Here is a 57,065-nt window from a genome sequence, read left to right on the forward strand (position 1 = left end):
CCGGGGCTGGGCGCGGGTGAAGCGGTGACCTGGCTGGACGCGCCCGACGGCGTCCTCGCCCTCGCCCGCGACGGATTCGTCTGCACCACCAACACCACGGGCGAGCCGGTACGCCTCCCCGCTCCCGGCACGCTCCTGCTGGCCAGTGGGCCGGTCGCGGTCCAGGACGGCGTCGTCGTCCTGCCCGCCGACACCACGGCGTGGTGGACGGTGTGACGATCCCGAGGCCGAGGGGCGGCGCGTCCGCCCCTCGGCTTGCCGACATCGCCGCCCAGTCGGGCGTCAGCGAGGCCACGGTCAGCCGAGTGCTCAATGCGAAGCCGGGAGTCTCCGCGCCGACCCGCACCCGGGTCCTCGCCGCCCTCGACGTCCTCGGCTACGAGCGGCCCGTACGGTTGCGGCGGCGCAGCGCAGGGCTGATCGGTCTGGTGGTGCCGGAGCTCACCAACCCGATCTTCCCCGCATTCGCCCAGGTCGTCGAGCAGACGCTGGCCGGTCACGGCTACACGCCCCTGCTGTGCGCCAAGCAGCCGGGCGGGGCCACCGAGGACGAGCTCGTCGAGCAGCTCGAGGAGAGCGGCATCGACGGCATCGTCTTCCTCTCCGGACTGCACGCCGACACCTCCGCCGACCCGGCGCGCTATGCCGAACTCACCGCCCGGGGCGTCCCGTTCGTCCTCATCAACGGCTACAACGAGCGGGTGACCGCGCCCTTCGTCTCGCCCGACGACCGAATGGCCGCGGCCATGGCCGTACGCCATCTCGCCGAACTGGGACACGAGCGGATCGGGCTCGCGGTCGGGCCCGTGCGGTACGTGCCGTCGCGCCGGAAGACGGAGGGCTTCCTGGAAGCGGCCGGTCCGGGGGCCGAGCGGCACGTCAGACACACGCTCTTCAGCGTCGAGGGCGGGCACGCGGCCGCCGCCGAGCTCATCGAGGCGGGCTGCACCGGCATCGTCTGCGGCAGCGACATGATGGCGCTCGGCGTCATCAGGGCGGCCCGTGAACGCGGGCTCGACGTGCCGGGCGACGTGTCGGTGGTCGGGTACGACGACTCGCCGCTGGTCGCGTTCACCGATCCGCCGCTGACGACGGTGCGTCAGCCCGTACAGGCCATGGCGTCGGCGGCGGTGGGCGCGCTGCTGGAGGAGATCCGCGGCAATCCCGTGCCGAGCACGGAGTACGTCTTCCGGCCGGAGCTGGTGGTGCGGGGGTCGACGGCGCGACCGCGCTGAGCGGGCGGGGCCCTGCTGCGTGCCGTGCTGTCGGGCCTGCAAAGTTTTGCATCGAGGTGTCCTGCGTGTCTCCTCCGTGTGTCCAGACGGTTGACCGCTCACCTGTCTGGCCCTACGGTCACCTGCGCAGAGGGTCTTGCAGTTTTGCAGCAAGAACATTCAATCCCCCACCCGGCCCTCTGATCCCCCTTCCTGAGCCGCAGGAGGAACCACATGGCCAGCAGATCTCTGGCTGCCGCGACCGCCCTCGTGGCGGGAGCGGCGGCCGCGGTGATCGCGCCGGCGGGCGCCGCACAGGCGGCCCCGCCCGGCAGCAAGGACGTCACCGCCGTCCTCTTCGAATGGCGCTTCGACTCGGTCGCCGCAGCGTGCACCAACACCCTGGGCCCCGCCGGATACGGGTACGTCCAGGTCTCCCCGCCCCAGGAGCACATACAGGGCGCGCAGTGGTGGACCTCGTACCAGCCCGTCAGCTACAAGATCGCGGGCCGGCTGGGCAGCCGAACCGCGTTCGCCAACATGGTCAACACCTGCCATGCGGCGGGCGTCAAGGTCGTCGCCGACACCGTCATCAACCACATGGCGGCGGGCTCGGGGACGGGCACCGGCGGCTCCTCGTACACCAAGTACGACTACCCGGGCCTGTACTCCTCCTGGGACATGGACGACTGCACCGCGCACATCACCAACTACCAGGACCGCGTCAACGTCCAGTACTGCGAGCTGGTGGGCCTCGCCGACCTCGACACCGGCGAGGAGTACGTCCGCACCAAGATCGCGGGCTACATGAACGACCTGCTGTCGCTGGGCGTCGACGGCTTCCGTATCGACGCCGCCAAGCACATGCCGGCCGCCGACCTCGCCGCGATCAAGGCGAAGCTCGGCAACCCCGGCGTGTACTGGAAGCAGGAGGCCATCCACGGCGCGGGCGAGGCCGTCCAGCCGACGGAGTACCTCGGCAATGGTGACGTGCAGGAGTTCCGGTACGCCCGCGACCTCAAGCGGGTCTTCAACAACGAGAACCTCGCCTACCTGAAGAACTACGGCGAGGGCTGGGGCTACATGGCGAGCGGCCGGTCCGCCGTCTTCGTCGACAACCACGACACCGAGCGCGGCGGCGACACCCTCAACTACAAGGACGGCGCCAACTACACCCTGGCCAACGTCTTCATGCTGGCCTGGCCGTACGGCTCCCCGGACGTCCACTCCGGCTACGAATGGTCCGACAAGGACGCCGGCCCGCCCAACGGCGGCACGGTGAACGCCTGTTACAGCGACGGCTGGAAGTGCCAGCACGCGTGGCGCGAGATCTCCTCGATGGTGGCGTTCCGGAACACCGCGCGAGGGCAGGCCGTCACGAACTGGTGGGACAACGGCGCGGACGCGATCGCGTTCGGCCGCGGCGACAAGGCGTACGTGGCCATCAACCACGAGTCCTCGGCGCTGACCCGCACCTTCCAGACCTCACTCCCGGCCGGAAGCTACTGCGACGTCCAGTCGGGCACGGCCGTGACGGTCAACGGCTCCGGCCAGTTCACGCGGACCCTCGGCCCCAACACAGCGGTCGCGCTGCACGCGGGCGCGAGGACCTGCTGAGCCGCCGTTTCCCGGTGGGGGCGCGCCACCGAGCCCGTTGAGGTCTCCCCGAGGCGAAGCCCTGGGGGAGACCGAGGACGGGCACACCGGTTGCCGCGACATGGGGCGGCACTTTGCACAGCAACGCACGCACTTCGGCACGAGTGAAGGAGATCCTTGTGATACGCCCCCTGCGCGGCAGGCGCAGAGCCGTCGCGGCCACGCTGGCCGCCGCGCTCTGCGCCGCGCTCGCGCCCGCCGTACCCGCGGCGGCCGCGAAGCCCCCGGCCCCGCCGTCCGACGCGAAACTCGCAGCGGAGCCCTCGCGGCACGATCTGACCCGGGAGCAGTTCTACTTCGTGCTGCCGGACCGGTTCGCGAACGGCGACAGCGCCAACGACCGCGGCGGACTGACCGGTTCGCGCCTGGAGACCGGGTACGACCCGACCGACAAGGGCTTCTACCAGGGTGGCGACCTCAAGGGGCTCACCCAGCGCCTCGACTACATCAAGGGCCTCGGCACGACCGCCATCTGGCTCGCCCCGATCTTCAAGAACCGGCCCGTGCAGGGCACCGGCAATGGGGGTACCTCCCAGGCCGAAGGCTCTGGGGGAGCCTCCGCCGGCTACCACGGCTACTGGATCACCGACTTCACCCAGGTCGACCCGCACTTCGGCACCAACGCCGACCTCACGAAGCTGATCGACAAGGCCCACTCCAAGGGCATGAAGGTCTTCTTCGACGTCATCACCAACCACACCGCCGACACCGTCGACTACGCCGAGAAGGCCTACGGCTACCGCCCCAAGGGCGCCTACCCGTACCTCGACAAGGACGGCCGCCCCTTCGACGACCGGGACGGCGTCACGGCCGGCGCGGTCGACGCCGAATCGTTCCCGTACACCCCGGTCAACGGGGCGGGCGGTGTCACCAAGGTCCCGGCCTGGCTGAACGACCCGACGATGTACCACAACCGTGGCGACTCCACCTGGGCCGGGGAAAGCGCGGAGTACGGCGACTTCGTCGGTCTCGACGACCTGTGGACCGAGCGTCCCGAGGTCGTCGACGGCATGAGGAGGATCTACGAGAAGTGGGTCCGCGAATTCGACATCGACGGCTTCCGCATCGACACCGTCAAGCACGTCGACCTGGACTTCTGGACCCAGTGGGCCACGGCCCTCGACGCGTACGCGGCGCGCCGGGGCCGCGACGACTTCTTCATGTTCGGTGAGGTCTTCTCCGCCGACACGGCCGTCACCTCGCCGTACGTCACCCGGGGACGGCTGGACGCCACCCTCGACTTCCCCTTCCAGGACGCGGCCCGCGCCTACGCATCGCAGGGCGCCGACGCCGGCCGTCTCGCCCGGGTCTTCGCCGACGACTACCGCTACACCACCGACAAGGCCAACGCCTACGAGCAGGTCACCTTCCTCGGCAACCACGACATGGGCCGCATCGGGACCTTCCTCGAGCAGGACAACCCGGGCGCGGGCGACGCGGAGCTGCTGAAGCGGGCCCGCCTCGCCAACGAGCTGATGTTCCTCAGCCGCGGCAATCCGGTGATCTACTACGGCGACGAGCAGGGCTTCACCGGCGCGGGCGGCGACAAGGACGCCCGCCAGACCCTCTTCGCCTCGAAGACCGCCGACTACCTCGACGACGACCAGCTCGGCACGGACCGTACGCACGCCGACGACGCCTACGACACCACGCACCCGGTCTACCGCTCGATCGCCGCGCTCTCCGAGCTCACCCGTGAGCACCCGGCGCTCCGCGACGGCATCCAGCAGGAGCGGTACGCCAAGGACTCGGTGTACGCCTTCTCCCGCACCGACGCGAAGAAGCGCACGGAATACGTCGTGGCCGTCAACAACGCCACGACCGGGAAGACCGTGACCCTGCCCGTCGACGCGGCATCCGACTTCCGCGTCCTGTACGGCGGTTCGGGCACCGTCCCCGCCGCCGACGGCACGGTCACCGTCACCGTTCCCGCACTGTCGTCGCTGGTGCTGCGCGCGGACAGGCCCCTCGCGGCCCCGGCCGCCAAGCCCGGCCTCACCCTGAAGGCCCCCGCCGCCGGAGCAACCGGCACCGTCGAGATCTCCGCCGACGCCGACGGCGGGCAGTTGAACCGCGTGGTCTTCGCCGCCCAGGTCGGCAACGGCCCGTGGCGGACCCTCGGCACCGCCGACCACGCCCCGTACAAGGTCACCCAGCACCTCGCCGCCCCCGCCGGAACGCCGGTGCGCTACAAGGCGGTGGTCGTGGACAGCCTCGGCCGCACCGCGAGCGCCACGGCGCAGACGACCGCGGGCCAGGTCCCGCCGCCCGAGAAGCCCACGGCCGTCGAGCGTACGTACGCCGTCGTCCACTACCGGCGCACCGACGGCGACTACGACGGCTGGCAGCTCAGGTCCGGCGACCTGACGGGCGGCTTCACCGGGCGGGACGCCTTCGGCGCGTTCGCCTGGGTCAAGGTCCCCGAGGGCGCATCGTCGCTGGCGTACACCGTCGAGAAGAACGGCACCGCGGACGGCCCGCAGCGGAGCATCGGCCTCGGCCGCACCGGTGAGGTCTGGATCACGCAGGGCCAGGACGGCCAGTCGGACACCGCGCCCGACGGCGTCTACCCGCCGCAGGACACCAGCAAGGCCGTCCTGCACTACCAGCGGCCCGACGGCGACTACGACGGCTGGGGACTCCACACCTGGACCGGCGCCGCGGAGCCCACCGACTGGTCCCGTCCGCTGATGCCGGTGCGCCAGGACGCCTACGGCGTGACCTTCGAGGTCCCGCTCGCCGAGGGCGCCACCTCGCTCAGCTACATCGTCCACAAGGGCGACCAGAAGGACCTCCCGACCGACCAGTCGCTCTCCTTCGGCAGCCACGGACGTGAGGTGTGGATGCTGGCCGGGCAGCCGAAGTACCTGCTGCCGCAGACCGGCGGGGCACCCTCGCTGGACCTGACGACGTCCGAGGCGCAGTTCATCGACCGCGACACCGTCGTCTGGAAGGTGAAGGCGACCACCGCCACCAGCCAGCAGCTCGTGTACGCACCCGGCGGCGGCATCCAGGTCGTCGACGGTGCCCTCAGTGACGAGGGCCAGTGGCTCCGGCTCACCCCGGCCACCCTGACCGACTCCCAGAAGACGTCACACCCGCACCTCAAGGACCACCCGGCCTTCACGGTCGATCCGCGCGACCGCGACCGTGTGCGGGACGCTCTGCGCGGGCAGCTCGTCGCCACGCAGCGGGCGGCGAACGGCGCCCTGCTCGCCGCGACCGGCGTGCAGATCCCGGGCGTGCTCGACGACCTGTACGCCGCGAAGGCGCAGGGCTCGGCCCTCGGCCCGGTGTTCCGCAAGGGCCGTCCGACCCTGTCGGTGTGGGCCCCGACCGCCCGGAGGGTCTCCCTCGAACTCGACGGGAAGACCGTCCCGATGCGCCGCGACGACCCCTCCGGTGTCTGGTCGGTCACCGGCCCGGCGGACTGGCGCGGAAAGCCGTACCGGTACGCCGTGACCGTCTGGGCGCCCAGCGTCCAGAAGCTCGTCACCAACAAGGTCACCGACCCGTACGCAACCGCCCTCACCACCGACTCGGCCCGCAGCCTCGTCGTCGACCTGGCCGACCCGAGGCTCGCCCCCAAGGGCTGGGCAGGACTGAAGAAGCCGGCCGCCGTGCCGCTCAAGGACGCCCAGATCCAGGAGCTGCACATCCGCGACTTCTCGATCGCGGACCGCACGGCGAAGCACCCCGGCGGCTATCTGGCCTTCACGGACCGTGAGTCGGCCGGTATGAGGCACCTGCGCGAACTCGCCGCGGCCGGCACCTCGTACGTCCATCTGCTGCCCGCCTTCGACATCGGCACCATCCCCGAGAAGAAGTCCGACCAGACCGCCCCGGCCTGCGATCTCACGGTGTACGCCCCGGACTCCGACGAGCAGCAGGCGTGCGTCGCCGCGGCTGCCGCGAAGGACGCCTACAACTGGGGCTACGACCCGCTGCACTACACCGTCCCCGAGGGCTCGTACGCCTCCGACCCGGACGGCACGCGCCGCACGGTGGAGTTCCGGCAGATGGTCCAGGGCCTGAACGGCGCCGGGCTGCGCACGGTCATGGACGTCGTCTACAACCACACCGTGGCGAGCGGGCAGGACGGCAAGTCCGTCCTGGACCGGATCGTGCCCGGCTACTACCAGCGGCTCCTCGCCGACGGCACCGTGGCCACGTCCACCTGCTGCGCCAACACCGCGCCCGAGAACGCGATGATGGGCAAGCTCGTCGTCGACTCGGTCGTCACCTGGGCCAGGGAGTACAAGGTCGACGGCTTCCGCTTCGACCTCATGGGCCACCACCCGAAGGCCAACATCCTCGCTGTCCGCAAGGCCCTCGACGCGCTGACCGTCGAGAAGGACGGCGTCGACGGCAGGAGCATCGTCCTGTACGGCGAGGGCTGGAACTTCGGCGAGATCGCCGACGACGCCCGCTTCGTCCAGGCCACGCAGAAGAACATGGCCGGGACGGGAGTCGCGACCTTCTCCGACCGGGCGCGCGACGCGGTCCGCGGCGGCGGTCCCTTCGACGAGGACCCGGGCATCCAGGGCTTCGCCTCGGGTCTCCACAACGAGCCCAACGGGTCCCAGGCCAACGGCACCCCGGCCGAACAGAAGGCCCGGCTGCTCCACTACCAGGACCTGATCAAGGTCGGACTGTCGGGCAACCTCGCCGGCTTCACCTTCACCGACACATCGGGCCGCCCGGTCAAGGGCTCGGACGTGGACTACAACGGCTCCCCGGCCGGCTATGCCGCCGTCCCCGGCGACGCCCTCGCCTACGCCGACGCCCATGACAACGAGACCCTCTACGACGCGCTCGCCTTCAAGCTGCCCGTCGGCACACCCGCGGCCGACCGCGCCCGTATGCAGGTGCTCGCGATGGCGACGGCCGCCCTCTCACAGGGCCCCGCGCTGTCCCAGGCCGGCTCGGACCTGCTCCGGTCGAAGTCGCTGGACCGCAACTCGTACGACAGCGGCGACTGGTTCAACGCCGTCCACTGGTCCTGCGGCCCTGACGGCAACGGCTTCGGCCGCGGCCTGCCGCCCGCCGCCGACAACAAGGCCAAGTGGCCCTACGCCAAGCCCCTGCTGATCGCGCCCACGCTGAAGCCGGGGTGCGCGGAGATCTCAGGCGCCTCCGCCGCGTACCGTGATCTGCTGAAGATCCGTACGAGCGAGACGGACTTCGGGCTCGGCACGGCGGACGAGGTGCAGTCGGCCCTCTCCTTCCCGCTCTCCGGGAAGGACGAGACGCCGGGCGTGATCACGATGCGCCTCGGGGATCTGGTCGTGGTCTTCAACGCCACGCCGGAGCGGCAGTCGCAGCGGGTCGGCGCACTGGCCGGCACGCCGTACGCCCTGCATCCGGTGCAGGCGGCGGGCGCCGACGCGGTCGTGAAGTCCGCTTCCTACGAGGGCGGCTCGGGCACCTTCCGCGTGCCGGGTCGTACGGTGGCCGTCTTCACCCGCGGCTGACCACCGGTGGCGCGCCTGGGCCCTGACGGCTCAGGCGCGCTGCTGCGGCACCCGTGCCGCGTGCGGTGCGAGCGCCACCAGCCGGCCGACGAGCTCGCCGAAGGGCCCGTCGGCCGGCTCGTCCTCGAGGATGCGCAGCAGCACGGCCGCCATCTCCCGGTCGTACGCGGCCGGCACGGCCACCAGAGCCGCGAAGTCGTGCACCAGCTGCAACTCGAGCTCGGCGCGCGGGATGTCCCGCCCGTCCAGCCAGATCAGCGCCGTCGACTCGGCGAGCGACACCCAGGACCGGACGACCAGCCGCAGCCTCGCCGGGGGTTCCGTGATGCCGAGGTGCGCCATGATCTGGTCGTACGCCGCGTGCCTGACCTCGTCGATCATGCCGTTGGTGGTCGTCGCCGTGCCCACCGGGCAGGCTCCGCCCGCGGGGACGGCGGGGCCGCCGCGCATCAGCGCCGAGAACCCGGGCCCGTGCTCGTCCACGAAGTCGAAGAACCGCCTCATGACGCGCAGCAGGCGCGCGCCGAGCGGCCCTTCGGGCTTCTCGACGAAGCGGGCCGCCAGCTCGTCGGCCGCGCGGCGCAGCGCCGCCTCGTACAGGCTCTGCTTGCCCGGGAAGTAGTGGTATACGAGCGGGCGGGAGATCCCCGCGGCTGCGGCGATCTCGTCGATCGACACCTCGTCGGGGGAGCGGTGGCTGAACAGATCCAGCGCCACCCCGATCAGCTGCTGCCTGCGCTCCTCGACGCCCATCCTGCGGCGTACCCCGGTCGTCATGCGAACAGCCTAACGGCCGGGCGCCGGAGGCCGTCCGTTACGCTCCCGGGACATGACCGCATCTGACCAGGAAACCCCGGCACCGGGACCGGTACCGGGACCGGTATCGGGACCGGCGGCGGAGACGGAGACCGGGGCGCCGGAGGTCGCGGAGACGGAGCTCGTGGCGCCGGAGCGCGCGGGGATGACCCCGCGCCAGGCCCGAATGCTCCGCATCACCGTCGCATCCGTTCTGCTCGTGGCACTGGCGGTGGTCCTGGCGGTGCGGCTGGCCAGTCGTACCTCCGTGCTCGTGGTCGGGGTGTACGGACTGGCCATGATCCTGTGCGGAGTTGTCATCGAGCTGAGCCGCCACGGCCGCACCCGGCTCGGCACGTGGCTGCTGGGCGCGGGTCTGCCGGCGGCGCTGGCCGCGGACTGGCTGCTGCTTCCCTGAAGCGAGGCGATCCGGGAGGCGTCTTCCGGATCGGGCGCTAGAGGTCCAGGACGAGGCGTCCGCTCGTGCAGCGTGAGACGCAGATCAGCATCGAGTCGTCCCGTTCCGCGTCCGTGAGCAGGTGGTCGCGGTGGTCGATCCCGCCCTCCAGGACCCGCTGTCGGCAGGTGCCGCAGAAGCCCTGCTCGCAGGAGTACGGGACGTTCGGCAGCTCGTCGCGCACGGCGGCGAGCAGCGAACGGTCCGCGGGGACCGTGAGCGTACGGCCGGAGCGGTGCAGTTCGACCTCGAAGGCGCCGCCGGACGCCGTGGCCGCCGCCGTGAACCGCTCCAGATGAAGCTCGCGGCCCTCGGGCAGGGTCGCGGCGACCGCGTCCATCAGGCCCTGCGGGCCGCAGCAGTAGACCACCGTCCCCGCGGGGAGACCGGCCAGGAACGCGAGGTCCGGAGGGCCGAACGTGGTTTCCGCGCCCAGCTTCTCGGCCTCGTCGAGGTACGGCATGGTGACCCGGTCGCGCCCGCAGTACACCAGCCGCCGGCCGGTGACGCCCGCCGTGTGCAGCGCCCGCACCATCGGCAGGATCGGCGTGATCCCGATGCCGCCCGCGACGAACACGTACGACGCGGCCTGCACCAGCGGGAATCGGTTGCGCGGGCCGCGGATCTCGATCTCCGTGCCCTCATGCAGTTGTTCACGGACTTCGAGCGAGCCGCCGCGGCCGTCCTCGATGACGCGGGTCGCGACCGTGTACGTGTCGCGTTCGGCCGGGTCGCCGCAGAGCGAGTACTGCCGTACGAGACCGGAGGGCAGCACGAGGTCGACATGCGCGCCGGGTTCCCAGGGCGGCAGGTCCTGGCCTTCGAGCCGGAGCTGGACGACGCCTTCGGCGGGGGAGGTGCGTTCGGTGACCAGGACGCGGTGCGAGGACACGCGGCGTCGCCCCTGGCCGGACGTCGGCTTCTCCAGTGCGGGCATGGGCCACAGCGGGGACGCCTCGATACGGCGGCGAACGGCCCGCCGGGCGAGCAGCGCGGCCCCGGCGACGAGGACGACGGTACGCAGTCGGGGCATGTCAGCGGCCTCCGTTCGCGCCGGGCGACGAGGCCAGATAGGCGACGGCCTGGGCGGTACTGCCCTCCTGGCTGGGGTGGTACGCATGGCTCAGATAGCGCGGGATCGAGCGCAGCATGTCCGGTGTGGACGGGAGCACGCCGCGGTTTCCCGCGCGGTAGAAGTCCCGGAAGCTCGCTTTGCCCTCGACGAGGGTCGGATCGTTCTCCATGAAGAAGCGGGCGCCGCGCTGCCAGAGGAAGACGAGCGCCGAGAACGCCGTCGCCCAGGTTCGCACCCGGCGCCGGTAGCTGCCGTCGACGTGCATGAAGAGGTCGAAGGCGACCGAGCGGTGCTCGACCTCCTCGGCGCCGTGCCAGCGCAGCAGGTCCAGCATCATCGGATCGGCGCCGCGCCGGTCCAGCTCCCCGGCGTTGAGGACCCAGTCGCCGAGGAACGCCGTGTAGTGCTCGATCGCGGCGATCAGCGCGACGCGCTCCTTGAGCCACCATGCGCGGGGCCTGCCGGGCGGGAGGGTCCGGTCGCCGAGCAGCTTCTCGAAGAGCCAGTCGACCTGTGCGGTGTAGGGGGTCGGGTCGAGTCCCAGTTCCCTGAGGTGCGGCAGCACGTCGTCGTGGGCCTGTGAGTGCACGGCCTCCTGGCCGATGAAGCCGATGACGTCCTCGCGCAGCCGGTCGTCGCGGATGTGCGGCAGGACCTGCTTGTAGACGTGGACGAACCAGCGTTCGCCGGCGGGGAGCAGCAGGTGCAGCACATTGATGGTGTGGGTGGCGAAGGGGTCTCCGGGGATCCAGTGGAGCGGGGTCTCCTCCCAGGCGAAGGAGACCTTGCGGGCCTTGAGGGGGGTGTGTTCCGACGCCACCGCGGCCGGGGCCGGCTTCGTATTAGACATGGCGTCAATGTACTGACGGGTATGCCGCCCGAACAGAGGCGTGCAGCGAGGAGTCGGGCCGGTGCGTGCGCGGTCGTTCCGCTGGGCCTCGTCGCCTGCTCCACCTCCTCGTTGCCGGTCCACCGTCCTCGGCCTACTGTCCATGGCCATGACCGAGCCCTCGCATCTGCACGCCACACGGACGTCCTACGACACCGTCGCCGTCGACTACGCCCGGCTTTTCGGAACCGAGCTCGGCAAGCGCCCGCTGGACCGCGCCATGCTTGCCGCGTTCGCCGAAGTCGTACGGGCCGACGGGGCCGGGCCGGTCGGCGATCTCGGCTGCGGTCCCGGCCGGGTGACGGCCCATCTGGCCTCGCTCGGGCTGGACGCCTTCGGCATCGACCTGTCGCCGGGGATGATCGAGGTGGCCCGTCGGACGTACCCGGGCCTGCGGTTCGACGAGGGCTCGATGACGGCCCTGGAGCTGAAGGACGGCACGCTCGGCGGCATCGTCGCCTGGTACTCCACCGTCCACACTCCGCCGGAGGAACTGCCGGAGGTGTTCGCCGAGTTCCACCGGGCCCTGGCGCCGGGCGGCCACCTGCTGATCGCCTTCAAGGCCGGCGACGGGGGTGTGCACCTGGAGCAGGCGTACGGCCACGCGGTGTCTCTCGACGTCTTCTGGCTGCCGGTCGACCGGGTGGCCGGGCTGCTGGGCGGGGCGGGGCTGGTCGAGGTCGCCCGGCTGGTGCGCGAGCCCGAGGAGATGGAGAAGACCCCGCAGGGCTTTCTCCTGGCACGCAAGCCGGCCTTGAAGCCCGTCCGGTGAAGCCCGTCCGGTGAAGCCCGTCCAGGATGTGACGACGGGCATGCGGGCCCACCGGACGGTACCGGGCGGAGCGGGCAATTCGGGGCCCGCCCCTGCTCGGCACGGGCTGGGCAGGGGCCGTGTCGAAGTGCGGCTCCGCCGCGTGGGTCCGCCGCACGGGCACCTGTGCCCACCCGGGGATCAGCGCAGCGCGCCCGCCCGCGTGCCGTCCGCGAGGGTGCCGTGCAGCTCCGCGCGTGAGCCCTGCGCGGCGCGTACGGCGAGGAGGTTGCCCTCGGCGCTGCTGCGCACCCCGCCGGAGGTGGCCAGTGACCTGAACTGGTCGCTGCCGGCGGCGAGGACGTACCACTGGCCCGCCCGCGACTTCCACAGGACGCCGGCCAGTACCCGGGGATCGCGCGGGCCGCAGGCCGGGGAGCCCTCGGAGCGAGCCGCGACCGCGGCCGGGGCGTCGGCAGGCCTGCGCGTCGTCGGGGCCTGGAACTGGGCGAAGGCGCGGCTTCCCGTGCCGCGCCAGGTCTCCGCGCGGGTGCACAGCCAGGCGGCGGTGCCGTTCGCCTCGGGGAGGGGCTGACGCGCATACTCCCAGGAGTTGACCGCGCGGATCCCGTGCGAGCGCACCGCGGGCAGCAGACAGGCCGTGCGCGACCAGGCCTTCCGGGCCGCGTCGGTCGACACATCGGCGGGCGCTGCCGGCGGACCCCAGGTCAGCCGGGCCGGGGCGAGTTCGCCGAGGTCGGTCACCAGCCGCCGCTCGACGGACCCGGACCCGCTTCCGTCCTGCAGCTCCAGCGCCTCCCACGAGCGGCAGCCGCGGTCCTGGACCGGGGTCGGCAGCGGGTCGGTCACCCCGTGGGCGTCCCGGCCCAGAGGCCGAGCGGCCCCGGCCGGGTCGAGCAGGTCGCGCACCCCGGTGCCGGTCACCCAAGGGGCCACCAGATAGCGGACGTTGCCCTGCCACCGCCCCACCACCAGCGCCCCCGAGGACGCCGCGCCCGCCCCGTCGACCCGCGCGAAGTCGAGCGCCGCGCCGGCGGATGTCCCGTCGCCGGGTTCGGCGTACCGCACGACCCTCAGCCCGTCGTGGAACAGCACCACCCGCGCCTGGTCGACCATCCCCGCGAACAGCAGCTGCGGGGCACCCATCGGAGGCCCTGGCGGGGTGCCGGGCGTGGCCGACGTCTGCACCCGGCTGCTCGGCCGGGCCCAGACGGCGAGCGCGCGCCGCAGCAGCGCGCGGTCGCCCGTCAGCGTCCCGCGCGTCGGCCACACCGAGAAGTCGGCCCGGGCGGAACTCCGCCAGGCCCCAGGTGCGATGCGGCCCAGCCGGTCCGGGTCGAGGGCCGCCTCGGACGCCGGGTTCCGGGCGTACAGAGGTGCGGCCGCGCCGTCGGGGCCCCAGCCCTCGCCGGGCAGACCCAGCAGCGTGCCGCACACCAGTACGGCCGCGGCCGCGGCGAGCGCCGCCCTGGCGTGCTGACGCCGGCGCATGAGGTCCGTGGGCCGGGCCTGCAGGGAGCAGGGGTCGAACTCGGGCGAGTCCAGCAGCGCATACGATGCCCCGGCGCTGTCCGCCTCGGCGAGCGTCGCGTGCGGGTCACCGATACCGGCGTCGGCGAGGACGTGCCGTACCTCCGCGTCGGACAGCCGTTCCAGGCCCCGGAGCACGAACGCGGCCCTGGCCGGGCCGGAGAGCCCGGACAGCCGCTGGTCCAGGGCGAGTTCGTCCGCACCGCCCGAGCGGGGGAACAGCCTGAGCCCCCAGACCTGGGGCAGCAACGGCGGGAACTGCGCCCGTTTGGGCCAGGCCCGGCGTCTGAGTGGAAGCCCCGCCTCCAGGGCCTGCCGCAGCACCCGCCGACGGACGAACACATAGCCGGGCGCGGCGACGCCGGCGCGGGCCGGGAGACCCACGCGTGACGGTACTTCCTCGCGAGGCACGGGCACGGGGCCGGGCACCTGCGGGCCCTCCGCCCCCACGACCGCTTCGGCGGCGCGTGTCCGTCCGCGCGGCAGTGAGCGCTGGACGACGGAGTGCGCGGTGAGCACCCGCCGATTGCGGCCGAGCGAGGGCGGCAGGACGAGATACGCGATCCGGACGAGACGCGGATAGTGCTCGACGAGCGCGGCCTCGGCCTGCTCGACATCAAGGGCGGCGGGGGCGAGTTCCTGGGTGCTCACCTTCAGCAGAACGAGGGAATCGTCCGATAGTCACCAGCCGTTACCGGGTCGTCGTCGATGCGCCCGGCGGTGCCGGACACACGGAAGCGCTCGGTACCGGCTTCGCCGGGGACCGTTGTGAGGCGGGACTGTTCCGCGTGCCGGGGAGCAGCCGCCCCAGTGCACTGCGTGCCGCAGCCGTACCCGTGCCTGGTCGCGCGACGGCGCTCATCGAGGCTCCCGAAGCGGGGGGCGCGAACACGGCACCCACTCCGACGGCCCCTGCGGCGCCCAACAGCCACCGTCTCGACAGCGCGGCCACCGGTGCCCCTCTGTGTTGCCCAAGAGACCACAGGTGCGTGTGGGAGCGCACGTTACCCGGCGTTCGCCAGCGCACCAGGGCGCCGAGCGGGCACGATGGCCAGATGCGTACGGAACGACGGCGAATCACCACCCCGATAGCCCTGGCCACGCTGGTCCTGACGGCCTGCACGGCCCTCACCGCATGCGGCGGGGACGACGAAAAGGCCCCCGATGCGCCGAAGACGGCGACGGGGACCCTGGAGCAGCTGGCCGCTGAGGCCACGTGCGAGCCGAACATCCAGACGGACGCCAAGGAGCTGCGGCAGGCCAACTGCACGACGGACGACGGGACGTACGTGCTGGCCACCTTCGCGACCGACCGCGGCCAGCGCGAATGGATCAACGAGGCCAAGGACTACGGCGGCTCGTATCTCGTCGGCAGGAAGTGGGTCGCGGTCGGCGACGCGAAGGTGGTCGCAGCGCTGCGCGGCCGGCTCGGCGGGACCGTGGAGAGCGGCTCGTCGCACGACCAGCACTCGGGGAGTAGTGGTGGTAGTGGGGAGAGCGACGAGGGGCACTCCGGCCATCACTGAGCAGGCCGCGCAGGTCTGAGGGACGTGGGGGGAGAGGAGACGCCGAACCCCCGGGCTCAGCCCGGGAGCCGGGGGTTCGGCGCCGGCTCGGTCAGCGGCACCTACGGCCGTCGTTGATGCACTTGACGACCCTGTTCATCAGTCGCTGGTCGAAGACGTTGATGAAGTCGCCGTGGTCCGTGATCGGCTTGTGCAGCTGCTCCGGGAAGGAGTCGACGGCAAACACGCTGGGGTTGTCCCCGCCGAAGGCGGGCGGCGGAACGTCGTAGACGATCCGCTGGACCAGCTGCGGAATGGCCCTGAAGCCGTTCTGGCAGCGACCGTTGGCATCCGCGAACGCGACATGGGTACGGTGGTTCGCACTGTCGGTGTTCTGGCCGTCCCAGCAGCTCTGGAACTTGAATGTGCGCACCACCTGACTGCCCTCGGGGCAGATCGGGTACTTGTCCTTCAGCTGCCGGTCCTCGAATCCCGTGCAGCTCCAGGACGCATTCGCATTGGCGTCTCCGTTGGTGAATGACTTGGCGTCACCGGTGATGATCCGAAGGAGGCGCGGCATGGCCGTGACCTTGCCGACGGGACTTCCCACGAAATTCAGCGTGACCTGGGCCGGAGTCTGGATCTCTCCGACGTTCTGGTCCTTGCCGCCGCCGTCGGCGTTCGCGTCGTTCTCGTCCTGACCGTTCTGCACACGCAGCACCGGCCAGTAATAAGTCGACTTGTCGCCCTGGTTGCGGCAGGTGGTGTTGCCATTGGCGAGGTCGTCGTCGCTTGCGAAGGCGTCATTCGCCTGGTTGCCGACGTAGTCGTGCATATGGTGTGCGCCATTGCTCACGCCGGGCGCGACGATGACATTGTCCGGATTGAACTTGCCGTTCTGGTTCCGTCCGCAGTCGGTGGTGAAGGTGCCTCGGGAGGCGCCCCGGCGATTGCGGGGGTTCTGGACATTCGGCTCGACGGACTGGATGTCGACGAAGTCGGCCTCCTCGGGACCGTTGCCCGCCTGACCGCCGTTGCCCTGGTCATCGCCCTGGTCTCCGCCGTCCTGGCCCTGGTCACCGCCCTGGTCCTGGCCGCCGTCCTGGCCTTGGCCCTGGTCCTCGCCCTGGCCCTGGTCGCCGCCCTGGTCCTGACCGCCGTCGTTGCCGGCGCCGCCGTTGTCGTCGGCGCGCAGGGTGCACGGGGCCAGCTTTTCGAGGCCCTGCGGTTTGTCGGCCTCCTGGTCGATGAGTGCGACGATCCGCTGGATGATCACCAGCCGCTCATTTCTCAGCGGCGCCAGAATCTGCTGCTCACCGAAGGAGGGATCGCTCTCGATCCGCTCCTTGTTCTCGGCGAACCGCTGATAGGCGGTGGTGATCTGGGTGTCAAGTGTGGCCAGTTCACGGTCGACCGACCCGCGTACCCCTTGGGGCACTTCGGGAAGTTCATTGCCGACGTCGGGGCAGTCGATGGTCGACATGGACTGGCCGGCATTCTTGGTCTGGGCCGGGCGTTGACCGGTCCAGCCCCAGCCCTCACCCGCGGATGCGTAGTAATTGACCGCCACCAGCCCACCCCCGCCCAGAATCAGGGCAGCCGAGGCGGCGATCGCCCGGTGTGCCAGCGTAGAGCGTTTGCGTGATGTGCGTCCCATGGAACTCCAATCCCGGGGGGGCGTAGCGCCGTTCCATACGGGCACAGTCGGCGGCCTGTTCAACCGGTGCTGGAATTCGTAGAAATCTCCATTCGCAAACCGGACGGAATGAGTGACACCGCACGAGACCGTACGAGCCGCGTGAGAACGCTCGATTACCGGTCGAGGTGGGCCAGTACGGCCGGCACCCCGCGGTTGTCGTCGCCCGACGGCGGAAGCCCCGGCTTCGTGATGACGTTCGCAACGGATACTTGGCCACCGCCACTTCGGTGATGACGAGTCGGTCGGCGATCACGGCGTTCGACCTGCCCTGTGCCCCAGCTCCAGCACCTCGGTCTCACGCGGCGTCAGACCCTCCGGCGGTCCGTCCTCGGTGTGCCGGGCCGGCAGGTGCGAGATCCCCCGCGGGTCCATCGCCGTAGCACCCGCCGCCCGGCGCACCGCGTCGACGGACTGCTCGGCCTCGAACACCCGGTCCTTGGGCCGGTGTCCCGCCCCGCCGTTGCCGTCAGGCGGCGACTCACGCGCGCCGGCAGCACGCCGCCAGGACACCGGCCGGAGTCGGGGCGCCGTTCAGGAGTCGGGAAGCAGCGCCGACTCCTGCTCGGGGGAGAGGCCCGTGGGGCTGCGGACCGTGCGCAGCGGGGGCTCGCCGTCGAGGGAGCGCAGCCAGGCCCAGGTGTCCGCGACGGTCTCCGCGACCGGCCGGCAGTGCAGGCCCGCGGCCAGCGCCTTCGACACGTCCGCGCGATGCATGGCGTCGTGCGACTCGCCACGGGGGATCCAGACGGGCAGGTCCGTCCACGGCTCGACTCCGGCCGCGGCGATGGTCGCCTCGTCGAGCGGACGCAGTTCCGCGTCCGCACCGGTCACGCGGACGCACTCGTCGAGCAGTTGGCCCATGGTCGTGTGCCCGGGCGGGCTCACGAGGTTGTACGCGCCGTAAAGCCCCTTCTCCGAGGCGTCGAGGAGCCATTCGGCAAGATCGCGTGCGTCGATGTACTGCAGCGGCAGATCGCGCGGCCCGGGAGCCGGGACCGGGCCGCCCCTGGCCACCCGATTCAGCCACCAGGGCAGTCGGCCCACGTTCTCCCAGGGGCCGAGGATCAGCCCGGCCCGCGCCAGCAGCGAGCGGTCCTCGCCGAAGGCCGCGACCGCGGCCAGCTCGCCGCCCCGCTTGTCATGGGCGTAGTCGGTGGACCCGGCATCGGCCGCGGCGCCTTCGACCAGGGGCCCGTACTCGTCCAGACCGGGTGCCATCGGCCAGGCGTGGACCGAGCGGCTGGACACGTACACATAGCGGCCCGCACGGTCGGCGAGCAGCCGCGCCGCCTCCAGTACGGCGGAGGGGGCGGACGACCAGGTGTCGACCACGACGTCCCAGTCGCCCTCCGCCTCTTCCAGCGCCGTCAGCCCGCCGGGTGCGGTGCGGTCGCCGTGCAGCACGGACACACCCTTCGGGGCCTCGTGCTGCCCGCGGTGGAACACGGTCACCTGCCAGTCGCGTGCGAGCGCGGCGTCGACGACCGCCCGCCCCACGAACTCCGTCCCGCCCAGTACAAGAAGTCTCATGATCCGGACTCTGCCCTGTCGCGGCCCCGACGGCAGCACATTTCCGCTCCCAGGAAAATCCGCTTTCAGGGAAATCGGCACGCGCACCCGTCTGCCGAACCCGACGGTCGAGATGGCACCATGTCCGGGCCATGACGAATACCCGGTCGCCGATGCGCGCCCTGCGAGCCGCACTCTTCGCGGCGGTGTGCACCACGCTGGCCGCGGTGGGGCATTCGTCCATATCCGGGCATGACTTTCCGGTCACGGTGCTCCTCCCGGCGTTCGCGGTGACCGGAGGCGTGGCCTGGCTCGTCGGCACGCGACGGCGGGGAGCGTTCAGCATCGGTACGGGGCTCCTGACCGTCCAGGGCGCGCTCCATCTGCTGTTCGCCGGCTCCGATGCGCACACCGCCTCGCCCGCACACTCCACAGACACCGGCGGAGCTGCCCACACCATGGGCACGGGCATCGACCCCATGGCGGCCGAGACGACCGCGAGTGTCATCGCCGACACCGCCGGCTCCGTCAACTCCTCGGGCATGCTTGCCGCCCACCTCGTCGGCGCCGCCGTGTGCGCAGTCTGGCTCGCGCACGGCGAAGCCGCGTTCTTCCGGCTGGCGCGCACCGTCGGCACCCTCGCCTTCGCGCCGCTGCGGCTCCTGCTCGCGGTCGTACGCGTACCGGAGCTCCCGCACGCCGTGCGCCCGCGCCGCCGTACCACCCGCCGACTTCATGGCGTCGTCCTCGCGTACGCCCTCTCGCGACGCGGTCCGCCCGGCCGTCCGTTCACCCGCGCCACGGCCCCTGGAGCACTCGTCTGACAGCCGGGGGCCGATTCCCCCATGTCAACGCCAACTCCAAGGATCATCATGGCCATTGACGACCCCGTGAAGCCGGACGAGCCGACGGCCGGCTCCCCGTCCCCGACCAGCCCCACCTCCACGTGGAGCGCACTGCGCCCGCTCGTGCTGCGCATCCACTTCTACGCGGGCGTCCTCATCGCCCCGCTCCTTCTCGTCGCCGCGACCAGCGGACTGCTGTACGCGCTCTCCTTCCAGGCGGAGAAGGTCCTCTACAGCCATGAGCTGACCACCGACGTCGGCGAGCGCACGTTTCCGCTCGACACCCAGGTCGCCGCCGCCCGCGAGGCCCACCCGCAGGGCACGGTGACCGCCGTGTGGCCCTCGTCCGAGGACGGTGCGACCACCCGCGTCCTCATGTCGAGCCCGGAGGTCGAGGAGGGCAAGTCCCTCGCCGTCTTCGTCGACCCGTACACGGGGAAGGTACGAGGCGAACTGCCCAGCTACGGCAGCTCCGGCGCCCTCCCCCTCCGCACCTGGCTCGACGAGCTCCACCGCGATCTGCATCTCGGCGACGTCGGCCGCAACTACAGCGAACTGGCCGCCAGCTGGCTGTGGGTGGTCGCCCTCGGCGGTCTGCTGCTCTGGATCGGCCGCAAGCGGGCGTCCAAGCGCGCCCTGCTGCTCCCCGAGCGCTCCGCGAAGGGCCGCCGACGCACCCTCTCCTGGCACGGCTCCGTCGGCCTGTGGGCCGTCATCGGCCTGGTGCTGCTCTCCGCCACCGGCCTGACCTGGTCGCGGTACGCGGGTGAGAACATCGGCGCCGTCCAGGACCAGCTCGGCGGCGCGACCCCGGTCGTCTCCGCCACGCTCGACGGCGCGGCCGGGGCCGGCGGTGACCACGAGGGCCATGGCGGCGGACACCAGGGTGGCCACCAGGGCCCGGACGTCGGCATCGACAAGGCGGTCGAGGCAGCCGCGGCCAAGGGTGTCGAGGGCAGGATCTCCGTCATCCTGCCGGCCGAAGGCAGTGGATATGTCGTCAAGGAGACCGACACGACGTTCCCGGTCCACCTCGACTCGGTCGCGATCGACCCGGCCGACGGCAGGGTCATGGACGAGCTGCGCTTCGCTGACCATCCGCTGCTCGCGAAGCTGACGCGGTTCGGCATCGATGCCCACATGGGTGTCTTCCTGGGCCTTGCCAACCAGCTCGCCCTCGCGGGGCTGATGGTCGCGCTGATCCTGCTCATCGTCTGGGGCTACCGCATGTGGTGGCTGCGCAGGCCGACCAAGGAGCGGACGCTGGGCGTGGGCCGGCCGATGCCGCGTGGCGCCTGGCGCAAGGTGCCGCTTACGGCGCTGCTGCCGCTCGCGGCGGCGACGGCGGCCGTGGGCTGGTTCGTGCCGATGCTGGGCGTCAGCCTGCTGGTCTTCCTCGCGGTCGACATCGCGCTGGGCCTGGTGGCCCGGGCCCGGGCGAAGGCCTGACGAAAGGAGGGGGCCGCGTCGTCCGCGCGGCCCCCTCCTGCCTCGCTCAGGGCGCGTACTTGTAGCCGACCCGCCGCACGGTCTGGATCGTGTGGCGGTGCTCGGCGCCCAGCTTGCGGCGCAGCCGGGCCACATGGACGTCGACCGTCCGCCCGTCGCCGACGTGTCCGTAGCCCCACACCGTCGTCACCAACCGGTCGCGGGTGTGCACCCGGTGCGGATGTGCCACCAGATGCGCAAGCAGCTCGAACTCGAGGTACGTGAGATCGAGCGCGCGCCCGTCGACGACGGCGGTGCGCTGGGAGGAGTCGATCCGCAGCGGCCCCTCGACGTCGCCGGGTGCTTCGGTGTCGTGGACGAGGTCGGGCTGCTGATCTGCCGGTACGAGGACGAGGTAGCCGACCATCGGCGGCCGGCCCGGCAGCGCGGGGAGCGTGTGCTGGGGTGCCGGGAGCCATGTGGCGCCCGGCGGAAGGAAGTCGGGGACATGCACCACCTCGTCCGGGTCGACGGCCCTGAGCCGATGTCGGCCTTCGCCGGTATGCGTGGTGGTGGCAGCAGAGAGGGAACGGGTGTTCGCCATGAGAGGTCAGCTCTTTCGCGCGAAGGAGTACGGACGTACGTCGTGCGCGTCGGCCGAAGGCCCCCGAACCTGAGCAGGGAGCTTTAGAGGGCCGACGCGTTCCTCGCGCGACAACACACACGGTCGAAGTCGTGGTGCTGGCGGGAAGGCCAGAACGGTTCGAGGTCGCTGCGACCTGTCACGACGTTCTGAATGCCGACCATTCCCCCATTCAAGCAGACAGGGCTTGGAGGCAGCAGCCCCCTCTCACCAGGCGGACGCCGGTTCGGCGCGATCCTGACCACGGCGAAGGGGGCGCCCACCGGAACTGGCGGACGCCCCCTTGCGCGTACGGGGGAACGGATCAGACCTGGCCGGCCTTCTCCAGCGCGGTGCAGCACGTGTCCACGATCAGGCGGGTCACGACGTACGGGTCGACGTTGGCGTTCGGACGGCGGTCCTCGATGTAGCCCTTGCCGTCCTGCTCGACCTGCCACGGGATGCGGACCGAGGCGCCGCGGTTCGAGACGCCGTACGAGTACTCGTTCCACGGGGCCGTCTCGTGCAGGCCGGTCAGCCGGTCGTCGATGCCGGCGCCGTAGTTCTTGACGTGGTCGAGCGGCTTCGAGCCCTCGCCGAGCGACTCGCACGCGGTGATGATCGCGTCGTAGCCCTCGCGCATCGCCTTCGTGGAGAAGTTGGTGTGCGCGCCGGCGCCGTTCCAGTCGCCCTTGACCGGCTTCGGGTCGAGGGTCGCGGAGACGCCGAAGTCCTCGGCGGTGCGGTAGAGCAGCCAGCGGGCCACCCACAGCTGGTCGGCGACCTCGAGCGCGGCGAGCGGGCCGACCTGGAACTCCCACTGGCCGGGCATGACCTCGGCGTTGATGCCGGAGATGCCGAGGCCGGCCTTCAGGCAGTTCTCCAGGTGCGCCTCGACGATGTCACGGCCGTGGATCTCGTCGGCACCCACACCGCAGTAGTAGCCGCCCTGCGGGGCCGGGAAGCCGCCCTCCTTCGGGAAGCCGAGCGGACGGTGACCGTCGAAGAAGGTGTACTCCTGCTCGATGCCGAAGATCGGCTCCTGCGCGGCGAACTTCCCCGCGACCTCGACCAGCTGGGCGCGCGTGTTGGACGGGTGCGGGGTCATGTCCGTGTTCAGGACCTCGCACAGCACCAGCACGTTGTCGCCGCCGCGGATCGGGTCGGGGCACGAGAAGGCCGGCTTCAGCACACAGTCGGAGGCGTGACCCTCGGCCTGGTTCGTGCTGGACCCGTCGAAGCCCCAGATGGGGAGCTCGGCGCCGTCGGCCAGTATCTTCGTCTTCGAGCGAAGCTTCGCGGTCGGCTGGGTGCCGTCGATCCAGATGTACTCAGCCTTGAACGTCACGGGCCTCATCCTTTGCGCTGCATCGGGGTATGAGGCGCAGCTTGGCAACACCGGATTTCCCGCCCGTTGCCCGATTGTGAACCCCGTGTTACTCAGGTTTCCTGCGTTTGTCGTGCCCTGCCGAGAACTCGGACGGTGCTGCCCTTCGCCGTCGTATACCGGGCCGAGGCCCTCTACCGTGCGCCCGGGCGGCCCCAGGTGGTGAACAGCGGTCACCGCCCGTTCCGCCGTCGGACCGGCCGGGGGTGCAGACTGGGCCGCATGACGAAGATGCGTATCGGACTTATCGGCACCGGCCCTTGGGCGGAGGGCACACAGGCCCCGGCGCTCGCCTCGCACCCGGCGGTCGAGTTCACCGGGGTGTGGGGACGGCGCCCGGAGGCGGCCGGAGGCCTGGCCGCGGCCCACGGCATCAAGGCCTACGACGACGTGGACGCCCTCATCGAGGCGAGTGACGCCGTCGCGTTCGCCCTGCCGCCCGACGTCCAGGCGCCGCTGGCGGCCCGGGCGGCGGCGGCCGGACGGCATCTGCTGCTGGACAAGCCCGTGGCGACGACGGTGGCGGGGGCGCGCGAGGTCGTGGCGGCGGCGGAGGGGACGGGTGTCGCGTCCGTCGTGTTCTGCACGCTGCGTTTCGCGGCGGACACGGCGCCGTGGATCGCCGAACAGGCCGCGGCGGACGGCTGGTTCACGGCGCGGGCGCAGTGGCTGGGGTCGCTGTTCGCGGAGGGCTCGACGAGTCCGTACGCGGCCTCGCCTTGGCGGCGGGAGAAGGGCGGACTGTGGGACGTGGGCCCGCACGTGCTCTCCGTACTCCTCCCCGTGCTCGGAGACGTCACCGAGCTGACGGCTCTGCGCGGCCCGGCCGACACCGTGCATCTGGCCCTGCGGCACGCGTCCGGCGCGTCGAGCACGGCGACGCTGAGCCTCAGCGCGCCGCACGAGGCGTCCGGCGCGGCGATCGAACTCCTGGGCGAGCGGGGAAGCGTGATCATGCCGGGGTGGGGTGATGCGATCGGCTCGTTCCGGTCCGCGGTGGACGCGCTGATCGAGTCGGCGCGGGGCGGGGACGCGCATGCGTGCGACGTACGGTTCGGCCTGCGGATCACCGAGATCCTGGCGGAGGCGGAGTCCGTGACGGAGGGGCGGCTGCTGTAGCCACCCCTCCGTCAGCCGGCCTGCTCGGTCAGCCGACCGTCTCGATCCTGGCCTTGCGGATCAGGAACTTGCCGGGCTCCCGGACCTGCTCGAACGCGGCGTTGTTCAGCAGGGCGCAGCTGCCGGAGACCGAAGTGACCTCGACGGTGGTCGACTTGTTGTTGTCGAGGTTGGTCACCTTCAGCTGGGTGCCGATCGGGAACTGGTTGCTGGAGGCGGCCGGGGCGCCGCCCTCGCCGGACAGCGTCACGGTCGACCCGGCGCAGACGACCTGGCCGACGGCACCACCGTCTCCTCCGGCGCCGGCGTCGCCGTTGTCGGCATCGTCGGCGGGCGGCTGCTCCTCCGCGCCCTCGTCGGCGGGGGGCTGCTCCATGCCGGGCGGCTGCTCCTCGGCCGGCGGCTGCGCCGGCGGAGCGGCCTGGCCGCCTCCGGCCTCCCCGCTGCCCTCACCGACCTCGCAGCCCGCCGCCCCCTGCTGGACCTTGATCTGTGCGATCACGGCCTCGCGGTTGGCGATCCGTGCTGCCGACTGGGCGTCGGGATTGGCCCGTTGACCGGCGATGAAGTTCTCGTTGTTGCGAATCGCCTGGGCGAGTCCGTCGCAGGCCACAGAGGCCTGGCTTGTCCCGGTCATGACAATCGCAGTACCGCCGACGAGCGCCGCTGCGCCGACGAGCAGGGCGATCTTCTTCTTGCCGCTGAGGGTCTTCTTGCGCGACACGTGAGAGCTCCTGTCCCCGGCCGCGAACGGCGGCCGGATCGGTTCCGTGTGCCGTTACGTACGAGTAGGCAGGCGCCTGTGCTCAACCACCACAGGGGTGACTTCCTTAACTGAGACTTAAGTTTTCGCAGGTGGGCGCCTGCCTGGGCCTTTACGGCACGCGCTGCCCGGCGGCGTCAGCGGCCCAGTGCGTCCCGTACCGCCTCTTCCGTGCGGGCCACGACCGCCGTGCCGTCGTCGGCCGTGATGATCGGACGCTGGATCAGTTTCGGGTGCTGCGCGAGGGCCGTGACCCAGCGGTCGCGCGAGGTCTCCTCGCGCGGCCAGTCCTTCAGGCCCAGTTCCTTGGCGGCCGCCTCCTGGGTGCGGGTGATGTCCCAGGGCTCGAGGCCGAGCCGCCCGAGGACGTCGCGGATCTCGTCCTCGGTGGGCACGTCCTCCAGGTAACGGCGCACGGTGTACGAGGCGCCCTCCTCGTCGAGCAGGTGCAGTGCGCCGCGGCACTTCGAGCATGCGGGATTGATCCAGATCTCCATCCCGCCACGGTACTCCCACGCGCCCCTCGAACACCGTCTGGCCAGCGACGATTGTCAGTGGTCGCCGGTAAAATCGAACTAGTTCGTGAGGGTCCAACCACCGCGCCAGGAGGTCGCCGATGGCCGTTGCCGCAGTCACGACGAAGCGGAAGCGCACGACAGCAAGGCCGACGAAGACGCAGCCGACGACGAACGCGAAACTGATCAAGCAGCCACTGCCCGCGGGTCTGCCCCGAGAGTGGTACGAAACCCACAACCGCCGGCTCAAGGCCATGCGCCTCGCCATCGCCCTGCTCGACACGGGCATCTACCACCCGGCGAACGCCAGCAACCGCCGGATACGGACGGCCGCCGAGCGGATCGGCATCCACCCGCCGTCCGAGACCACGTGCCGCATGGTGCGGTCGCTGATCCACTACGCCGACTGAGCCGGGCACGGGCCCGGTCCGAGCACGGGCCCGGTCCGAGTACGGGCCCGGTCCGGGGGCGCGCATGCCCCCGGACCGGTCACCCGCGCCGCAGCTCGATCGGCGGCAGCCGGTAACTGCCGTCCAGCACCGGCGCCTTCGGCACGTAGAGGCGGGCCATCGGCCGGAAGTCCCCGGGTGGCGCGGGCAGCCAGTTCGCGGCCTCGGCCGGGTCGTCCGGCCGGTCCTGCTGGATATGGAGGGTGAGCGATCCGTCGTCGGCGTGCACGAGGCCGGGTGTGCGGTCGCCGATGGTGTAGCGCCCGATGGGGTTGGCGACGAGATAGTGGTCCGGAGTGTCGTACATCGTCATCGACCAGAACGACTCGACCGGCGGCGGCTGCTCGAAGCGCAGTGTGTACGCCTTCGAGCCGTTCAGCCGCCCGCCCTCGGAGTCGGTGAAGACCTGCGCGCTCACGGACTCGTAGCCATGGCTCCCCCACAGGGCGGAGCGCGCCGCCACGGCCCGCAGGAGGTACGACTCCTCGCGGTCGGCGGCCTTCCACTGCGGGGAGTCGTGAGTGCCGACCCCGAAGTGGTCGAGGTTGTAGTCGTGGGCGTGGGGGTCGAGCTGCCACTCGCCGGGCGCCGTGCCCCCGGTCACCGCCTCCCCGGGCACCGCGTCCGCCGACGGCCGTGCCGCCTGCCCGACCCGGTCCCGGCCCTGGACGAAGCCGTCCTTCAGCGCCTTCGCCAGCGCGGGGTCGGGGGACGCATACGGCGAAGGCCCCTCCTCCAACAGCCCGAGCGGCTGGAACCGCTCCTGGTACGCCGCGTCCGCGGGCGCCGGCGGAAAGTCCGCGAGCCACACCCGCAGCTTCTCGAAGAACCCGAGCGCGTCCGGAACCCCCGGCTCCGGCGTCGGCAGTCCCGTGGGATGTACGGCTCCGTCCACTGCATGGATCGTCAGCGCGTCCTGCAACGCCCGCACCCGGGGCAGGTCTTCGGGACCGTCGCAGGCCCACCGCCCCACGACCGAGACGACAGCGGTCGGCGCGTCGACGACCCCTCGCACCCCCTCGGGCTCGCTGCCGGCCCACCCGGGCGGTGCGATCAGCCAGCGCCCCTCCGCGGTGCCGGTCGCACGCGTGCCCACGTACGCGAAGTTGTTGGTCCACGCGTCCACGAACTGCAGTGCGTAGTACGCCCCGCCGCTGTCCGGAACATGCAGCAGCAGCGGGCCGCCGGAGAGGTCGAGCTGCGCGACCGAGTGCACGGTGTCGTTGTCGACCGACACGAACGAGTCGTGGTGGTCCGCGAGCTTCCGGGCATGCGCGAAGGTGTTGAACGGGGTGGGCGGCAGCGGCCCGATGCCCTTGCGGACGAAGGCTCCGGCCACCGTGAGCTCGTACACCAGCGGATACCCGTACACGTACGCCTCGGCGGCGAGCGCATGCGCCACCGTCACATCGGCCATCGAACAGCCCCTCCGGACAGGGGCATATGCCCCGAATGAACGGTTGATCCGCATCCGGAGTCTAGATCGCACGCGCCCTTCGGGCAGTGAGGAGCCCCGCCGCCATGTGGCTGGTGACGGGGCTCGGCCGGGTGTTCGTGCGCGTGCTCGGGCGGTATCGGCACGGGTGGGACCGGTCCGGGGTCGGATCGGTCCTGGGCGCAGAGGTCCGGAGCGGATAGGTCCAGGGTTTGTCGGTTCAGGTGGTCCCGGTGCGCGGGGCCGGGATCCCCCGGTCGTTCTGGAGTTCCCACAGTTCGCGGAACAGGCCCGGCGCTTCGACCAGTTCCTCGAAGCTGCCCTGCTGGATGACGCGGCCGTGGTCGAGGACGACGATGCGGTCCGCGACGGCGACGTTGGCGAGGCGATGCGTGACGAGCACGACGGCGCGGTCCCGGGCGATCGCACGGAGGCCGGTGAAGATGCGGTGCTCCGCGCGCGGGTCCAGGGCGCTGGTCGGTTCGTCCATGACGAGCAGTCCGGCGGGGCGGTGGAAGGCGCGGGCGATGGCGATGCGCTGCCACTGGCCGCCGGAGAGCTCGACACCGCCGAACCACTCCCTGGCCAGCAGCGTGTCGAGGCCGCTTCGCAGCCCGTCCACGACCTCGTCGGCGCCGGACCGCCGGGCTGCGCGGGCCACGGAGTCGTCGCCGCCATGGGGCTGGCCGAGGGTGATGTTCTCGCGGACGGACATGGGCCAGCGGGCGAAGTCCTGCGGGACGACGGCGGTGTTGGCCCACATGGCGTACGCGTCCAGGTCGCGGGTGTCCTGGCCGTCCCAGGTCACGCGGCCTTCCGTGGGCAGATAGAGGCCGGAGAGGAGCTTGCTGAGCGTGGTCTTGCCCGAGCCGTTCTCACCGACGAGGGCGAGGACCTGGCCGCGGCGCACCTCGAGGCTGACCTTCTCCAGGGCGGGGGCGTCGGATGCCGGATAGGTGAAGGTGAGCGCCTCGGTCCTGACGGCCGCCGGGGGCGGCGGGGCGAGGGCCCCGCGCCTGATGCGGTGGCCGCCGGCCTCCTGGGTGAACTCGACCCAGTCGTCGAAGTACAGACCCGTGCGGAACAGTCGCGTGCCGTAGCCGACGATGCCCTGGAGCGACGTCCCGACGGTACGGAGAGCGAAGACGGCGGTGCCCGCCGAGGCGACGGACATCCGGCCGGTCGCCAGCAGCAGCCCGAGGGACACCCAGAGCAGGCCCGAGGCGATGCCGCCCGCGAGCGCGCCGATGACCGCGTACCGCGCGCCCCGGTGCACGGCCTTGTCCGTTGCGGCGTCGACCCGCGCGCCGATGGAGCGGTAGCGGCCCAGCAGGAAGTCGGCCATGGTGCCGGAGCGGAGCTGGTCGGCGGTGAGCTTGTCGGCGATGTACCAGCGCAGATGCGCGAGCGTGCGGCGCTCGGCGGCCATGGCGCGGCTGGTCTCGTAGTGGATGCGGGCGCCCTTCATGCTGGCGATCCCCTGCGGGAGCACCGCGAGCGCGAGCAGCGGCAGCAGCGCCGGGTGCAGCACGGTGATGACCCCGGCCGCCGCCACGACGGATGCGACACAGGCCATGACCTGCTGCGACTCGGTGATCAGATCCTGTGCGACCTCGGCGCCGCGGTCGGCGTTCTCCCACTTGTCGTTGAAGCCGGGGTGGTCGTACGCGACGAGCTCCGTGTGCACGGCGGCGTCGAGCATCTCCAGCTCGGCCTCGCGCGAGATCCTGGGTGAGAGCCGGCTGGAGATGCTGCTGACGGCGATCGCGAGGAGCGCGCGGAGCCCGGCCGACGCCGCGAGGAGGGAGATCGCGGGAAGTGCGCCGACCAGCCGGTCCTGGATGTCGCCGGAGGCGATGAGGGCGGTGATGGTCTGCGTGGTGGCGATCAGCCCGAAGGCTTCCAGGGCCGCGGACAGCGCCTGACAGGTCAGCAGCGCGACGACGGCCCTGCGGTCGATGCGCCAGGCGAGCGCGAGTGCCCGGCGCACCAGCTCCGGCAGCCGGCGCGCCATCGCCCATGTCGTGACGGGACGCCGCTCGAGGGTGTCCGTTCGCGACGAGCGGTATCGGAACTCTTCGGTGGGTCGGGAGGTGCCGGCGGGGTCGGTCGGCTGCGCGGTCGGCTCTCCGGGCGGCGTCGCGGTCGGCTCTCCGGTCGGTCGGTCGGTCGTTGTGTCGGTCGATTCGTCGGTCCGTTTGTCGGTGTCCTCGGCGGTCAACTCAGGCCCTTCCTGCCGCTGTTCAGGCCGGTCAGCGTGCACGATCGGACAGGTGTACGCGCCGTGAAGCGAAGCACTCCACCCGATCGTGTCGAGCCGCAGCGAACGGCGCGCAGGCAGGCGGGTTCTGCCTCTGTGCAGCGACCGGCGCAGCCCCTACGCTTCTGAGAGCGCTCTCAGTACCTGATGTTCCACCCCCACAGCACCGGAACAACCGAAGGGATCACTGACGTGAGACGCAGAATGACCGGCTTACGCACGGCCCTCTCCGCCCTCTGCGCACTGCTCCTGCTCGGCGCCGGGGGCGGCGCCGTGTTCGCCCCCTCCGCCGCAGCGGCGCCGGTCCCCGAGGCACCGGCCGCCGCACTCGAGGACCCGGCATCGCCCGGGCTGATCGCCGCCATGCGGAAGGACCTTGGTCTGACCGAGCAGCAGGCGCGCGAGCGCCTCGCGCAGGAGAAGACGGCCTTCGCCGTCCAGGGCAAGGCGGAACGCGCGGCCGGCGACGCCTTCGCCGGGACCTGGTTCGACGCGACGACCGGCAGGCTCACCGTTGCCGTGACCAGCCGTCAGAAGGCCGACGCCGTACGGGCGGCCGGCGCCGCCACCCGTGTCGTCACGCACACCGCCGCACAGCTCGACGCGGCCAAACGGCGCATCGACCGCCAGGACGCGCCCACGGGCGTGAGCAGCTGGCACGTCGACCCGAAGGCCAACCGGATCGTCGTCCGCGTCGTCGACGGCCGCAGTGACGACGCCAAGGTCAGGGCGTTCCTCGACCGGGCCCGGCGCGCGGGGCCCGTCCAGGTGGAGACCGTGCGCGAGGCGCCGTCCACATACGCCGCAGGGGTCGTCGGCGGCGACCCGTACTACACCGGCAACGTCCGCTGCTCCATCGGCTTCTCGGTGCACGGCGGCTTCGTCACGGCCGGCCACTGCGGCGGGCCCGGCAGCTTCGTCCGCGGCTGGGACGGCTCCGACATGGGCTGGTTCCAGGGCTCGTCCTTCCCCGGCAACGACTACGCCTGGGTGAGCACGGGCTACGGCTGGTGGACCGTGCCCGTCGTGCTGGGCTGGGGCCAGACCCCGGACCGGCTGGTACGCGGCTCCTGGGAGGCCCCGGTCGGCACCTCGATCTGCCGCTCGGGCTCCACGACCCACTGGCACTGCGGCACGGTGCTGGGCAGGAACGAGACCGTCAACTATCAGCAGGGCGCCGTGTACGAGATGGTCAGGACTGATGTCTGCGCCGAAGGCGGCGACTCGGGCGGCTCGTTCATCAGCGGCGATCAGGCCCAGGGCGTCACGTCCGGGGGCTGGGGCAACTGCAGCCAAGGCGGCAACACCTGGTTCCAGCCGGTCAACGAGATCCTGGGCCGCTACGGGCTGACGCTGCACACGGCGTGATCCGTCCCGGTCCTGTCCGCGACGGAGGCCGCGCCCGCGTACCCTCGCCGGCGCGGCCTCCGTTCTTGTGCGCCGCGCCCGCAAGGCCTTCGCGCAGCACGTCCAACGACCCACCCCACGAAGGGAAGACTGTGGCTCAGCAGACCGACGACGGTTCCCAGGCCCTCGAGCCGGCGCTCGAATCGATGACCCTGCTGGTCGCGGCCGTGATCGTCCACGACAGGGCCGCCGGCCGCGTCGTCCTCCTCCAGCGCGGCGAGAACGCCAAGTTCGCCCAGGGCATGTGGGACCTGCCCGTCGGCAAGAGCGAGCCGGGGGAGCCGATCACCGAGACCGCGGTCCGCGAGCTCTACGAGGAGACCGGCATCACGGTGAAACCCGAGTCCCTGAAGGTCGCGCACATCGTCCACTGCGCCCGGGGCGTCGAAGCCCCCAACGGTTTCCTCACCGTCGTCTTCGCCGCCCATGAATGGACAGGCGAACCCGAGAACCGCGAACCCCGGAAGCACTCCCAGGTTCGCTGGGTCGACGTCGATGCTCTTCCGGAAGCCTTCGTGGACTCCAACGCCACCGCCCTCCGGCACCACCTGAACAACGACGGCTCGGAGGTCTCCTTGCACGGCTGGTCGGCAGTGTGAGTGTCACGCTGATCCACGCGAGGGAGAGCGCGACCCCGCCCCGCCGGACGGGCCCCGCCGGACGACTGCCGGATCTCACTGGTCCGTGGCGAGGTGCCGCCTGGCGGTGGCGGAGATGCGGTGGTGCGTGATGCGTCCTACCTCGTGCCAGAACGGCTTTGCGGTCAGGTACGTGCCGAGAGCGGACAGAATGCCGAAGGAGACGTCCACGCTCAGGCGCCCTTGTTTGGCCCAGTAGACATCCTGCAGGTCGAGCAGCAGGGCGAACTCGTCGGCGATCAGAGCGGTTCCGCATCCGTAAGCGGCCGCAACCGCGGGATGCCCGACCGCCCGCTCGTCTCCGCGGACAGCGATCAGACCGATGCAGGCCAGCGTGCCGATGCCGAAGTTGTAGTGATGCAGATGCTCACCGCCGGCGGAGATGTTCCCCCAGGGCAGCCACCCGCCTCGGATGCCGTGCGTGATCAGCCGCACCGTGCCGAAGGTCGCGCCAAAGGTCATCCATGTCACCAGCAGCGACCGCTGGAGGGGGGTGAGATTCCGGTTCGCCGCCTGACGCCATCGCTCCACGAGCCGCGGCCCGGCCACGCCACCTCGGCGCGCAGTGCTCGATCCCATGAATCAACCTCTCAGGTCACGCCGTGCGGCATTGTGGAACGCAGAAGCGGTCGAGGGCGGGCGCGGGGAGGGCCGGCGGCCGTCTCGCCACGCGCGCGAGACACAGCGCGTCACTCGGACGCATCCTCGTCGGCAGGGTCACCGTCCCGCTTCGGTGCGGAGGGTGGGAAGAGCAGGTCCTCGAATGCGTCAAGGGTGAACATGAGCGCCACCAGCGACACCGGGACCAGCAGGGCTATCCAGATCACGGCGCCTCCCGAGGGAGTTACGAACTCCTGACGCGGCTGTCAGCCACGGGTCCCCGAAGCCGGTTCATCGCCGCCTCCTCACATCGCCACTCCGGATCAGCTTCGAACCGAATCGAGCGCGGCGCGCGCCGCACCAGCCCGTGCTCCCCTCCTCCAGCGCATCCACCTGGGAGTTCTCACCCAGAGCCACCACCACACCCTTAGCCCGTTCGAGTGATCCCCGGTCGCGGCGACGGCGGCGCAGGTTCGGCCGTCCTGATCGACATCCCCGGGAGCCGTTGCTCGGGGTGGTACGGGCCGAACGGCCGTCGGCCGTGCCTTCCCGGTGAGGGAGAGCACGGCCGACGGCCCACAGATGGTCCAGGTGAGCGGAAAACCCGCTCTGACCTGTGACGTTCTTAGATGTCGAAGTACAGGCGGGCAAACCTTCTGACCTGCAGACATGTGGCTGCTTGGGCATGCACGGTGCACAATCGGTGCACATGTGGGGGAGCGGAGGGGATGGCGCTTCATTTTGACGGCGCCCGGCGTCGAGCCGACCACCGAACAGCCGGACTTGGCTATTGGCCCGCTGAGTCGGCCACGGAACAGTCGAGGATCCGCCCGTCCACGGTGCCGATCAGCAGCCGCCCCGCCTCGGTAAGTGTGAGTGACAGTGGCACAACGGGTTGGCCGCCGACTTCCAGTTGCTGCCGCCACCGCACGGCCCCGTCCGAGGTGCGCAGGGCCACCAGCTCGCCGGAGTTGAAGGCGACGTAGACCGTGTCGTCGTCCCCGTCCAGGGCGGTGGCCGGGAAGTCGGCGGTGAACACCCAGCGCGCAGCTCCGTCCCCGAGGCTCCGGCGTATGACGAAGGCGTTGCCGGGCAACAGGCCGGCACCGTCGTGCACGGCCCCCGCGTGCACCAAGTCGCGGTTCTCCGCACTGCCGATCTCGATGCCGGGCCCGCCGAAGAGGTGCCCGGCGCGCTTGGCGTCCCAGTCAAGGGGGAACAGCTGTCGCACCGAGGGCTCACCGTCCGGGCCGGCCGGATCGACGGCAACCACCCACTTGTCCCGCCATGGCTCGCGCTCCTTGCCCTGGAGGAAGAGCAGTTGCCTGCAGTGGCGGATCGGAAAAGCGTGGTTGAAGAGGTCGAATCCCCCAAGCGGCACTCGCACCTCGGGGGCTTCGCCCGCGGGCCGGATCAGGGCGGCCGGCTCCGGGTGGCGCCGGTCCCAGGCCGTGGAGCGGAGTGCCAGCCAGCCGTCGTCGCGCGTGGTGAGTGCGACGGAAGTGTCGAGACGGAGGGAGTCGAGCACCCTCCCGTCTTCGAGGGACACCCGGGCGACGAGCTGTGGCTCGGTCACCTGTTCCCGGCCCACCCAGCGCACTCGCCGCCGTTCCACGTTGACCCAGGCGTCGCGCTGACCGGCCCGGACCGCGAGTTGCCGCCCGCCTTCCTCGTCCGGGACACGCCACTCCAGACGCCCGTCGGGCAGCCACGTCTCGGCCAGCACACCGTCCGAGCAGGCCAGTACCCGCCCGTCCCGCAGCCCCTGTACGTCCCACACCTGTCGGCGCGGCTCCCACCACAGGTTTCCGGCCAACCCTGCAAGGGACTCTATGCCCCGATCGGCCGCCGCCTCCATCCTGGGCCGCTCGAACTCGACCCACTGTCCCCTCAGCTCTTCCTGCCGTACCGAGCCGGGCGCGACATCGCTCCAGTCGGACCGCTCGACGACAGCGGCGAACCCATGGGTGTGCGCCTCGTCGAAGTCGTAGTCGTCGGGCGGAGCCACCACGACGCGCAGAGTCCGCTCGCTCTCCCACCCGACGTGCAGCACCTCACGTGCCCCATGTATCACCGAGGTCGAGCGTTCCGACTCCAGATCGAGGATCAGCAGCTCACCCTCGAAGAAGTAGCCCCCGTCATACGCCCCGGTCCCGACAGCCACGACCGGCAGCGTCGGATGGAAGGCAAAGGAAAGCACGGGCCACCGGGACTCCAGGACCCACCGGCACCGCAGATCCCCCGTGTCATAGATTCCCACCCGGTACGGCCGCCACTGGTCCTTGGCGGTCCCGCACCCGGACCATTGCAGACACCCCAGGTCGCCGCCCACAGCGACGAGGCCACGCTCCTTGTTGCTGGCCACGGCCGAGGGCGTGCCGATCTCGGCGAAGGGGTGGTCCCCGAGTATGCGACTGATGGTCAGCGAACCGGACATATGGATGGAACCCCCAGGTAGTGGAGGATCATCCTCGCATCAGCCCCACCCCGGCGAGCCTGCGAGTTCCGATCATCGCGACGGCTGTGCGGGGTGCTCCGCTTCCGCCAGCCGAACATCGTTGCTCATGTGCCACAGCGTCGTCGAGCGCAGGTGGGTTACGCCGCCAAGCGGTAGCGCTTGCCGATCGCCTTGCGCGCCTTCTCCGCAGCGCCCTGGACGCGGTGAACGTACCGCCGCAGGGTGAACGCCGGGTCCTCGTGGCCGAGCAGATCGGCGAGCGTGTAGACGTCGACGCGCGCCACGCCGACGACCACATCCACATCATGGCCACCACAGTCCGCGCCGACGGACGCCGTCCCCGCACCCACCACGACGGCCAGCGCGCCCAAGCCGAATGCCGCAAGATCGAGATCGAGTTCGGCCTACGCCGCCTGAAGTCCGGCGACCTCACCGCCCCACCCACACCGACCGGCGCCGAGCGCGCCAAGGCCGAACGTCAGGGTCGGCAGATCACCCCACGCCAGTGGCTGCGCGAGCAGGCGTACGCAATCGCCGCAGCCGTACGAACGGAAGCCGACTACTTCACCGTGCTGGACTCCCTGGGCATCAAGGTCAAGACCCGCATCGGCCCGGAGACCGGCGACGTGATCGGCTACAGCCTGGCCGCCCCTGACGACACCGACGCGGCCGGCGAACAGATCTGGTACGGCGCTTCCAAGCTCGCGCCTGATCTCTCCATCAACCGCCTACGCGAACGCCTCACCGCGCAGGACATGGCAGACCGCCCCAAGCAAGTGGCGGACCCGGCGCAGGCATGGCGCAGGGCCGCATCCGCCCTGCACGCTACCCACACGGCCCTCGACTCCGCCAACAACGCCATAGCTCAGGCCCACCTGGCCGCCTTCGGCGACGTCCTCCACAACCTGGCCCTCACCACGCACGGCCCCCACCGGGCAGAACTCCGGGCAGCCGCAGTGGCGTTCGACCGAGCGCGCCGCTCGGCAATCCGCGCCGACCACGAAGCCGCCACCGCCCTCGGAGAAGCCGCCAAGGAACTCGCCTACGCCTCGCAGGCCCCTGGTGGCCTCTCCGTCGCCGTACTCTTCGCCGCCCTCCACCTGGCCCGAGCCGCAGCCCACTGGCACGCCCAACGAGGCCACGAACAGCAGGCCACCGCAGCCGAGCATGCCCTCCGCCACCTCCAGGCCGGCTACGAGCGGGCAGCCTCTCCCGTCCTGACCGAACTCACCCGCCGCACGCCCCGCCAACAAACCGCCGAACGCTTCGATGTCGCCATCCGCCACGCCATCCCCGCCCAAGCCGACCGCATCCTCACCGACCCGGCCTGGCCGGCCCTCGTCACGGCCCTCGCCCACGCCGAGTCCGCCGGCCATCACCCGCGTCGGCTCTTGACCCAGGCCGCCTCCGAACGCGAACTGATCACCGCCGAGCACCCGGCCCAAGTCCTCATCTGGCGCATCGCGACCCAGCCCAGCGATCGGGTACGGGCGACATCCAGGCGAACCCCGGTTGGCGTCCCCGCTCCCGTGCCCTCCTCGACTTACCCCGCAGCTACTGGGGTGCACGTGCGGCCTCTGGGCTGACTCCGGGGAGAGCAGCTCAGGACCAGGGGTCCCAGTGATCCTCAAGATCGGGTGCGTCGGGGTGCAACATCTTGCGGAGGCAGCGGCGCAGGCCATCGCCGTCGCTGCCCTCGATCGCACGCATCCACGGCAGCGGGGCCATCACGCGGGCTGTCTCGTCGGTGGCGAGGCTGTCCAGCATGGCGTGCAGTTCGTCCGGGACTGGTGCGTCGGAAAGGCACATCCACCCGAGCGCGGCACTGACGCGCACCTCGGGGGGCTGCGTCCGATCGGACCAGCACGACCGGGTCCACTCCAGGGCCCTCGTGTCATGGCGGGCCCGGGCCAACTCCGCAACTGCCAGCACCAGGCCCGCGCGTACGGTCGGATCGTCTTCGATGTCGAGACGCACGTGGAGCGCGTCCCGTATGACCTGCGCGCCGCCGGACGCAGCCGCCAGCACGTATGCGGTGTCCATACGTATGTCGGCCTCGGGGTCGTCGAGTAGAGCCTTGAGAAGGTCCACGTCCGCCGCGATCGTGTCACGGGCGGCCTCGACCGACCAGTTGCCCAGGTATCCGGTGACTTCGAAGCCCCATTCGTCACCGCTGTAGCGAGGCCGAAGCATGTCGGCACGCGTGCACACACCGTGGTGCCTCCAACGCGCCACCGCGGAAACCACGGCCAAGGCATCAGCTCGGTGGTGAGCCTGCGGATCAGCTCCGATACGCAGCAGGAACGGCACGGCCGGCGCCACTGCCGCCCTCATGTCGTTGGCGCACAGGCCCCCGAGCATGTCGAGGGCCCTATCGACGTCGGCTGCGTCGCCTGAGCGCAGTCGCTCCATGCTCTCTTGAACTCTGACGCCCTCAGGGAAGCGGCCCCAAGGCACCTCTTCGATCAGAAACCCGTCCTTGGCAACCGCCGGGATACCCGCCACCACCGCGCGTACGTCGAGGGGGCCTCCCACCTGCTCAAGCGGATCTGAATTGATGAACGCCCGTTCCACCGCTCGATACGCCGGGTCGTTCTCCCCCGACCTCACGCAAACCTCCACAACGAAATCTCAAGTACTACGCTCTGCGCTGTCCCAAGGAGTATCGCGGTCAGCCATTAACCGAAATCTCACCTGTCCACTGCTTTACGGAAGATCGATGATCAGCAATGCTGGCGCCTCACCTCGACCCTCAGACGGTACTGCCGAGAAGCACTATTCAGCTCGGGCGGATCACCTGCGACAGACGAGGATCCCGCCAAGGCAGGTGATCTCGTACGCGCCAATGCGGGCGATGTCGTCGGCGACGAGGGCACGGGCCCGGTCGATGGTCGCGTCGAAGGGCACGTCGTGCTGGTCTGCCCAGGCTCGGTACGAAGCCATGTGGGCGATGACGGGCTCGGGGTCACGGACGGTGATGGTCCCTGGCAGTTCGACAACCTCGACCCGCCTGAACTCCTCACCAAGGAAGGCCGGGGCCTTCTCCAGGGAGAAGCGGGCACTGAGCGAGATGCGGGCCGGGCCTCGGTCTATGCCGAGGACGTCGCCGGCGGCCCGCTGCCAGAGGTCGTCGAGTTCGGCCTTGTCCCGGTCGCTGTTGGTGGAGGCGACCACCACCCCGTCGCGGGCGACGACACGGGCCAGTTCCCTGACCGCCTGGGGGATGTCGGGCACGTGGTAGAGCATGTGGAGCGCGAGAGCGGCGTCGACGCTGCCCGCCGCCAGCGGAAGCCGCGTGGCGTCCGCCACGGCGACCGGGCCGGGGACGTCGGCCAGGATTCCGGGGGCGATGTCAAGGCCGAGCAAGGTCAGGTCCGGACGGTCCTGACGAAGCCGCTGGATGAACTTGCCGTTGCCGCAGCCGATGTCGACGACGCGCCCGCGTACTTCGCCCAGACGCTGGGCAACGAGGCCGGGCAGATCGTACCGGGGCGTCTGCCACTGGTAGAGCGACTGCCGGGCAGCCAGGTCCCGATCTCCGTTGTAGGCGCTGCCCGCCAGGCGGGCCCGGTCGGTGACGGCCGCGTCGTGGGCGGCGGACAGGTCGGTCACGTCGGCAGCTCCGGAGGGTGGGAGGCGGGCAGGTACGCACGGACGGCCGTGTGTTGGAGTCGGTCACGCAGGTGCGCCGCCCTCGCGGCTCCACCGTACTGCGGCCCTCCCAGCTCCCGCCCGAGAACGATGAGCCGGCGCACGATGCTGGCCGACATGCGCTCCGGCGAGCCCGTAAGGACGAAGTCGAGCATCTCCTCGGCGCCATCCAGGTCGCCCAGAAGCAGATGTCCGTGGGTGAGGTCGAGGTGTGAGGCGAAGAGGTCCCCCACGGACTGATCATCACCATCCGCGCTGCGATAGAGCCGGATCGCCGTCTCCGCGCTGACGATGGCCTTCTGAACGCGCTCTTGTCCGCCTACGGCCAGGAGGGTCGTTCCGGCGTACGCGAACTGTTTGGCGACGGGGAAGTCGAAGACTCCCGGCGCTTCGTCCCGATCCGAGACCGCCTCACGAGATCGTTCGGCGTCCGATAGGGCGGCGAGCGCTCCTGCCGAGTCGCCGACTATCGCCAGCGCCCGCGCCTCCAGGCTCGCCAGCCGTGTGCCGATGCTGCCGCCCGCTCTGTGCCGCCGGCCGGCCTGCGCCAGCCGGGCCGCCTGCTCATACCGCCCGGTCCAGTACGCGATCAACGACTCCACGGCCCGTACCCAGGCCAGCATCCCCTCGTGCCCAGCCGCCTCGGCACAGGCCCGTGCGGTACGAGCATGAGTGGCGGCAGAGTCGTAGTCGCCGAGGTCGAGGCAGACGTGTGCGGACAGGCCGCAGAGACGAGAGGCGGAGAGGTAGAGGTCAGTGGTCTGCCTGGGGTCCTGGCGCCCGCGCAGCAGGTCGAAGACCCCGTCCCGTAACCGCCTGATCTCGACGTACTGCTCCATCAGCGGGTGGCTCACGTACGTACGGGCGAGCCGGCCGACATCCGCCTCCAGCTGCTCTACGACGAATTCGTCGACGTTGCGCTGCGCGATGAAGCGAGCGAAGTCCGCCGAACGCACCGCGTCCTCCGCCAGGCGATCACCACGGACGTAAGTAGCCTCGGGCGCGGGCAGCGCGATCTCGACCTCGACGGCTCCACCTCCGTCCCGCCTCCCCTTGCTGACGGCAACGGCTTGGTCGAGCACAGCGACATCGACACTGAAGACCTGCGCCAGGTACTTCCGGGCGTAGGGAACGGGGACTCGCGCTTCGCGCTCGTACCGCCCGATCTCCTTGCCGGTCTTCGCGGAACGCCCCTCCAGGGCGTTGTACTCGTCGGCGACCCTCTGCTGGCTCCAGCCGCGCGCGGTGCGCAGCCGGACGAGCAAGGCGCCGATCCCGGTGTCGCCCATGCCGTCCCCCAGGAACACGTGACCTCTGGCCCCCATAGTGGCCCCCGCCTTGGCCCCCGTGCTGGCTCCCGACCCAAATGAGTTAAGTCGCTTTGCTGTTGACCATGGCAAGCAGACTCACCAACGAGGCAACCGAAACCGCCCCGGATCTCGTTCCGGCCACGGGACGGCACCGCACCATGTTCTTCCCCCGCCGTCGGACCACGCCGCGTACCGCTCGCAACTTCGTCGCCGCCACGCTGACTGAATGGGGCGAGACGAACCGCTTCGACGACATGCGGCTGTGCACCTCGGAGCTCGTCACCAACGCCGTGCTGCACGGGGCGCTCGTGGGCCGCCTCGTCCTCGTACGAGTCGACTCCCTGGATGACCAGCTGCGCATCGAGGTCCACGACGCCGGCGACAGCGCCCCGACTCAGCGGGTTCCCGAGGATTCCGCCGTCGACGGTCGCGGCCTGCTGATCGTCGCCGCGACCGCCGACAGCTGGGGCGTGAAGGAGAGAACGGGCCCCGGGAAGTGCGTCTGGGCCGCATTCGACCGCAACGAAAGCGGGGCCGCACCCACGCAGCCTCGCGATCCCGGACCGCAGGGGGACACCACATGACCATGCACCCCGTCTCGCCGAACACCGTCCTCGCCAACGCCCTCCTCCACGCCGAGGACATCCTGACCCCGCGCATCCTGGCCGCACCGCCCGAGAGGATCGTGCTGGTGGTCGGCACGCAGATCAACGGCGCCCCGCACATCGGCACCTCGCTCGTACAGTCCCTGGCCTTCGCCATGGCCGCCCGGCTGCGCGACCGCTTCGGCCTCCCCACCGAGGTGCTCTTCAGCGCCCTCGACAACGCCCCGCACGAGCTGGCCGCCGACCCCGCCAGCGGCCACCGTTACCAGCGCGCCTACGCCCAGGCCCTCGGCGAGCAGGTCCTGCTCGACCTCGTCACCGCCCTCTACCAGCCCCTCTTCACCGCTCTGTCCAGACGCCTGGGCATCCCGCACCGCATCGAGATGTACACGCAGCAGCAGGCCGGCGAGCACTACCGCCGCACCTGGCTCCGGCTTCTCCCCCGCATCGACGCAGCCCGATGGTGGCTCGCCCCCTCCACCGGCACTCCGCACCTCCGCGTCCCCTGCCCGCACCCCGGCTGCGGCTGGGCCGAGAAGCACGCCGAACGCACCCGCGTCCACCTCGCCAGCCCCGAGTCGGCGCAAGTCTTCGCCGTCTGCCTCCACCACGGTCCGTACGAGGCCACGATCACGCCCACCGCCGGCGCGTACCTCGACCTGGCCACCCTCTACCGCAACCTGGTCAAGGAACTCGCCCTGACCAGCCCCCAGGGCACCCTGCACGTCATGGTCAAGGGTGGCGACTGGGTATTCGGCTCCCACCTCGTCGACGAGGCCCTCCAGGCCGTGGGCCTCACCCGCGCCCAGCTCCCGGCCCGACTGTTCTGCCCCCAGGTCGTCACCGACACCGGCGCCAAGTTGTCGAAATCCCTCATACGAGAAGGCCGTGCCCCCTTGCCCGAGGGAGCCGCCCCTTGGATGCTCGACACCCGGCAGTGGCCCGGCACCGTCACCGAGTACGCTGACCAGCTGCTCGCCATGACCGAGACCCTGCTCTCCGACCCCCGCCACTTCTTCCGCTCGTACTCGGCCGCCGAGATCGGCCGCCTGATCACAGCACCGTCCCCCAGGAGCGTTCCCTCCCGATGACCGACCGCACCGCCCGCGTCCGCGAGCTCAACCTCTACCGCCAGTACTTCGAGCTCGTCGCCGCGGGCACCAAGACCATCGAGGTGCGGGTCAAGTACCCACACCTCGCGGACCTGGCCGCCGGCGACACCATCCGCTTTCGCATCAAGGACACCGACGAGACCTGCGACGTCGAGGTCCTGCGGGTAACCGAGTACCCCGACTTCGAGGCCCTCCTGGATGGCGAGGGCCCATCCAACGTCAACCCGACCGCCACCCGCGACCAGCAGCTCGCGAACATCTGCACCATCTATGGCCCCGAGAAGGAAGCCCTCGGCGCCCTCGCCATCGAGATCTCCCGCTCGGGACAGCCACGGGTATAGGGCGTTTACGCGGACAGTCCCGCCGTACATGCTGAGCCCGTGAACATTGATGACGTGCGCCAGGCACTCAGCACCGGTGACCTTGAAGCGCTGATAGGGCTCGAAGAGTGCGACTGGATGGACGCCGTACGTGGTCGACCAGGGCGTCCATCACAAGGAGGAACTCGTCAAGGACGTGGCAAGTTTCGCCAACGCCCTCACCGGCGGGCTACTCATCATTGGCTTCAAGACAAGCACAGCCAACGCAGTCGAGACCGTATCCGAGGTCAATCCCGTGCCGCGGGAGCGAGTGAACGTCGACACGTATCGCAAGCTGATCGATGAACGGGTCTTCCCGCAGATTCAAGGGTTGAGGCTGGATTGGATCGACCGAGGCGACGACAAGGTGGTGCTGAGCATTGATATCCCGGCCCAGCCACACGCTGCGCGCCCCTTCGTCATCCCCGCCCCCACTGGGAAGAATGGAAGCTCCTCGGTCGGCATCGCCATCCCTGTGCGACGGGGAGACCGAACGGTCTTCTGGAGTCCTCCGGAAGCGCATCGGCACCTGTCGGCGGGTTGGATGGTCATTGGTGCTCCGTCCGAGGACGAGGCAGGCGCACCAGAGACTGCCAAGGAACCGGCAGCAGCCTTGGACCGCGCCAAGGCCCAGCGGATCCTCACTGCCGTGTCCTTCGAAGCTCAGTGGTTGCGGTCCATGCAGAGCCGGCCTCCAATGCGACGGGTGAGGTTCGAGTACACGCAAGCCGTCGGAAAGGCACTTGACGATCTTCGCTACGACGACGTCGCGTTCATCGACTCCGAACTCGCGCGCATGCACGACGCGTTCCTGAGCAGCCTCGATCGCCTAAACGACGAGCTAGGGGGCATGTTTCCCCCAGAGGATGGGCCGAGCCTGCCGGTGTACGTCGAAGTCCCTCCCGAGTGGAAGATATCCGATCGTCAGCAATACGAGCAGGCCCTAGCTGACCTGTCTGCAGCACGGGACGATTTCTTGAAGGCACGTGCCGACCTCATGAACGCGCTCAACCTCAAGGGGCTGCTGAGCTGAGGGCAGTCGCGGCCACCAAATAGCGGCTACGAAGATCCATGAGCTGCTCGGCCGGCGAAGCCGCGAGCGCCCCTGGCAGTCCGCACACAGTCCGCAGGACACCCGATCAAGACCGTGGCACCCCATCGCCACCCATCACCAAAAGGCCAGGTCAGCGACCTACGGCACCCATCGCCGCAGGTCACCGACCCGCCCCATTACTAGGAGACGAAGAAGGCCGCCGCCGCACACAGAGTCTGGACAAGCAGCGAGGGCCGTTACCCCGACTATGGGGTAACGGCCCTCGCTGTCGTTTCTGACGTCAAGTCAGAGAATTGGCCGGGCGGTGCACACTCGGTGCACAAGGAGGCGGAAAGCAAGCGGTGGCACTGAGAACTGCTGAGAAGAGTTTTCGCAGGTCACAGCCTATTTCCAGGGCTTCAGTCCAGGTCGCCCGACCCTGCCCTTTAGATGTCGAAGTACAGCTCGAACTCGTGCGGGTGCGGACGCAGCTGGATCGGCGCGATCTCGTTCGTCCGCTTGTAGTCGATCCAGGTCTCGATCAGGTCGGCCGTGAAGACGCCGCCCGCCTGCAGGTACTCGTTGTCCGCCTCGAGGGCGTCGAGGACCGCCGGGAGGGAGGTCGGGACCTGGGGGACGCCCGCGTGCTCCTCGGGGGCGAGCTCGTAGAGGTCCTTGTCGATCGGCTCGGCCGGCTCGATCTTGTTCTTGACGCCGTCGAGGCCGGCGAGGAGCAGCGCCGAGAAGGCCAGGTACGGGTTCGAGGACGGGTCCGGCGCGCGGAACTCGACGCGCTTGGCCTTCGGGTTGGAGCCCGTGATCGGGATACGCATCGCGGCCGAGCGGTTGCGCTGCGAGTACACCAGGTTGACCGGGGCCTCGAAGCCCGGAACCAGGCGGTGGTACGAGTTCACCGTCGGGTTGGTGAAGGCCAGCAGCGACGGGGCGTGCTTGAGGATGCCGCCGATGTAGTAGCGGGCGGTGTCCGAGAGGCCCGCGTAACCCTGCTCGTCGTAGAAGAGCGGCGCGCCGCCCTGCCACAGGGACTGGTGCACGTGCATGCCGGAGCCGTTGTCGCCGAAGATCGGCTTGGGCATGAAGGTCGCGGTCTTGCCGTTGCGCCAGGCGACGTTCTTCACGATGTACTTGAAGAGCATCAGATCGTCGGCCGCGGCGAGCAGCGTGTTGAACTTGTAGTTGATCTCGGCCTGGCCGGCGGTGCCGACCTCGTGGTGCTGGCGCTCGACCTGGATGCCGACGTTCTCCAGCTCCAGGGAGATCTCGGCGCGCAGGTCGGCGAAGTGGTCGACCGGCGGGGCCGGGAAGTAGCCGCCCTTGTAGCGGACCTTGTAACCACGGTTGTCCTCGATCGCACCCGTGTTCCAGGCGCCGGCCTCGGAGTCGATGTGGTAGAAGCCCTCGTTCGACGTGGTGTTGAAACGCACCGAGTCGAAGACGTAGAACTCCGCCTCGGGACCGAAGTACGCGGTGTCCGCGATGCCGGTGGAGGCGAGGTAGGCCTCGGCCTTCTTGGCGATGTTCCGCGGGTCGCGGCTGTACTGCTCGCCGGTGATCGGGTCGTGGATGAAGAAGTTGATGTTCAGGGTCTTGTCACGGCGGAACGGGTCCAGACGCGCCGTCGACAGGTCCGCGCGGAGCGCCATGTCGGACTCGTGGATCGCCTGGAAGCCGCGGATCGACGAGCCGTCGAAGGCCAGCTCATCGGACGGGTCGAACGCCGTGGCCGGGATCGTGAAGTGCTGCATCACGCCAGGAAGGTCGCAGAACCGGACGTCGACCATCTTGACGTCGTTGTCCGCGATGTACTTCTTGACTTCGTCGGCGTTCTGGAACATCCAACTCCTCCTACTCCCGACCCGGGAGGGACGGGGTGGTTGTTCGGTCGTGCAGCCAGTGCGGTGGCACACGCTGACCACGACCCTAGGCAGACAGGATTTCTCCAGCATGACTCATTTGTTTCGCAGAAGTTAACCGGGCCGGGGATCCGGCCCGTCCGGCCTGCCGATCCGACCCGGGCAGGGGTGATCAAAAGCGCGCACAGTACCGTGGACGGGTGGACAACAGGCAGGCAATCGGTTCGTGGCTCTCCGGCCCCCGCGCGGCGGCCGAGGACATGGGAGTCGACTTCGGCTACCGGGGGGAGCGGCTCGGTCTCCCGCAGAAGGGGCCCGGCGCCATCGCCCCGCTCGGGCGGCGTTTCGGCGCCCTCTTCATCGACTGGGCCCTGTGCATGCTGATCGCATACGGGCTGCTCGCGAACGGTGACCGGCAGGCGGCCGGCAACTGGGCACTGCTGATCTTCTTCGTACTGAGCGTGCTGACCGTCGGCACCATCGGCTGCACGCCCGGCAAGCGGCTCCTCGGCATCCGCGTCATCGCCGAGAACGGCGGGCGGCTGGGTGTCGTCCGCGTGCTCGTACGCAGCGTGCTGCTCTGCCTCGCCGTCCCGGCGCTCGTCTGGGACCGCGACGGCCGAGGGCTGCACGACCGGCTGTCCCGTGCCGTTCAGGTGCGGATCTAGCCAGTACCACTGCCGATCCGGTCGGACCGCGGTCTTCCGCTGCCCCGGTACGCGGCCGGCCGGATCCCTGCCCGCCTCCTCGTACGGATCCCCGCACGTCAGGTCCGGGTGGGATCGCCCGGGTCCGCCCCGGACCGGTCCGGGGCGGACCCGGGCGATCCCGCTCCCGTACGCATACGAAGAGGGCGCCCCGCATCCGCCGGGGCGCCCTCTTCGTACTCGTGTCGTCGTCGGAAACGTCAGCGCATCTTTCCGCCGCGCGGCATCCGCATGCCCTTCGGCATCGGACCCTTCGGCAGCGGCATGTTGCTCATCAGGTCGCCCATGGCGCGCAGCCGGTCGTTCGTCGTCGTCACCTGCGCGCCGCTGAGTACCCGCGGCAGCTTGAGCATCGTGGTCCGCACCTTCTTCAGCGGCACCTGACCCTCGTCGTTGCCGACCGTGATGTCGTGCACCGGGACGTCCACGACGATGCGGGCCATCTTCTTCTTCTCGGCCGCCAGGAGGCTCTTCAGCCGGTTCGGATTGCCCTCGGCCACCAGCACGATGCCGGCCTTGCCGACGGCCCGGTGGACGACGTCCTGGCTGCGGTTCATCGCGACCGCGGGCGTCGTGGTCCAGCCACGGCCGATGTTCTCCAGCACCGCGGCCGCCGCGCCCGGCTGTCCTTCCATCTGCCCGAAGGCAGCCCGCTCGGCGCGGCGTCCGAAGGCGATCGCCATCGCGAGGAAGGCCAGCAGGAAGCCCAGAATGCCGAGATAGATCGGGTACCCGATCAGAAATCCGATCGCGAGGAAGACACCGAAGGTGACGATTCCCACACCCGCGACGACAAGACCGACCTTCGAGTCGGCCCGTCGGGTCATCTTGTACGTCAGGGCGATCTGCTTGAGCCGCCCGGGATTCGCTGAGGCAGCCGCAGCTGCCTGTTCCTTCCTCGCCATGTCTTGAAGTTTACGTGGCTCAGGAGGAGCGGGTCAGCGCGGCCTCCAGCACATGTTCGGTCTCCACCCGGTCCTTGGCGCGGCGCCTGTCCTCGAGCACCGCGGTCCATGCGTTGCGGCGGGCGGTGCGCTGGCCGCCGCTCAGGAGGGCGGCCTCGACGGCGCGAAGGGCCTGGGTGAAGGTCGGGAAGGCGTTGGCGCGTACGGAGGTCGCGGCCTGCATGGCGGGTGTCTCCCTCGGGGGCGTGGTGAGAACGGGAGCGAGCGTGCGTGCGGTGCGTGAAGCCAGAGTCACTGATTGGTGTTACCAGGGCATGACTGGCCGGTCAAACACCGATGAAACGTTTACGCAGCTCCCTGAAACCCTGACGCGGCCCATACGCGCCCGCCACCTGCGGAGAGCGTATGGGCCGCGCCGAATCGGCCATTACCGGCCGGTAGCCTCTTGTGCGGGAATTCACACGGCCTGGGCGGCCATGATCTCGCCGCTAGGCAGCAGCCGACCGACGCTGCTCCATCGCCTGCTGGAAGAGCCGCCCCGCCCGGTACGAGGACCGCACCAGCGGGCCCGACATCACACCGGAGAAGCCGATCTCGTCGGCCTCCTCCTTCAGCTCCACGAACTCCTGGGGCTTGACCCAGCGCTCCACGGGGTGGTGCCGGACCGAGGGGCGCAGGTACTGCGTGATCGTGATCAGCTCGCAGCCCGCGTCGTACAGGTGCTGCAGCGCCTCGCTGACCTCCTCGCGGGTCTCGCCCATGCCGAGGATCAGGTTCGACTTGGTGACCAGTCCGGCCGCGCGGGCCTCCGTGATCACCTTGAGCGAGCGCTCGTAACGGAATCCGGGGCGGATGCGCTTGAAGATCCGCGGCACGGTCTCGACGTTGTGCGCGAGCACCTCGGGGCGGGACGAGAAGACCTCGGCCAGCTGGTCCGGCTCCGCGTTGAAGTCGGGGATCAGCAGCTCGACCTTGGTGCGGCCGGCCTCGCGTTCCGCGGTCTGCGCGTGGATCTGGCGCACGGTCTCCGCGTACAGCCAGGCGCCGCCGTCCTCCAGGTCGTCGCGGGCGACGCCGGTGATGGTGGCGTAGTTCAGGTCCATCGTGACGACCGACTCGCCGACGCGGCGCGGCTCGTCACGGTCGAGCGCCTGCGGCTTGCCCGTGTCGATCTGGCAGAAGTCGCAGCGCCGGGTGCACTGGTCACCGCCGATGAGGAAGGTCGCCTCGCGGTCCTCCCAGCACTCGAAGATGTTCGGACAGCCCGCCTCCTGGCAGACCGTGTGCAGACCCTCGCTCTTCACGAGCTTGTGCAGCTGGTTGTACTCGGGGCCCATTTTCGCCCGGGTCTTGATCCACTCGGGCTTGCGCTCGATGGGGGTCTGGCTGTTCCGGACCTCCAGGCGCAGCATCTTGCGTCCGTCGGGTGCGACAGCGGACACGACCGGCTCCCTACACTTCGATTCCTCGGCGAACACCAGGGTACGCCCGTTGTTTGTGAGGCCTTTACGGATGTCCTCACGGATGCCCTCAAGGACGGCCCACGCCTGGCCAACCTCGGGCCAGGGGAAGGCATTCCTCAGGCGGTCTACGCCGGAGCCGGGGCCGTGGCCGGCGCGGCCTCGCGCTCGACGACCCGCGGCCTCAGGTCCGCGTTCTCCAGTACGTCACGAAGGTGCTTCTCGGCGACCGGCAGGACCTCCGCGATGGTCACATCGCGCCCGAGTTCGTTCGCCAGCGAGGCCACGCCCGCGTCCCGGATGCCGCACGGCACGATCCGGTCGAACCAGGTGTTGTCGGGGTTCACGTTCAGGGCGAAGCCGTGCATCGTCACGCCCTTGGCGACCCGGATGCCGATCGCGGCGAGCTTGCGGTCCTCACGCCGCTGGCCGGCATTGGACGGTGCGTACTCGGGACCGCTGAGGCGCGGGTCGAACTCCTCGTCGTGCAGCCGCGGGTCGAAGTCGAGCGAGAGTCCTCCGACCGACGGGCGCTGGTCGACCGGGTCGCCGAGCACCCACACACCGCTGCGGCCCTCCACGCGGCTGGTCTCCACGCCGAACTCCGCACACGTGCGGATCAGGGCCTCCTCCAGCCGCCGCACATGGGCCACGACGTCCACCGGGCGGGGCAGCTGCATGATCGGGTAGCCGACGAGCTGGCCGGGGCCGTGCCAGGTGATCTTGCCGCCACGGTCGACGTCGATGACCGGGGTGCCGTCCAGTGGACGCTCACTGTCCTCCGTGCGCCGCCCCGCCGTGTAGACGGGCGGGTGCTCCAGCAGCAGGCACATGTCGGGGATCTCGCCGGCGAACCGGGCCGCGTGCACGCGGCGCTGCTCGTCCCAGGCCGCCTGGTACTCGACGGCTTCCTCGCCGAAGCCCAGATGGACAAATCGCAGCTCGCTCACCGTTGTGCCTCCCTAAAGCTTTCACGGTGCACTCATGGCGCCCGGCCACTCTACGACTCGCGTCGCACGCGTCAGCGCCGCCCTCAATCCTCACACGATCGGATGAATGTGAAGCGAAGGTGGCGGTCGGCTCGGTGAGGGCCGCTAAATTCGCGCCGTTCCTCCCCCAGAGCTTCTCCCCCAGAGCTGCGCCTGGGGAGACCCCCAGGAGGTACCCCCAGGAGGTACCCCCATGGGCTGCACCCCGGGGCCCGGAAGGCAGGAGACCGCACAGCTGATGACGGAACGACCCCCGCAGCGCCATCCCAACCGCCAGCTCGCCGCGCTCATCGCAGAGGCCGGATTCTCCAACGCAGGGCTTGCCCGCCGGGTGGACCAGCTCGGCCTCGAGCACGGCCTCGACCTTCGGTACGACAAGACCTCGGTGACCCGGTGGCTGCGCGGGCAGCAGCCGCGCGGTACGACGCCGGCCCTCATCGCGGAGGTCTTCACACGGCGGCTCGGGCGGCGGTTGTCCGCGCAGGACCTGGGGCTGGACGCGTGCGCGCCGGTGTACGCGGGGCTGGAGTACGCGGCCACGCCCGAGGAGGCCGTGGACATCGTCGGCGGGCTGTGGCGCAAGGACTCGGGCAGCCACGCCGAGCTGAGGAAGATCGCGTTCACCCCGGCGGGGCTCGTCGTACCGAGCCGGGACTGGCTGATCGGGCGGGCCGACGACCGGGTCGGCCGTGCGGACCCGTCCGCCGTGCAGCAGGGGGCGGCGCGGGTTCCCGCGCAGGGCCGGGCCTCCGTGCCACGGCAGCGCGGGACGGACCGCTCGCCCGGCCAGAAGGTCACCTCCGGGGACATCTCGGCCCTGCGCTCGGTCGCCGAGCTCTTTCGCACGCTCGACCAGGCGTACGGCGGCGGGCACGCGCGCCAGGCCCTCGTCCGCTACCTGGAGCACGAGGCGGAGCCGATGCTGCGGGGCTCGTACGGGGAGACCGTCGGGCGGCGGCTCTTCGCGGCCGCCGCCGATCTGACCCGGCTCGCGGGCTGGACGTCGTACGACATCGCCGCGCACGGTCTCGCCCAGCGGTACTTCGTGCAGGCCCTGCGCCTCGCCCAGGCCGCGGGAGACCGGGCGTACGGGTCGTACGTGCTGGTCACGATGGCCCGGCAGGCGGTCTATCTGGGCCACGGGCGCGAGGCCGTCCAGCTGACCCGGGTCGCGCAGCAGGGCGTGGGCTCGTCGGCCCCGCCCGTCGTGCAGGCCCTCCTCCACGCGGTGGAGGCCCGCGGTCATGGCGTGCTCGGGGAGGTGCGGGCCTGCACGGCCTCGCTCGTACGGGCCGAGCGGGCCCTGGACGCGGCGCGGCCGGGCGACGAGGTCCCGCACTGGGCGCGCTTCTTCGACGAGGCCCAGCTGGCGGACGAGTTCGGGCACTGCCACCGCGATCTGCAGCAGTACCGGGCGGCCGTGCAGCACGCCGAGCGCGCGCTCCAGCTGCGCGCGCCCGGGTACGCGCGCAGCCGGCTCTTCTGCCGGGTGGTGCTGGCGTCCGCGCGCCTCGGGCTCGGCGAGCTCGACCAGGCCTGCGCGCTCGGTGCCGAGGCCGCGCAGCAGGCATCCGAGATGCGGTCGGCGCGTGCGGTCGAGTACGTCCGCGACTTCGAGCGCCGCCTGGAGCCGTACCGCGACGCGGCCGCGGTACGTACGTACCGGGACCGCGTCGCCGCGATCGGCTGACGCCGGCGGCTGGTTCTCGACACGTGCCGCTTCACGTCGGGTGGACCCGTGTGTCCGTCGTCGATCGCCGGACGGACTGCGGCGGTCGGCCGGTGCCGCCGATGCGGTCGGAGTGGCGTCGTCAATCGCCCAACGGCCATGGGTGGTTGGTCGTCCGGGCTCGGAGGCCGACCGGACGGGGGCTGCCCGACCGGCTTCCTCCGCGCGTGCCGCGGACCTGGATCTCCGCCAGGGAGAGGGGGGTTCGCCGCGGACGAGAGCTGGATACGGACGTGTCGGGCCGTGGTGCCCACGGGCAGCGGGACCGTCGTCGGGCGGCCCGCCTGCGCCGGGACGTGGATCGCCGTCACGCCCGGGGCGGCCCTGGCCTCCTCCAGGCCGTCGGCCGTGATCGGGTTGTCCGAGGCCGGCACCCAGAAGTCCTTGAGCCGGTCGGCACAGCAGTCGGTGCGGTTCCGGATACGGGGACGGTGGTGCGCTGTCAGGTCACTGGCAAGAGAGACATCGGATGTATCAACCGCGCTTGCTCTGTTGGTTGCGTCATCCGGCCTACGCGGCGGCTGTGCTCAGGGACGCGGCGGCGTACCCCGGCTGGACGCCGAAGTCGCGCAGGATCGCCTGCGCGGCCCTGCGGCCCGAGAACAGCGCGCCTTGCACCGTGCTCGTGTCCCGGTGGTCGCCGCAGACGTAGAGCCCGTCGAGCAGCCGCACCGCACGGCGCGGGTCGTGCGGCGGGGGCATCGCGGGGACGGCCTCCGGGTCGTGGTGGACGGCGAGCAGCTCCCAGTCGTCCGTGGGAGTCCCGTACAGCGCGGCGAGCTGGGCGCGGACGCGGCGGTCGAGGTCGGCGGGCGGGCGGCCGAGGACGGTGGACGTGACCAGCGCGCGGCCGTGCGGGGCGCGGGAGGGATCGACCTCGCTCATCACCGTGGTGTGCGAGACGGGTCCGGTGCGGTCCGCGTCCAGCAGCAGCACCGGCTCGTTCAACGGTGGCTCGGGAGCGGTGTGGTGAAGGACCGTCACGGGATGGAAGGCGGGCACGCGCAGACCGGGGAGCAGGCCGGCGGCCGTGCGGGCGCCGGTCGCGAGGAGCAGCGAGCGGCAGCTGACACGGCCGTGTTCCTCGGTGGTGACGGAACTGATCGACGCGTCGGTCACGCGCACGCCGGTGCGGACCGTGCCGGGCGGCAGGGCCTCCGCGAGCAGCTCCGGCAGCGTGGCCGCGCCGCCCGCCGGGACGCACATCCGGCCACGTGCGAAGCCGCGCAGCACCAGGTCGGCGACGCGGCTGGAGGTGGTGAGCTCCGGGTCGCCCAACAGGGCCGAGAGGAGCGGGCGGAGGAAGCCGTTGACGGTACGGGTGGAGAATCCGCGGGCGTCCAGGGCGTCCAGGGCGGGGAGTTCGGGGCGGGCGAGAAGGCGGCTCGGCGGGGTGGCGGCGAGGCGGCCGAGCGCCGTGGCGAGGCGGGCCTGCTCGAAGGCCTCGCCGAGCGGGGTGCGGGGGGCGCTTGCGAGGGCGCGCGCGGCGGTGAGTGCTCCCTCTACGCCCCGTGGGGTGTGGGAGGACCCCCGGCGTGCGCTCCGGCGCACGCCGGCCCGGTGAAGCCGGCCCTCGCTGTGCACGAGCACGCCCGGCGAGAACGAGCGGAGTTCGAGCCCGAGCCCGGCGAGGCCGGGGGTGCGGCGGAGCTCCGGGTACGAGGTGTTGACCAGAGGTCCGATCCGGTCGAGCCGGAACCCGTCGATCCGTTCCGTGGCCATCCGGCCCCCGACGGTGGGTGCGGCCTCCAGTACGGTGACCGTGACCCCCGCACTGGTCAGCTGATGAGCCGCCGACAGGCCGGCGACACCGGCCCCGACGATGACGACGTCCGCGTGGCGTGCGCTGCTGAGCACGTGCCCCTCCCCGAGGTCGGCGCGGCTGGTGTGGGGCCTCATTCCCCCAACCGGCCTGCGCAATGCGGAAGTTCGGGTGGAGAGTAGAAACCTCCTGCCTGCCGCGCCGCCACCCGCGCACGTCGGTCGCCCGGCAGCACGGGGTCGTACGTGTGTGCGCCTCCCCTCGTGGGCGGGCGCCGTCGGCGGTGGTCCGGGCCCGGGGCCTCCGGGGCGCGCGAGGGGCGGGGGCGCCTGCGGTGGGCCCACGCGGCGGAGCCGCGAAGCGACACAGCCCCGCCCAGCCCCTCCCGAACCGGGGCTCCGCCCCAGACCTCGTGTGCGAGGGTTCCGCCCCCGAATCCCCGCGCGCCTCCATCCCCCTGTGCCCTGGCGAGCGTGAGGGATTTGGGCTCCATCGGACTCCGACGCACCCGGCGGTTCGGGGCGCGCATCAAGCCGGCCCGGCGCTTGCGAGCGGACACGTGGGACCCGCCCGGGGGCGGGGCACTTGCGAAGCCCGTGCGGCCTTTACGGGCGGACGCGCGGGATCCGCTCGCAGTGTGGGGCGCCTGCGAAGCGGGTCTGGCGTCTTGAGGGCGGATACGCGGGACCCACTCGTGGTGTGGGGCGCCTGCGAAGCCCGTCCGGCGTGCGGGGACGGACGCTCCGCCCACCCGTCGGCAGCGGGAGGCTTCCGGGCCGCAGGGGTGCGAAGGGCGGGGCCCTTCGGTCAGGGCAGCGCCGCGCGGATCGCGGTGTCGATCGAGGGGTGCGTGAAGGTGAAGCCCGATTCGAGGAGCTTCTTGGGGAGGACGCGCTGGCTGCCGAGGACGTCCTCGGCGAAATCGCCGAGGACGATGCGGAGGGCGAAGGGCGGCACCGTGAAGAGGGTCGGGCGGTGGAGGACGCGGCCCATGGCCTCCGTGACCTCGCGGTTGGTGAGGGGGGTCGGGGCAGTCAGGTTGACCGGGCCGGAAAGAACGTCCGTGTCGATGATGTGACGGAGGGCCGCGACCTCGTCGTACAGGGAGATGAAGCTCCAGTACTGGTGCCCCTTGCCGAGCCGCCCGCCCAGGCCCGCCCGGAAGATGGGGAACAGGCGTCCCCAGGCGCCCCCCTCGCGGGCCACGACCAGACCCGTACGGGCGAAGGCGACCCGGATGCCCGCCTCCTGCGCCGGGGCCGTCGCCGCCTCCCAGTCCTCGCAGACCGACGCCAGGAAGCCCGGGCCGGGGGGCGCGCTCTCGTCGACGGCGCGGGCGCCGGTGTCGCCGTAGTAGCCGACCGCGGTGCCGCAGATCAGCACCCGTGGCGGCACCTCCAGCGAGGCCACGGCCTCCGCGATCGCTGCGGTGCCGAGCACCCGGCTGTCCCGGATCTCCTTCTTGTACGCCTCCGTCCACCGATGCTCACCGACCCCCGCGCCCGCCAGGTGCACGACCGCCTCGCAGCCGATGAGCCCCGCCGCGTCCACGTACTGCCGCAGCGGGTCCCACTCCACCTCGTCCGCTGCGCGCGGGGGCCGCCGCACGAGCCGTACCACGTCGTGCCCGTCCGTCAGCAGGGAACGAACGAGTGCCGTACCGATGAGCCCGGTCGAGCCGGTGACCGCGATGCGCATACGTCACATCCTGCCCGCATGGCACAGTTGCCGTCATGTCCGAGCCCGACACGTCGCCAGTCTTCATACGCCCCGCCGGCCTCGCCGACGACGCCGCACTCGGGGAGTTGGACCGGGCCACCTGGTCCACGCTGCACGCCGTGCTGCCGCGCCCGATGCCGCCGTACGAGCCGTTCTTCGACGAGGCGCACCGGCCCGACGGCTATCTGGTCGCGGAGACAGCCGCGGAGACAGCCGCGGAAACGGTCGCGGAAACGATCCCGGACGACGCCGCGTCGGCGAACGCGCAGACGGACGACGGCGACACCGGCCGCCGGATCGCCGGCTACATCCGCCTCGGGTTCCCGACCCCGCTCGCCTGCAACCAGCACGTGCGCCAGATCCAGGGCCTCGCCGTGGCCGGCTGGGCCCGCGGCCGGGGCGTCGCGCGGGCACTGCTGCGGGCCGCCGGCGACGAGGCGCGGCGGCAGGGCGCGGTCCGGATCACCCTGCGCGTGCTCGGTCACAACACCCCCGCCCGGCGGCTGTACGAGTCCGAGGGGTACGTCGTCGAGGGCATCCTGCCCGGCGAGTTCTTCCTGGCCGGACGGTACGTCGACGACGTCCTCATGGGCCGCTCGATCACCCCGTAGCGGGCGCCTCGCAGGTCAACGGGCGGATGCCGCACATCAGTTCCGGCGGACACCGCACCGCGAGCGGGGCCGGTGTGTCCGCCGTACCCGCCGCCGGTGCATCCGTCCCCCTGGACTCCGGCGCCATCCGGACCGCGTCCGTGGCCGCCGCCGAGAGCAGGCCCCAGCGGGTCGGCGCCGGGCCCGGAGCCCCAGCGGTCCGGCACCGGCAGCCGCCGCTCCTCCGCCTCCCGGTTCACCGGGTACAGGACCGCTCGCAGGGCCGGGTCCACCGCGGCCTCACGCACCAGCTCCGCGTCCAGCGCCGCCCTTCCCCCGCCTCGTCGCGCGCGCCTGACAGGGCCTCGGCGATCGACCGCCCCAGCGCTTGGGGCACGGCCGTGCCCGGCTCGCCGCCCGCCGGCAGCAGGCGCCCGGGCTCCCCGACGACGGCGGCATGACGCTGTTCACGAAGCCCGCCCCGGCCATCGACGCCGGCTTCGCCGGTCCGGACACGGTCGCCGGTGTCGTCGCACTGCTCGGTTCGGACGACGGCGCGTACCTCACCGCACGGAGATGCCTACGAGGGCGGCACGCACCTCTGACTCGTACGACTGACACGTATGACGCGACGACAGGGGCGACGCGTACGGGTCGTCACATCCCGAAGCGATCCCAGAGCGCGGGGAAACGCTCCGCCAGCGCGCGGTCGTCGTCGAAGTCGAACGGCGCACCTTCCGGCTCCGGAGCCTGCGAGGGGATCCCCAGATCGGGCGCCACCACTCCGGTGAGCTGCTCGTACGCCTCGTCCGCCGCGTACCCCAGCTCCTCCCCGTCCCCGTCGATCTCCTCGTCGAAGTCGTCCAGGAGGTCGGCGAGGGCGTCCGGTTCGTGCACCGCGCCCTCGAAGACCTCCCGCCCCTGGCCGATCAGCCAGCACCGGAAGTAGTCGAAGGCGTCGTCGCTCGCGCCGCCCAGCAGCACGGCGGCCGCACCCCACAGATCCCAGCGGTACGCGCGGTTGTAGCGAGCCTCGAAGTGGCGGGCGAAGTCCAGTACGGAGTCGGGATCGAGCTGCAGCAGCCGTTCGACCAGCAGGTCGGCCTGCTCTTCGGGGTCGCCCTCGGCGGCCTCGCGAGTGCTGTCGATGATCTCCCAGAACTCCGTCTCGTCCATCACGGGACAAGCATCGGGGTTCGCGGAGAGTGGCGCACGTGGAGCCGCCGAAATGCTGCCTTTCGGAAATGTGGACAGAGGGTGTCGGATTTCCGTGCGACCGTCGCACCATGACGACCGACACAGCACTGCAGGGGAAGATCGCGCTGGTCGCGGGGGCGACACGGGGCGCGGGCCGCGCCATCGCCGTACAACTGGGCGCGGCGGGCGCGACGGTCTATGTGACCGGCCGTACGACAAGGGAACGTATCAGCGAGGTCGGGAGGGCGACGGAGACGATCGAGCAGACGGCGGAGCTCGTCACCGAGGCGGGCGGCAGGGGCATCGCCGTGGCGACCGACCATCTGGACGTGGAGCAGGTGCGGGCGCTGGTCGCGGGCATCGACAAGGACCACGGCCGGCTGGACATCCTCGTCAACGACGTCTGGGGCGGCGAGCACCTCGTCGTCTGGAACACCAAGATGTGGGACACCGACCTGACGCGCGGGCTGCGCATGCTGGAGCTCGGCGTCCGCAGCCACATCATCACCAGCAGCTGCGCGCTGCCGCTGCTCGTGCGCAACCCCGGTGGACTCGTCGTCGAGGTCACCGACGGAACGGCCGGAACGAACCGGCGCTTCCGCGAGAACTTCTACTACGACCTCACCAAGAACGCCCCGATCCGGATGGCCTTCACGCTCGGCGAGGACCTGAGGAGCGTCGGCGGTACGGCGGTCTGCGTCAGCCCCGGCTACCTCCGCTCCGAGCAGATGCTGGAGGCCTTCGGTGTACGGGAGGAGAACTGGCGGGACGCGATCGCCGCGCAGCCGCACTTCGCGATCGCCGAATCGCCCGCGTACGTGGGCCGGGCGGTCGCCGCACTCGCCTCCGACCCGGAGCGGGCACGGTGGAACGGCCGGTCGCTCTCCAGCGGTCGGCTTGCGAAGGAGTACGGCTTCACGGACGTCGACGGCAGCAGGCCGGACGGGTGGGCGTACTTCGAGGACGTCGTGTACGGCGGCAAGGACGGGACGGCGGACGACTACCGCTGACCCTCGGTGACGGCGCCCTCGGCACCCTTCGTGTGGAGGGCGTGCATACGGGAGGCCGCCTCCGCGAACCGCTCGCGGAGGTCCGCCGGTTCCAGCACCTCCAACTCCGGGCCGAGGGAGAGGAGCTGAGTGAACGCCACCACGTCGGACTCGACGGGCAGGCTGACCGTGACCCAGCCCTGCCCGTCCGGCGGTCCCGCGGCTTCCAGAGCCTCCTGGGCGGCGGCGCGATCGGCGACGTACGGGAGCCGGCGTGCGGCGTCGGGGGAGAGCCGGACCACCACCTCGGAGCGCAGGATCGAGCGGGCGAACTGCGCCGCGCGCTCCTCCCAGAAGGCGGGCAGATCGAAGGACTCGTCGCGTTCGAAGCGGTGATCGGTGAGGGCGACGGCGGTGAAGCGGTCGATCCGGTAGACCCGGAACGACGTGCCGTCGGCGCGGGCGCACAGGTACCAGACGCCGGCTTTGAGAACGAGCCCGTACGGCTCCAACTCACGGTCGGCGTCCCGGTAGCGGGCGGCGAGCACCCGGTCGTCCCAGACGGCCTCGGCG

The 57,065-nt window shown here is 70.9% G+C and carries 47 protein-coding genes and 4 pseudogenes (1 of these 51 running past the window's edge); 22 read left to right on the forward strand and 29 right to left on the reverse strand.

The window, feature by feature from the left end; genetic code table 11:
* From ABT078_RS31380 to pulA, 4 genes and pseudogenes are all read left to right on the forward strand, one after another.
* A pseudogene (locus ABT078_RS31380) lies at window positions 1–216 on the forward strand (alpha-glucosidase); the annotation flags it as partial.
* Entirely contained in the window at window positions 201–1,235 is a 1,035-nt protein-coding gene (locus ABT078_RS31385) for a LacI family DNA-binding transcriptional regulator (protein WP_351233706.1), read from the forward strand. The pseudogene ABT078_RS31380 and the gene ABT078_RS31385, both read left to right, overlap by 16 nt.
* A 213-nt stretch (window positions 1,236–1,448) precedes the next feature.
* A pseudogene (locus tag ABT078_RS31390) lies at window positions 1,449–2,828 on the forward strand (alpha-amylase); the annotation flags it as partial.
* A gap of 161 nt (window positions 2,829–2,989) precedes the next feature.
* Window positions 2,990–8,344 carry a pullulanase-type alpha-1,6-glucosidase gene (pulA, locus tag ABT078_RS31395; RefSeq protein ID WP_351233708.1) on the forward strand — a complete coding sequence of 1,785 codons (5,355 nt, stop codon included), beginning with the start codon at window positions 2,990–2,992 and terminating at the stop codon, window positions 8,342–8,344.
* A gap of 30 nt (window positions 8,345–8,374) precedes the next feature.
* On the opposite strand, the gene ABT078_RS31400 is transcribed toward pulA, so the two are convergent.
* Window positions 8,375–9,121, reverse strand: a complete 747-nt coding sequence (locus tag ABT078_RS31400; RefSeq protein WP_351233710.1) for a TetR/AcrR family transcriptional regulator — start codon at window positions 9,119–9,121, stop codon at window positions 8,375–8,377.
* 52 nt (window positions 9,122–9,173) lie between these two features.
* Between ABT078_RS31400 and ABT078_RS31405 the strand changes: the two genes are divergently transcribed.
* Window positions 9,174–9,557 (forward strand): hypothetical protein, encoded by a 384-nt coding sequence (locus ABT078_RS31405; RefSeq protein ID WP_351233712.1) that lies wholly within the window; start codon window positions 9,174–9,176, stop codon window positions 9,555–9,557.
* 37 nt (window positions 9,558–9,594) lie between these two features.
* Here the strand turns inward: ABT078_RS31405 and ABT078_RS31410 are convergent, their stop codons facing one another.
* Window positions 9,595–10,629, reverse strand: a complete 1,035-nt coding sequence (locus ABT078_RS31410) for a PDR/VanB family oxidoreductase (RefSeq protein ID WP_351233714.1) — start codon at window positions 10,627–10,629, stop codon at window positions 9,595–9,597.
* A 1-nt stretch (window position 10,630) separates the two neighbouring features.
* A complete protein-coding gene (locus ABT078_RS31415) occupies window positions 10,631–11,521 on the reverse strand; it encodes a metal-dependent hydrolase (RefSeq protein WP_351233716.1) in 891 nt (296 codons plus the stop codon).
* Between the two features lie 148 nt (window positions 11,522–11,669).
* Here ABT078_RS31415 and ABT078_RS31420 point away from each other — a divergent pair, with 148 nt between their 5' ends.
* Window positions 11,670–12,332 (forward strand): class I SAM-dependent DNA methyltransferase, encoded by a 663-nt coding sequence (locus ABT078_RS31420; RefSeq protein ID WP_351233718.1) that lies wholly within the window; start codon window positions 11,670–11,672, stop codon window positions 12,330–12,332.
* A gap of 180 nt (window positions 12,333–12,512) precedes the next feature.
* Here ABT078_RS31420 and ABT078_RS31425 read toward each other — a convergent pair whose 3' ends face one another.
* A complete protein-coding gene (locus ABT078_RS31425; RefSeq protein WP_502981405.1) occupies window positions 12,513–14,522 on the reverse strand; it encodes a hypothetical protein in 2,010 nt (669 codons plus the stop codon).
* Window positions 14,523–14,917: 395 nt separating this feature from the next.
* On the opposite strand from ABT078_RS31425, the gene ABT078_RS31430 reads away from it, so the two are divergent.
* A complete protein-coding gene (locus ABT078_RS31430; RefSeq protein ID WP_351233722.1) occupies window positions 14,918–15,388 on the forward strand; it encodes a hypothetical protein in 471 nt (156 codons plus the stop codon).
* 91 nt (window positions 15,389–15,479) lie between these two features.
* On the opposite strand, the gene ABT078_RS31435 is transcribed toward ABT078_RS31430, so the two are convergent.
* The 3 genes and pseudogenes from ABT078_RS31435 to ABT078_RS31445 form a co-directional block, all read right to left on the reverse strand.
* Window positions 15,480–17,024 carry a DUF1996 domain-containing protein gene (locus tag ABT078_RS31435; protein WP_351233724.1) on the reverse strand — a complete coding sequence of 515 codons (1,545 nt, stop codon included), beginning with the start codon at window positions 17,022–17,024 and terminating at the stop codon, window positions 15,480–15,482.
* A 155-nt stretch (window positions 17,025–17,179) separates the two neighbouring features.
* A pseudogene (locus ABT078_RS31440) lies at window positions 17,180–17,552 on the reverse strand (LuxR C-terminal-related transcriptional regulator); the annotation flags it as partial.
* A gap of 45 nt (window positions 17,553–17,597) precedes the next feature.
* The gene (locus ABT078_RS31445) at window positions 17,598–18,596 is read right to left on the reverse strand and encodes an NAD-dependent epimerase/dehydratase family protein (protein WP_351233726.1); all 999 of its coding nucleotides are present in this window, start codon (window positions 18,594–18,596) and stop codon (window positions 17,598–17,600) included.
* Between the two features lie 131 nt (window positions 18,597–18,727).
* Here ABT078_RS31445 and ABT078_RS31450 point away from each other — a divergent pair, with 131 nt between their 5' ends.
* Both ABT078_RS31450 and ABT078_RS31455 read left to right on the forward strand, forming a co-directional pair.
* Window positions 18,728–19,399: a hypothetical protein gene (locus ABT078_RS31450; RefSeq protein ID WP_351233728.1), complete on the forward strand. Its 672-nt coding sequence runs from the start codon at window positions 18,728–18,730 to the stop codon at window positions 19,397–19,399.
* Window positions 19,400–19,447: 48 nt separating this feature from the next.
* A complete protein-coding gene (locus ABT078_RS31455; protein ID WP_351233730.1) occupies window positions 19,448–20,869 on the forward strand; it encodes a PepSY-associated TM helix domain-containing protein in 1,422 nt (473 codons plus the stop codon).
* Between the two features lie 46 nt (window positions 20,870–20,915).
* Here ABT078_RS31455 and ABT078_RS31460 read toward each other — a convergent pair whose 3' ends face one another.
* Window positions 20,916–21,452, reverse strand: a complete 537-nt coding sequence (locus ABT078_RS31460) for a winged helix-turn-helix domain-containing protein (protein WP_351233732.1) — start codon at window positions 21,450–21,452, stop codon at window positions 20,916–20,918.
* Between the two features lie 343 nt (window positions 21,453–21,795).
* Complete coding sequence (glnII, locus tag ABT078_RS31465; protein WP_351233734.1) at window positions 21,796–22,818, reverse strand: glutamine synthetase; 1,023 nt, start codon at window positions 22,816–22,818, stop codon at window positions 21,796–21,798.
* A 261-nt stretch (window positions 22,819–23,079) separates the two neighbouring features.
* Here glnII and ABT078_RS31470 point away from each other — a divergent pair, with 261 nt between their 5' ends.
* Entirely contained in the window at window positions 23,080–23,976 is an 897-nt protein-coding gene (locus ABT078_RS31470; protein ID WP_351233736.1) for a Gfo/Idh/MocA family protein, read from the forward strand.
* A gap of 28 nt (window positions 23,977–24,004) precedes the next feature.
* Here the strand turns inward: ABT078_RS31470 and ABT078_RS31475 are convergent, their stop codons facing one another.
* Window positions 24,005–24,700 carry an SCO2207 family protein gene (locus ABT078_RS31475; RefSeq protein WP_351233738.1) on the reverse strand — a complete coding sequence of 232 codons (696 nt, stop codon included), beginning with the start codon at window positions 24,698–24,700 and terminating at the stop codon, window positions 24,005–24,007.
* 176 nt (window positions 24,701–24,876) lie between these two features.
* Window positions 24,877–25,236: an arsenate reductase family protein gene (locus tag ABT078_RS31480; protein ID WP_351233740.1), complete on the reverse strand. Its 360-nt coding sequence runs from the start codon at window positions 25,234–25,236 to the stop codon at window positions 24,877–24,879.
* 119 nt (window positions 25,237–25,355) lie between these two features.
* Here ABT078_RS31480 and ABT078_RS31485 point away from each other — a divergent pair, with 119 nt between their 5' ends.
* Window positions 25,356–25,664: a hypothetical protein gene (locus ABT078_RS31485; protein ID WP_351233742.1), complete on the forward strand. Its 309-nt coding sequence runs from the start codon at window positions 25,356–25,358 to the stop codon at window positions 25,662–25,664.
* A gap of 79 nt (window positions 25,665–25,743) precedes the next feature.
* Here ABT078_RS31485 and ABT078_RS31490 read toward each other — a convergent pair whose 3' ends face one another.
* Together ABT078_RS31490 and ABT078_RS31495 are read right to left on the reverse strand one after the other, a co-directional pair.
* Complete coding sequence (locus tag ABT078_RS31490) at window positions 25,744–27,120, reverse strand: DUF1254 domain-containing protein (protein ID WP_351233744.1); 1,377 nt, start codon at window positions 27,118–27,120, stop codon at window positions 25,744–25,746.
* A 238-nt stretch (window positions 27,121–27,358) separates the two neighbouring features.
* Window positions 27,359–29,359 (reverse strand): ATP-binding cassette domain-containing protein, encoded by a 2,001-nt coding sequence (locus ABT078_RS31495; RefSeq protein ID WP_351233746.1) that lies wholly within the window; start codon window positions 29,357–29,359, stop codon window positions 27,359–27,361.
* A gap of 243 nt (window positions 29,360–29,602) precedes the next feature.
* Here ABT078_RS31495 and ABT078_RS31500 point away from each other — a divergent pair, with 243 nt between their 5' ends.
* Both ABT078_RS31500 and ABT078_RS31505 read left to right on the forward strand, forming a co-directional pair.
* Window positions 29,603–30,766: a S1 family peptidase gene (locus ABT078_RS31500; protein WP_351233801.1), complete on the forward strand. Its 1,164-nt coding sequence runs from the start codon at window positions 29,603–29,605 to the stop codon at window positions 30,764–30,766.
* A 131-nt stretch (window positions 30,767–30,897) separates the two neighbouring features.
* Window positions 30,898–31,404 carry an NUDIX domain-containing protein gene (locus ABT078_RS31505; RefSeq protein WP_351233748.1) on the forward strand — a complete coding sequence of 169 codons (507 nt, stop codon included), beginning with the start codon at window positions 30,898–30,900 and terminating at the stop codon, window positions 31,402–31,404.
* Between the two features lie 75 nt (window positions 31,405–31,479).
* Here the strand turns inward: ABT078_RS31505 and ABT078_RS31510 are convergent, their stop codons facing one another.
* From ABT078_RS31510 to ABT078_RS31525, 4 genes are all read right to left on the reverse strand, one after another.
* Window positions 31,480–32,022 carry a hypothetical protein gene (locus ABT078_RS31510; RefSeq protein ID WP_351233750.1) on the reverse strand — a complete coding sequence of 181 codons (543 nt, stop codon included), beginning with the start codon at window positions 32,020–32,022 and terminating at the stop codon, window positions 31,480–31,482.
* Between the two features lie 110 nt (window positions 32,023–32,132).
* Window positions 32,133–32,270, reverse strand: coding sequence for a hypothetical protein (locus ABT078_RS31515; protein WP_351233752.1), 138 nt, complete (start codon window positions 32,268–32,270; stop codon window positions 32,133–32,135).
* Between the two features lie 560 nt (window positions 32,271–32,830).
* Window positions 32,831–34,480, reverse strand: coding sequence for a PQQ-binding-like beta-propeller repeat protein (locus ABT078_RS31520; protein WP_351233754.1), 1,650 nt, complete (start codon window positions 34,478–34,480; stop codon window positions 32,831–32,833).
* Between the two features lie 158 nt (window positions 34,481–34,638).
* Window positions 34,639–34,803: a hypothetical protein gene (locus ABT078_RS31525; RefSeq protein ID WP_351233805.1), complete on the reverse strand. Its 165-nt coding sequence runs from the start codon at window positions 34,801–34,803 to the stop codon at window positions 34,639–34,641.
* Here ABT078_RS31525 and ABT078_RS31530 point away from each other — a divergent pair.
* Window positions 34,777–36,087, forward strand: a pseudogene (locus ABT078_RS31530) (relaxase/mobilization nuclease domain-containing protein); the annotation flags it as partial. The gene ABT078_RS31525 and the pseudogene ABT078_RS31530 overlap by 27 nt on opposite strands.
* Before the next feature lie 16 nt (window positions 36,088–36,103).
* Here ABT078_RS31530 and ABT078_RS31535 read toward each other — a convergent pair.
* The 3 genes from ABT078_RS31535 to ABT078_RS31545 form a co-directional block, all read right to left on the reverse strand.
* Window positions 36,104–37,075 (reverse strand): hypothetical protein, encoded by a 972-nt coding sequence (locus tag ABT078_RS31535; protein ID WP_351233756.1) that lies wholly within the window; start codon window positions 37,073–37,075, stop codon window positions 36,104–36,106.
* Window positions 37,076–37,294: 219 nt separating this feature from the next.
* On the reverse strand, window positions 37,295–38,113 hold the full coding sequence (locus tag ABT078_RS31540) for a class I SAM-dependent methyltransferase (protein WP_351233758.1): 819 nt from the start codon (window positions 38,111–38,113) through the stop codon (window positions 37,295–37,297).
* On the reverse strand, window positions 38,110–39,477 hold the full coding sequence (locus ABT078_RS31545) for an NsdA family TPR-like regulatory protein (RefSeq protein ID WP_351233760.1): 1,368 nt from the start codon (window positions 39,475–39,477) through the stop codon (window positions 38,110–38,112). The genes ABT078_RS31540 and ABT078_RS31545 overlap by 4 nt, the downstream gene beginning before the upstream one ends.
* A 68-nt stretch (window positions 39,478–39,545) precedes the next feature.
* Here ABT078_RS31545 and ABT078_RS31550 point away from each other — a divergent pair, with 68 nt between their 5' ends.
* The 4 genes from ABT078_RS31550 (at window position 39,546) to ABT078_RS31565 (ending at window position 42,571) form a co-directional block, all read left to right on the forward strand.
* Complete coding sequence (locus tag ABT078_RS31550; RefSeq protein ID WP_351233762.1) at window positions 39,546–40,046, forward strand: ATP-binding protein; 501 nt, start codon at window positions 39,546–39,548, stop codon at window positions 40,044–40,046.
* Window positions 40,043–41,158 carry a hypothetical protein gene (locus ABT078_RS31555; protein ID WP_351233764.1) on the forward strand — a complete coding sequence of 372 codons (1,116 nt, stop codon included), beginning with the start codon at window positions 40,043–40,045 and terminating at the stop codon, window positions 41,156–41,158. Before ABT078_RS31550 ends, ABT078_RS31555 begins: the two co-directional genes overlap by 4 nt.
* On the forward strand, window positions 41,155–41,520 hold the full coding sequence (locus ABT078_RS31560; protein ID WP_351233766.1) for an ASCH domain-containing protein: 366 nt from the start codon (window positions 41,155–41,157) through the stop codon (window positions 41,518–41,520). Before ABT078_RS31555 ends, ABT078_RS31560 begins: the two co-directional genes overlap by 4 nt.
* Before the next feature lie 130 nt (window positions 41,521–41,650).
* Entirely contained in the window at window positions 41,651–42,571 is a 921-nt protein-coding gene (locus ABT078_RS31565; RefSeq protein WP_351233768.1) for an AlbA family DNA-binding domain-containing protein, read from the forward strand.
* Window positions 42,572–43,017: 446 nt separating this feature from the next.
* Here the strand turns inward: ABT078_RS31565 and glnA are convergent, their stop codons facing one another.
* Window positions 43,018–44,427, reverse strand: coding sequence for a type I glutamate--ammonia ligase (glnA, locus tag ABT078_RS31570; protein WP_351233770.1), 1,410 nt, complete (start codon window positions 44,425–44,427; stop codon window positions 43,018–43,020).
* Between the two features lie 218 nt (window positions 44,428–44,645).
* Here glnA and ABT078_RS31575 point away from each other — a divergent pair, with 218 nt between their 5' ends.
* Complete coding sequence (locus ABT078_RS31575) at window positions 44,646–45,113, forward strand: RDD family protein (RefSeq protein WP_351233772.1); 468 nt, start codon at window positions 44,646–44,648, stop codon at window positions 45,111–45,113.
* A gap of 239 nt (window positions 45,114–45,352) precedes the next feature.
* On the opposite strand, the gene ABT078_RS31580 is transcribed toward ABT078_RS31575, so the two are convergent.
* From ABT078_RS31580 to lipB, 4 genes are all read right to left on the reverse strand, one after another.
* The gene (locus ABT078_RS31580; protein ID WP_351233774.1) at window positions 45,353–46,057 is read right to left on the reverse strand and encodes a DUF4191 domain-containing protein; all 705 of its coding nucleotides are present in this window, start codon (window positions 46,055–46,057) and stop codon (window positions 45,353–45,355) included.
* Between the two features lie 19 nt (window positions 46,058–46,076).
* Window positions 46,077–46,280, reverse strand: coding sequence for an SCO2195 family GlnR-regulated protein (locus tag ABT078_RS31585; RefSeq protein WP_351233776.1), 204 nt, complete (start codon window positions 46,278–46,280; stop codon window positions 46,077–46,079).
* 265 nt (window positions 46,281–46,545) lie between these two features.
* On the reverse strand, window positions 46,546–47,499 hold the full coding sequence (gene lipA, locus ABT078_RS31590) for a lipoyl synthase (RefSeq protein WP_351233778.1): 954 nt from the start codon (window positions 47,497–47,499) through the stop codon (window positions 46,546–46,548).
* A 146-nt stretch (window positions 47,500–47,645) separates the two neighbouring features.
* Window positions 47,646–48,467 (reverse strand): lipoyl(octanoyl) transferase LipB, encoded by an 822-nt coding sequence (lipB, locus tag ABT078_RS31595; RefSeq protein ID WP_351233780.1) that lies wholly within the window; start codon window positions 48,465–48,467, stop codon window positions 47,646–47,648.
* Between the two features lie 277 nt (window positions 48,468–48,744).
* Between lipB and ABT078_RS31600 the strand changes: the two genes are divergently transcribed.
* Window positions 48,745–50,196, forward strand: a complete 1,452-nt coding sequence (locus ABT078_RS31600) for an NsdA family TPR-like regulatory protein (protein ID WP_351233782.1) — start codon at window positions 48,745–48,747, stop codon at window positions 50,194–50,196.
* A 549-nt stretch (window positions 50,197–50,745) separates the two neighbouring features.
* Here the strand turns inward: ABT078_RS31600 and ABT078_RS31605 are convergent.
* Both ABT078_RS31605 and ABT078_RS31610 read right to left on the reverse strand, forming a co-directional pair.
* Window positions 50,746–52,134 (reverse strand): NAD(P)/FAD-dependent oxidoreductase, encoded by a 1,389-nt coding sequence (locus ABT078_RS31605; protein ID WP_351233784.1) that lies wholly within the window; start codon window positions 52,132–52,134, stop codon window positions 50,746–50,748.
* 670 nt (window positions 52,135–52,804) lie between these two features.
* Window positions 52,805–53,695: a TIGR01777 family oxidoreductase gene (locus ABT078_RS31610; RefSeq protein WP_351233787.1), complete on the reverse strand. Its 891-nt coding sequence runs from the start codon at window positions 53,693–53,695 to the stop codon at window positions 52,805–52,807.
* A gap of 35 nt (window positions 53,696–53,730) precedes the next feature.
* On the opposite strand from ABT078_RS31610, the gene ABT078_RS31615 reads away from it, so the two are divergent.
* Complete coding sequence (locus ABT078_RS31615) at window positions 53,731–54,327, forward strand: GNAT family N-acetyltransferase (protein WP_351233789.1); 597 nt, start codon at window positions 53,731–53,733, stop codon at window positions 54,325–54,327.
* A gap of 636 nt (window positions 54,328–54,963) precedes the next feature.
* On the opposite strand, the gene ABT078_RS31625 is transcribed toward ABT078_RS31615, so the two are convergent.
* The gene (locus ABT078_RS31625; protein ID WP_351233803.1) at window positions 54,964–55,482 is read right to left on the reverse strand and encodes a DUF4240 domain-containing protein; all 519 of its coding nucleotides are present in this window, start codon (window positions 55,480–55,482) and stop codon (window positions 54,964–54,966) included.
* Window positions 55,483–55,592: 110 nt separating this feature from the next.
* Between ABT078_RS31625 and ABT078_RS31630 the strand changes: the two genes are divergently transcribed.
* Entirely contained in the window at window positions 55,593–56,513 is a 921-nt protein-coding gene (locus tag ABT078_RS31630) for an SDR family oxidoreductase (protein WP_351233791.1), read from the forward strand.
* Here ABT078_RS31630 and ABT078_RS31635 read toward each other — a convergent pair.
* Window positions 56,504–57,065, reverse strand: partial view of a helix-turn-helix transcriptional regulator gene (locus ABT078_RS31635; RefSeq protein ID WP_351233793.1) — the 3' portion only. Its footprint extends 431 nt past the window's final position; the window shows 562 of its 993 coding nt (coding positions 432–993); the start codon falls outside the window, past its right edge; it ends in the stop codon at window positions 56,504–56,506. The two genes, ABT078_RS31630 and ABT078_RS31635, sit on opposite strands and share 10 nt — an antisense overlap.

Source organism: Streptomyces sp. NPDC002133, from assembly GCF_040296405.1.
GTDB lineage: Bacteria > Actinomycetota > Actinomycetes > Streptomycetales > Streptomycetaceae > Streptomyces.

Bases quoted from the DNA above. Each gene is read 5' to 3' on its own strand.
- ABT078_RS31585 (WP_351233776.1), bottom strand. From the start codon at position 46,280: ATGCAGGCCGCGACCTCCGTACGCGCCAACGCCTTCCCGACCTTCACC.
- ABT078_RS31560 (WP_351233766.1), top strand. From the start codon at position 41,155: ATGACCGACCGCACCGCCCGCGTCCGCGAGCTCAACCTCTACCGCCAG.
- ABT078_RS31480 (WP_351233740.1), bottom strand. From the start codon at position 25,236: ATGGAGATCTGGATCAATCCCGCATGCTCGAAGTGCCGCGGCGCACTG.
- ABT078_RS31600 (WP_351233782.1), top strand. From the start codon at position 48,745: ATGACGGAACGACCCCCGCAGCGCCATCCCAACCGCCAGCTCGCCGCG.
- ABT078_RS31430 (WP_351233722.1), top strand. From the start codon at position 14,918: ATGCGTACGGAACGACGGCGAATCACCACCCCGATAGCCCTGGCCACG.
- ABT078_RS31580 (WP_351233774.1), bottom strand. From the start codon at position 46,057: ATGGCGAGGAAGGAACAGGCAGCTGCGGCTGCCTCAGCGAATCCCGGG.
- ABT078_RS31630 (WP_351233791.1), top strand. From the start codon at position 55,593: ATGACGACCGACACAGCACTGCAGGGGAAGATCGCGCTGGTCGCGGGG.
- ABT078_RS31625 (WP_351233803.1), bottom strand. From the start codon at position 55,482: ATGGACGAGACGGAGTTCTGGGAGATCATCGACAGCACTCGCGAGGCC.
- ABT078_RS31500 (WP_351233801.1), top strand. From the start codon at position 29,603: ATGACCGGCTTACGCACGGCCCTCTCCGCCCTCTGCGCACTGCTCCTG.
- ABT078_RS31460 (WP_351233732.1), bottom strand. From the start codon at position 21,452: ATGGCGAACACCCGTTCCCTCTCTGCTGCCACCACCACGCATACCGGC.
- ABT078_RS31610 (WP_351233787.1), bottom strand. From the start codon at position 53,695: ATGCGCATCGCGGTCACCGGCTCGACCGGGCTCATCGGTACGGCACTC.
- ABT078_RS31455 (WP_351233730.1), top strand. From the start codon at position 19,448: ATGGCCATTGACGACCCCGTGAAGCCGGACGAGCCGACGGCCGGCTCC.
- ABT078_RS31410 (WP_351233714.1), bottom strand. From the start codon at position 10,629: ATGCCCCGACTGCGTACCGTCGTCCTCGTCGCCGGGGCCGCGCTGCTC.
- glnA (WP_351233770.1), bottom strand. From the start codon at position 44,427: ATGTTCCAGAACGCCGACGAAGTCAAGAAGTACATCGCGGACAACGAC.
- ABT078_RS31405 (WP_351233712.1), top strand. From the start codon at position 9,174: ATGACCGCATCTGACCAGGAAACCCCGGCACCGGGACCGGTACCGGGA.
- ABT078_RS31510 (WP_351233750.1), bottom strand. From the start codon at position 32,022: ATGGGATCGAGCACTGCGCGCCGAGGTGGCGTGGCCGGGCCGCGGCTC.
- ABT078_RS31545 (WP_351233760.1), bottom strand. From the start codon at position 39,477: ATGGGGGCCAGAGGTCACGTGTTCCTGGGGGACGGCATGGGCGACACC.
- ABT078_RS31415 (WP_351233716.1), bottom strand. From the start codon at position 11,521: ATGTCTAATACGAAGCCGGCCCCGGCCGCGGTGGCGTCGGAACACACC.
- ABT078_RS31490 (WP_351233744.1), bottom strand. From the start codon at position 27,120: ATGGCCGATGTGACGGTGGCGCATGCGCTCGCCGCCGAGGCGTACGTG.
- ABT078_RS31615 (WP_351233789.1), top strand. From the start codon at position 53,731: ATGTCCGAGCCCGACACGTCGCCAGTCTTCATACGCCCCGCCGGCCTC.
- ABT078_RS31605 (WP_351233784.1), bottom strand. From the start codon at position 52,134: ATGAGGCCCCACACCAGCCGCGCCGACCTCGGGGAGGGGCACGTGCTC.
- ABT078_RS31400 (WP_351233710.1), bottom strand. From the start codon at position 9,121: ATGACGACCGGGGTACGCCGCAGGATGGGCGTCGAGGAGCGCAGGCAG.
- ABT078_RS31485 (WP_351233742.1), top strand. From the start codon at position 25,356: ATGGCCGTTGCCGCAGTCACGACGAAGCGGAAGCGCACGACAGCAAGG.
- ABT078_RS31470 (WP_351233736.1), top strand. From the start codon at position 23,080: ATGACGAAGATGCGTATCGGACTTATCGGCACCGGCCCTTGGGCGGAG.
- ABT078_RS31435 (WP_351233724.1), bottom strand. From the start codon at position 17,024: ATGGGACGCACATCACGCAAACGCTCTACGCTGGCACACCGGGCGATC.
- ABT078_RS31445 (WP_351233726.1), bottom strand. From the start codon at position 18,596: ATGAGACTTCTTGTACTGGGCGGGACGGAGTTCGTGGGGCGGGCGGTC.
- ABT078_RS31520 (WP_351233754.1), bottom strand. From the start codon at position 34,480: ATGTCCGGTTCGCTGACCATCAGTCGCATACTCGGGGACCACCCCTTC.
- ABT078_RS31420 (WP_351233718.1), top strand. From the start codon at position 11,670: ATGACCGAGCCCTCGCATCTGCACGCCACACGGACGTCCTACGACACC.
- ABT078_RS31555 (WP_351233764.1), top strand. From the start codon at position 40,043: ATGACCATGCACCCCGTCTCGCCGAACACCGTCCTCGCCAACGCCCTC.
- ABT078_RS31550 (WP_351233762.1), top strand. From the start codon at position 39,546: ATGGCAAGCAGACTCACCAACGAGGCAACCGAAACCGCCCCGGATCTC.
- ABT078_RS31450 (WP_351233728.1), top strand. From the start codon at position 18,728: ATGACGAATACCCGGTCGCCGATGCGCGCCCTGCGAGCCGCACTCTTC.